This window comes from Paenibacillus sp. Z6-24 (genome assembly GCF_054161335.1).
This window is the reverse complement of record NZ_CP096398.1, coordinates 3,456,190-3,513,860: the sequence shown is the minus strand read 5'-3', so window position 1 is coordinate 3,513,860 and position 57,671 is coordinate 3,456,190. Positions and strand designations below refer to the sequence as shown.

The 57,671-nt window shown below is 50.4% G+C and carries 46 protein-coding genes and 2 tRNA genes (2 of these 48 only partly in view); 37 read left to right on the top strand and 11 right to left on the bottom strand.

Annotation, left to right across the window (positions count from 1 at the left end):
- A protein-coding gene (locus tag M1D61_RS15235) for a 3'-5' exonuclease (RefSeq protein ID WP_458119507.1) crosses the window boundary here: on the bottom strand, positions 1 to 404 show its 5' portion. It extends 235 nt beyond the left edge of the window; the window shows 404 of its 639 coding nt (coding positions 1–404); it begins with the start codon at positions 402 to 404; its stop codon lies beyond the left edge, outside the window.
- A 285-nt stretch (positions 405 to 689) separates the two neighbouring features.
- Between M1D61_RS15235 and M1D61_RS15230 the strand changes: the two genes are divergently transcribed.
- Positions 690 to 2,279: an FAD-dependent oxidoreductase gene (locus tag M1D61_RS15230; protein ID WP_458119505.1), complete on the top strand. Its 1,590-nt coding sequence runs from the start codon at positions 690 to 692 to the stop codon at positions 2,277 to 2,279.
- A gap of 245 nt (positions 2,280 to 2,524) precedes the next feature.
- Here M1D61_RS15230 and M1D61_RS15225 read toward each other — a convergent pair whose 3' ends face one another.
- Together M1D61_RS15225 and M1D61_RS15220 are read right to left on the bottom strand one after the other, a co-directional pair.
- Positions 2,525 to 3,559 (bottom strand): HD-GYP domain-containing protein, encoded by a 1,035-nt coding sequence (locus M1D61_RS15225; RefSeq protein WP_458119504.1) that lies wholly within the window; start codon positions 3,557 to 3,559, stop codon positions 2,525 to 2,527.
- Between the two features lie 84 nt (positions 3,560 to 3,643).
- The gene (locus tag M1D61_RS15220; protein WP_458119503.1) at positions 3,644 to 4,396 is read right to left on the bottom strand and encodes a molybdenum cofactor biosynthesis protein; all 753 of its coding nucleotides are present in this window, start codon (positions 4,394 to 4,396) and stop codon (positions 3,644 to 3,646) included.
- Positions 4,397 to 4,621: 225 nt separating this feature from the next.
- Between M1D61_RS15220 and M1D61_RS15215 the strand changes: the two genes are divergently transcribed.
- From M1D61_RS15215 to M1D61_RS15160, 12 genes are all read left to right on the top strand, one after another.
- Positions 4,622 to 6,064: a bifunctional metallophosphatase/5'-nucleotidase gene (locus M1D61_RS15215; protein WP_458119501.1), complete on the top strand. Its 1,443-nt coding sequence runs from the start codon at positions 4,622 to 4,624 to the stop codon at positions 6,062 to 6,064.
- 97 nt (positions 6,065 to 6,161) lie between these two features.
- A complete protein-coding gene (yfkAB, locus tag M1D61_RS15210) occupies positions 6,162 to 7,295 on the top strand; it encodes a radical SAM/CxCxxxxC motif protein YfkAB (RefSeq protein ID WP_458119500.1) in 1,134 nt (377 codons plus the stop codon).
- Between the two features lie 89 nt (positions 7,296 to 7,384).
- Positions 7,385 to 8,752: a hemolysin family protein gene (locus M1D61_RS15205; RefSeq protein ID WP_458119499.1), complete on the top strand. Its 1,368-nt coding sequence runs from the start codon at positions 7,385 to 7,387 to the stop codon at positions 8,750 to 8,752.
- Between the two features lie 115 nt (positions 8,753 to 8,867).
- Entirely contained in the window at positions 8,868 to 9,554 is a 687-nt protein-coding gene (locus M1D61_RS15200; RefSeq protein WP_458119498.1) for an HAD family hydrolase, read from the top strand.
- 140 nt (positions 9,555 to 9,694) lie between these two features.
- Positions 9,695 to 10,042 (top strand): YlbF family regulator, encoded by a 348-nt coding sequence (locus M1D61_RS15195; RefSeq protein WP_017811245.1) that lies wholly within the window; start codon positions 9,695 to 9,697, stop codon positions 10,040 to 10,042.
- Between the two features lie 215 nt (positions 10,043 to 10,257).
- Positions 10,258 to 11,598 carry a DRTGG domain-containing protein gene (locus tag M1D61_RS15190; RefSeq protein WP_458119497.1) on the top strand — a complete coding sequence of 447 codons (1,341 nt, stop codon included), beginning with the start codon at positions 10,258 to 10,260 and terminating at the stop codon, positions 11,596 to 11,598.
- A 193-nt stretch (positions 11,599 to 11,791) separates the two neighbouring features.
- Entirely contained in the window at positions 11,792 to 15,478 is a 3,687-nt protein-coding gene (locus M1D61_RS15185) for a DNA polymerase III subunit alpha (protein ID WP_458119496.1), read from the top strand.
- Between the two features lie 222 nt (positions 15,479 to 15,700).
- On the top strand, positions 15,701 to 16,600 hold the full coding sequence (gene accD, locus M1D61_RS15180; protein WP_458119495.1) for an acetyl-CoA carboxylase, carboxyltransferase subunit beta: 900 nt from the start codon (positions 15,701 to 15,703) through the stop codon (positions 16,598 to 16,600).
- Positions 16,601 to 17,719 (top strand): acetyl-CoA carboxylase carboxyltransferase subunit alpha, encoded by a 1,119-nt coding sequence (locus M1D61_RS15175; RefSeq protein ID WP_458119493.1) that lies wholly within the window; start codon positions 16,601 to 16,603, stop codon positions 17,717 to 17,719. It abuts the gene before it with no gap.
- A 239-nt stretch (positions 17,720 to 17,958) separates the two neighbouring features.
- Positions 17,959 to 19,383 (top strand): pyruvate kinase, encoded by a 1,425-nt coding sequence (gene pyk / locus M1D61_RS15170; RefSeq protein WP_458119492.1) that lies wholly within the window; start codon positions 17,959 to 17,961, stop codon positions 19,381 to 19,383.
- A gap of 185 nt (positions 19,384 to 19,568) precedes the next feature.
- Positions 19,569 to 20,087, top strand: coding sequence for an acyl-CoA thioesterase (locus tag M1D61_RS15165; RefSeq protein WP_458119491.1), 519 nt, complete (start codon positions 19,569 to 19,571; stop codon positions 20,085 to 20,087).
- A gap of 17 nt (positions 20,088 to 20,104) precedes the next feature.
- Complete coding sequence (locus tag M1D61_RS15160) at positions 20,105 to 20,497, top strand: FxsA family protein (RefSeq protein WP_046215567.1); 393 nt, start codon at positions 20,105 to 20,107, stop codon at positions 20,495 to 20,497.
- Positions 20,498 to 20,608: 111 nt separating this feature from the next.
- Here M1D61_RS15160 and ytvI read toward each other — a convergent pair whose 3' ends face one another.
- Entirely contained in the window at positions 20,609 to 21,724 is a 1,116-nt protein-coding gene (gene ytvI, locus M1D61_RS15155) for a sporulation integral membrane protein YtvI (protein ID WP_458119490.1), read from the bottom strand.
- 187 nt (positions 21,725 to 21,911) lie between these two features.
- On the opposite strand from ytvI, the gene M1D61_RS15150 reads away from it, so the two are divergent.
- From M1D61_RS15150 to nrdR, 19 genes are all read left to right on the top strand, one after another.
- On the top strand, positions 21,912 to 22,895 hold the full coding sequence (locus tag M1D61_RS15150) for a LacI family DNA-binding transcriptional regulator (protein ID WP_458119488.1): 984 nt from the start codon (positions 21,912 to 21,914) through the stop codon (positions 22,893 to 22,895).
- Positions 22,896 to 23,105: 210 nt separating this feature from the next.
- Positions 23,106 to 24,347, top strand: coding sequence for an oligosaccharide MFS transporter (locus tag M1D61_RS15145; protein ID WP_458119486.1), 1,242 nt, complete (start codon positions 23,106 to 23,108; stop codon positions 24,345 to 24,347).
- A 90-nt stretch (positions 24,348 to 24,437) separates the two neighbouring features.
- Positions 24,438 to 25,940 carry a glycoside hydrolase family 32 protein gene (locus M1D61_RS15140; protein ID WP_458119484.1) on the top strand — a complete coding sequence of 501 codons (1,503 nt, stop codon included), beginning with the start codon at positions 24,438 to 24,440 and terminating at the stop codon, positions 25,938 to 25,940.
- A gap of 471 nt (positions 25,941 to 26,411) precedes the next feature.
- On the top strand, positions 26,412 to 27,524 hold the full coding sequence (locus tag M1D61_RS15135) for a citrate/2-methylcitrate synthase (protein WP_458119483.1): 1,113 nt from the start codon (positions 26,412 to 26,414) through the stop codon (positions 27,522 to 27,524).
- A gap of 358 nt (positions 27,525 to 27,882) precedes the next feature.
- A complete protein-coding gene (gene icd, locus M1D61_RS15130) occupies positions 27,883 to 29,178 on the top strand; it encodes an NADP-dependent isocitrate dehydrogenase (protein WP_458119481.1) in 1,296 nt (431 codons plus the stop codon).
- 12 nt (positions 29,179 to 29,190) lie between these two features.
- On the top strand, positions 29,191 to 30,135 hold the full coding sequence (gene mdh / locus M1D61_RS15125) for a malate dehydrogenase (RefSeq protein WP_458119479.1): 945 nt from the start codon (positions 29,191 to 29,193) through the stop codon (positions 30,133 to 30,135).
- Positions 30,136 to 30,486: 351 nt separating this feature from the next.
- A complete protein-coding gene (locus M1D61_RS15120) occupies positions 30,487 to 30,912 on the top strand; it encodes a hypothetical protein (protein ID WP_458119477.1) in 426 nt (141 codons plus the stop codon).
- Between the two features lie 303 nt (positions 30,913 to 31,215).
- Positions 31,216 to 32,076 carry an SDR family oxidoreductase gene (locus tag M1D61_RS15115; RefSeq protein ID WP_046215576.1) on the top strand — a complete coding sequence of 287 codons (861 nt, stop codon included), beginning with the start codon at positions 31,216 to 31,218 and terminating at the stop codon, positions 32,074 to 32,076.
- 828 nt (positions 32,077 to 32,904) lie between these two features.
- Positions 32,905 to 33,891: a bile acid:sodium symporter family protein gene (locus M1D61_RS15110; RefSeq protein ID WP_458119475.1), complete on the top strand. Its 987-nt coding sequence runs from the start codon at positions 32,905 to 32,907 to the stop codon at positions 33,889 to 33,891.
- 12 nt (positions 33,892 to 33,903) lie between these two features.
- Complete coding sequence (gene pnpS / locus M1D61_RS15105) at positions 33,904 to 35,721, top strand: two-component system histidine kinase PnpS (RefSeq protein WP_458119474.1); 1,818 nt, start codon at positions 33,904 to 33,906, stop codon at positions 35,719 to 35,721.
- A 97-nt stretch (positions 35,722 to 35,818) separates the two neighbouring features.
- Positions 35,819 to 36,550, top strand: coding sequence for a response regulator transcription factor (locus tag M1D61_RS15100; RefSeq protein WP_046215579.1), 732 nt, complete (start codon positions 35,819 to 35,821; stop codon positions 36,548 to 36,550).
- Positions 36,551 to 36,717: 167 nt separating this feature from the next.
- A complete protein-coding gene (locus M1D61_RS15095; RefSeq protein ID WP_458119473.1) occupies positions 36,718 to 37,992 on the top strand; it encodes a methyl-accepting chemotaxis protein in 1,275 nt (424 codons plus the stop codon).
- A gap of 140 nt (positions 37,993 to 38,132) precedes the next feature.
- On the top strand, positions 38,133 to 38,888 hold the full coding sequence (gene pstB / locus M1D61_RS15090; RefSeq protein WP_458119472.1) for a phosphate ABC transporter ATP-binding protein PstB: 756 nt from the start codon (positions 38,133 to 38,135) through the stop codon (positions 38,886 to 38,888).
- Positions 38,889 to 39,034: 146 nt separating this feature from the next.
- Complete coding sequence (phoU, locus tag M1D61_RS15085; RefSeq protein WP_458119471.1) at positions 39,035 to 39,694, top strand: phosphate signaling complex protein PhoU; 660 nt, start codon at positions 39,035 to 39,037, stop codon at positions 39,692 to 39,694.
- A 153-nt stretch (positions 39,695 to 39,847) separates the two neighbouring features.
- Positions 39,848 to 42,532: a DNA polymerase I gene (gene polA, locus M1D61_RS15080; protein ID WP_458119469.1), complete on the top strand. Its 2,685-nt coding sequence runs from the start codon at positions 39,848 to 39,850 to the stop codon at positions 42,530 to 42,532.
- A gap of 38 nt (positions 42,533 to 42,570) precedes the next feature.
- Positions 42,571 to 43,416: a DNA-formamidopyrimidine glycosylase gene (gene mutM / locus M1D61_RS15075; RefSeq protein ID WP_458119468.1), complete on the top strand. Its 846-nt coding sequence runs from the start codon at positions 42,571 to 42,573 to the stop codon at positions 43,414 to 43,416.
- A gap of 9 nt (positions 43,417 to 43,425) precedes the next feature.
- Positions 43,426 to 44,022, top strand: a complete 597-nt coding sequence (coaE, locus tag M1D61_RS15070) for a dephospho-CoA kinase (RefSeq protein WP_458119467.1) — start codon at positions 43,426 to 43,428, stop codon at positions 44,020 to 44,022.
- On the top strand, positions 44,019 to 44,594 hold the full coding sequence (locus M1D61_RS15065; protein WP_458119466.1) for a lytic transglycosylase domain-containing protein: 576 nt from the start codon (positions 44,019 to 44,021) through the stop codon (positions 44,592 to 44,594). Before coaE ends, M1D61_RS15065 begins: the two co-directional genes overlap by 4 nt.
- A 47-nt stretch (positions 44,595 to 44,641) precedes the next feature.
- The gene (gene nrdR, locus M1D61_RS15060; protein WP_458122520.1) at positions 44,642 to 45,166 is read left to right on the top strand and encodes a transcriptional regulator NrdR; all 525 of its coding nucleotides are present in this window, start codon (positions 44,642 to 44,644) and stop codon (positions 45,164 to 45,166) included.
- Between the two features lie 130 nt (positions 45,167 to 45,296).
- Here nrdR and M1D61_RS15055 read toward each other — a convergent pair whose 3' ends face one another.
- From M1D61_RS15055 to M1D61_RS15035, 5 genes are all read right to left on the bottom strand, one after another.
- Complete coding sequence (locus M1D61_RS15055; protein WP_458119465.1) at positions 45,297 to 47,405, bottom strand: serine hydrolase domain-containing protein; 2,109 nt, start codon at positions 47,403 to 47,405, stop codon at positions 45,297 to 45,299.
- A 201-nt stretch (positions 47,406 to 47,606) separates the two neighbouring features.
- On the bottom strand, positions 47,607 to 48,908 hold the full coding sequence (locus M1D61_RS15050) for a GHKL domain-containing protein (RefSeq protein ID WP_458119464.1): 1,302 nt from the start codon (positions 48,906 to 48,908) through the stop codon (positions 47,607 to 47,609).
- Position 48,909: 1 nt separating this feature from the next.
- A complete protein-coding gene (locus tag M1D61_RS15045) occupies positions 48,910 to 49,650 on the bottom strand; it encodes a LytR/AlgR family response regulator transcription factor (RefSeq protein WP_458119462.1) in 741 nt (246 codons plus the stop codon).
- A 264-nt stretch (positions 49,651 to 49,914) separates the two neighbouring features.
- A tRNA-Leu gene (locus tag M1D61_RS15040) sits at positions 49,915 to 49,998 on the bottom strand.
- A 394-nt stretch (positions 49,999 to 50,392) separates the two neighbouring features.
- A complete protein-coding gene (locus M1D61_RS15035) occupies positions 50,393 to 51,367 on the bottom strand; it encodes an ABC transporter substrate-binding protein (protein WP_458119461.1) in 975 nt (324 codons plus the stop codon).
- A 360-nt stretch (positions 51,368 to 51,727) separates the two neighbouring features.
- Here M1D61_RS15035 and M1D61_RS15030 point away from each other — a divergent pair.
- Positions 51,728 to 51,800 (top strand) — tRNA-Ala (locus M1D61_RS15030).
- Positions 51,801 to 51,936: 136 nt separating this feature from the next.
- Here M1D61_RS15030 and M1D61_RS15025 read toward each other — a convergent pair.
- Positions 51,937 to 52,512, bottom strand: coding sequence for an NAD(P)H oxidoreductase (locus M1D61_RS15025; RefSeq protein ID WP_458119460.1), 576 nt, complete (start codon positions 52,510 to 52,512; stop codon positions 51,937 to 51,939).
- Positions 52,513 to 52,736: 224 nt separating this feature from the next.
- Between M1D61_RS15025 and M1D61_RS15020 the strand changes: the two genes are divergently transcribed.
- A complete protein-coding gene (locus tag M1D61_RS15020) occupies positions 52,737 to 53,114 on the top strand; it encodes a winged helix-turn-helix transcriptional regulator (protein ID WP_458119458.1) in 378 nt (125 codons plus the stop codon).
- Between the two features lie 171 nt (positions 53,115 to 53,285).
- Entirely contained in the window at positions 53,286 to 54,230 is a 945-nt protein-coding gene (locus M1D61_RS15015; protein WP_458119456.1) for an aldo/keto reductase, read from the top strand.
- A 101-nt stretch (positions 54,231 to 54,331) separates the two neighbouring features.
- Here M1D61_RS15015 and M1D61_RS15010 read toward each other — a convergent pair whose 3' ends face one another.
- Positions 54,332 to 54,754: a hypothetical protein gene (locus M1D61_RS15010; RefSeq protein ID WP_458119454.1), complete on the bottom strand. Its 423-nt coding sequence runs from the start codon at positions 54,752 to 54,754 to the stop codon at positions 54,332 to 54,334.
- 315 nt (positions 54,755 to 55,069) lie between these two features.
- Here M1D61_RS15010 and licT point away from each other — a divergent pair, with 315 nt between their 5' ends.
- Positions 55,070 to 55,906, top strand: coding sequence for a BglG family transcription antiterminator LicT (gene licT, locus M1D61_RS15005; protein ID WP_458119453.1), 837 nt, complete (start codon positions 55,070 to 55,072; stop codon positions 55,904 to 55,906).
- Between the two features lie 139 nt (positions 55,907 to 56,045).
- Positions 56,046 to 57,671 carry the 5' portion of a beta-glucoside-specific PTS transporter subunit IIABC gene (locus M1D61_RS15000; protein WP_458119452.1) on the top strand. 279 nt of this gene lie beyond the right edge of the window, so only the first 1,626 of its 1,905 coding nucleotides appear in the window; its start codon is at positions 56,046 to 56,048; its stop codon lies beyond the right edge, outside the window.

The following is a 57,671-nucleotide window of genomic DNA, read 5'->3' as shown; positions in this document are numbered from 1 at the left end:
TAGGCTGCCAGATTGTTCAGCCGGTGGGAAGGCAGCTCGTTCAATATCTTTTTGCTGAGCAGATAGGTGCAGTAATACTGAAATGCCGGATAACCGGCACTGGCGGCATCCAGACTGTGACGCAGTACACTCATATCAAAGGCCGCATTGTGGGCGACCACATGTTTATTTTCCAAATAAGGCAGCAGATCCGGCCACAGTTCGCCAAAGGTTGGTGCATCCTGTACCATGGAGGATGTGATGTTATGGATGCTAATATTCATGGCATCAAAATGCTGCTGCGGGTTGATCAGCCAGGAGCGTTCGGTTGTGATCTCGCCGCCGCTGATTTCCACGACTCCGATCGAGCAGGCACTGGCACGGCTGGAGTTGGCAGTCTCAAAGTCAATCGTTACAAAATCCATTCTTTATTCATCCTTTCGGAGTCGGTAACCCGGTATCTATTCCAATCATTACAAAACCGTTGTTGACGAAGACAGGTATCGACCTGTACCCTTTGATAGGGACGGGATGGCATATTCCGGTAAATCTACAGCTTCACTGGTATAACCTGCGGCTAATCTGCCCGGGCAAAATGTACTGCTTTACAGACAGTAACAGAAGTTCCCTGAACTATCTATTTTAGTACATATGCATTCCATATACCAGTCAGTTACAGACAATTTACAAGCAAGGTGGTTAACGGTACATTGAAAAGCAGAAGAAGTGAGACACACAGCAGAAGAAAACGTCGATCCATTCGTATTCCCATCCTGACCGCAATGATGGCGCTGGTCATCGTGGCAGCGGGAGCGGTATGGTATATGCAGCATCAGGCTGTCCAGAACGCCGCGCAATCCACGGCAGCATCCGGCAAGGGCATCAATCAGGCAGGAGCGAACCATCCAGCACAGAGCGGCAGTGGTACAGCAGCAGACAGCAGCGGTCAGACGGCAGCCATCCCGGCTCCGGTGGTCGATGAACATTATGATCTGGTGCTCGTCGGTAGTGAGATCGAAGGCATTCTGATGGCCAAGGCTGCCCATGATGAAGGATTGAATGTACTGATTATCGATCCCCGTGACAAGCCCGGCGGTCAGCTGATTCAGGGACAGATGCTCGTACTGGATGAACCGAATAATAACAAAAAGATCAGCCTCGTCCAGGGCGAGATGAAAAAGCTGTATAATGCCTACAACAGCGGCGAGATTCGTAAGGAATCCGATTTTATCCAATACTATAACCGCTTGATCGAAGGCATTCCGCTCAAAAGCGGCATCACCATCAAGCATATCCAGCAGGCGGAAGTAAGTAACAGGCAGTCCATAGTCAGTCTGACCTACACGGAAAAGGACGGCACCGAGCATACGGTAAATGCCAAATATTTTGTGGAAAATACCGATTATGCCGCGCTTTCCTCTCAGCTGGACGTTACCCGGATACCGGGAGTGGAATCCATTTTTGGCGGGGGAGACCAGCCGGAGTATATGGCTGCTACCTATATGCTGAAGTTCAAAAATGTCGACTGGCTCGTTCTGCACAGTGCGACGCTGCGGGATTATCCGCTGTCCAATCTGGAAGCCAAATACGGCCCCAACACGTATGTCGATTATGACTTTGGCACCGGATACAGCAAGGTGACAGATACATTCAAGATCAGCGATTCTCAGCTCAAGCTGCGCGGCATCAATTCGACCTACCAGAAGGATGGTGAGGTCATTATCAATGCGCTGCTGATCTACGATGTCGATCCGGCGGACCCCGAATCCGTACGCACCGCTATCGCCAAAGGCAAAGCCGAAGCGCCGCATGTGCTGGAATTCCTGCGCGAGAATATTCCGGGCTACCGGAATGCCAAGCTGAACGGATACCCGGAATACCTGTATATCCGAGACTACAACCGTTACGAGACAGATTATGTGCTGCAGGCGGAAGATCTGAACAGCAGCGAGATGTTCTGGGACAATGTCAGCATCGGCGGCTACCCGATGGATATTCAGGGAACGAGAGAAGTACCAACCGGCAAGGGCTACGGCAAGCCGGATGCGTATGGCATTCCACTACGTTCCTTTGAACTGAAAAATTATGATAATGTACTGGTAGCCGGTAAAAATATCGGCGCATCCATCAAGGCGTATGGTAGCGCCAGAATTACACCAACAACCGCGTTGGCGGCCGAAGTGATGGGTATTATCCTCGGCCACGAGAAAGACGGAAAGCGACTCCGTGAGTTGACTGAAGATGATTTCCGCAGTATTCATGCTTATCTGAAAAAAGATTACCATATTTCGTTGAATTGATTCGAGGCAGCCAATAAATCTGCAAACCTATTGCTTTAAAAAAGCAGATTCAAAAACGTCGGTTCAGCTCAAGAATTCGAATATACTTTTTAAACGCAAAAAAGCTGGCCCGCTTCTATGGAAGAGCCAGCTTTTTGCAATGCCGTATGTTCATCAAAACCTCTAAACCTGCTCAACTTTTCATCAGCCGGCTCAGACAGCCATATATCCAAAGGATGATGCTTCTGGCGGCGGCTCTGCCACTGTCAAATAAAGATCTCTTCAATCTCCAGCGTAGCTTGAACGGACAGATCCGTGAACCCCTGATTAGTCTCAATCAGCGGACGGAAATAGTCTGTCGGATTGGTCATGATGATTCTTCCGGTCTCACCGGAATTAAGACGAACCTTTTTGCCGATCATATTGGGCAGCATATTTCGGATAAAGGTTTGGGCGGCCTCGGCATACAGCTGTCCGAAGCTCATGCGGTGAATTTCCTTGAGTACACGCAGCAGTTCCTGTTTGGACTGATAGACCCGGTGAGTCGTCATTGCACTATAAATATCGGCGACCGCTGTGATGCGTGCGTACGGATGAATCTGATCGAGCGTGAGGCCGTTTGGATAACCTTTACCATCTGCTCGTTCATGGTGCTGCAGGGCGACAATCGCGCTCAGTTCATCACCGGTAGATTCCATAATGATGTCATAACCGTACTGGGCATGTTTTTTCATAACCTCGTATTCTTCAGGAGTCAGCTTGCCCGGTTTGTTTAGAATTTCGGGCGGTACTTTGGCTTTACCGACATCATGCAGGTATCCGGCCCTACCGGCCGCATAAGCTTCCTGCTCGGTATATCCCATCCAGATAGCGAGATAGTAAGATAGCATGCCGACTTGAAGGGAGTGTGTGTACGTGTAGTTATTCGTATCGTTCAATACAAATAAGACGGAGACTACGTCTTTTTGTGTATGAAGTTCATCCATCAGCGGTTCCAGTACCGCATCGACCTGACTTCCGTCAAACTCACCACGGGAAGCCGCATTCAGGAACAGGTTCTGAAATCCCACCAGGGCAGTATCAAATTGAACCTTGGCTTCTGTCAGGGAATGATGGGTTTCGGTATCGTGGGCAATTGCAGTTTCTTCAATATCAACATAATCCAGACCATGTTTAAGCAGCTTGCTAATATCATCGGGTTGGAGAATGTGGCCCCTTTGCATCATATGAATACCGAATGTATTGAACGTATCACTGGAAAGCGTGTCCCCCGGCTTCAAATCTGTAACATGCACTCTCAATATGGGCACCTCCATAATCTAAAAATTTAAATTTATCATAACAGGAAAAAAACTTCTCAACAATCCTGATATAGGTATTTTAGCTCAGGATTTAGGTTGGGTGGGGTTCCAGGGACCCGTTTGTGTGCCTTTCCATTCCGATCCATCTGCCCAGACTTCCTTTTTCCAGATGGGTACCGTCTCTTTGAGCCGCTCAATGGCAAATCGGCTCGCCGCATAGGCATCATCACGGTGAGCGGATGAAACAGTAATAATCACGCTGGTCTCTGCGATACCCACGCTGCCGATCCGATGACTAATGGCACAGCGTGCACCGGGCCAGGTCTCGGCAATGTGTTTGCCAATTTTTTGCATCTGTGACAGTGCCATGGGAATATAGGCCTCATACTCCAGATACACGGTCTGCATTTCGCCGGTCATTTCGCGGGTAGTCCCAATAAAGGCTATCGTGGCTCCGTGATTATTATCGGTCACTTTGGCAATAACTTCTTCTGCCGAGAGAGGATCACTGGTGATTACATAGAGACCATCGGGGGTCTGTTCAAATATAGTCGGTCCGGAACCTCCGGACACAGGAGGGATCAGAGCCAGTTCATCGCTTTCCATAATAATAGTATCGACCGTTGCATACTCTTGATTAACAGCTGCGAACGAATGACGGATAGAATTTTCCGCATCCGGGTATAATGTAGATAAAATGTCCTTGAGCCGCTGTACAGTGACAGAGGGGACGTTCTGTACAGAATCGATATTCGCCACTGGCGGTACCTCTACGGTAATTTGGGATTCACCGATTTTTTCGGCAAGCCCGGCAAATAATTTAATGGTATACTGCATAAAATAAACCCTCCATATAGGTATTGTTAAAGCCTGATACAGGCAAGTAAACACAAATTGCTTGATCAACATGGACGATACAGGCTTCCGGGACCAGCTGCTGTTACAGCCGGAAGGTCCGCTGTCTTCATCCTTTTAATATACCAGTATTCCGGCAAAATCCAAACGCTTTGTTAAAGCAGTCCATCCTACAATATACGAAGACACAAGAGGAGGAAAAGCAACATGAATACAGAGTCACCCAAAGACGTACTGACTATACTGCATACCAATGATATCCACAGCCATTTTGAAAATATGGGCATTCTCGCAGCGGTGGCTGATGATTTTACCGACAGACTGGGACGTGATCATGTTCTGCTCGTTGATATCGGCGATCATATGGATCGGATGGCACTGGAGACCGAAGGCTCGGAAGGTGGTGCCAATATCGATATTATCAATATGACCGGGTATGATGCAGTGACAATTGGCAACAATGAAGGACTTACGTATACTTCGTCCATACTCAATCAGACCTATGCAGGCATTATCTGCCCGGTCGTATGCAGCAATGTGATCGAGCATGAGACCGGTATCCCGCCGATATGGATGAAGACGCACCAGATTATAGAGAAAGGCAGCTGGAAGATTGGCCTGATCGGTGCGACAGCGCCATATGGAGACTTTTATGATCTGCTGGGCTGGGATGTGAGCGATCCAACGGCCAGCCTGCGTCCACTGGTTGAGCAGCTGCGCGGCAAAGTCGATCTGCTCGTGATGCTGTCCCATCTGGGATTGTCGGCGGATCAGCGGCTGGCCGAGCAGCTGCCGGATATCGATGTCATTCTGGGCGGTCATAGTCATCATGTACTGGATCGCCCGCTCTGGGTAGGCTCTACGGTACTCGGTGCAGCCGGCAAGTTCGGACAGTACATGGGACAGATGACCTGGCAAAAGGATACACTCGGCGGACGTGCCCATATGCTGGATGGCGGCCTCATCACCATCACGGAGAATATGCCGCGCGAGGAGACGGTAGAGGCGGCTATTGTGCTGCATCGCCAGCGCGCAGAGGAACGGATGAGTCGTACGGTAGCGATGCTGGAAGCTCCGCTGGAAATTGATTATGAGCACGAGTCTCCGCTGGGCAATCTGCTCGCTCAGGCGGTACGACGTTATACAGGCGCAGAGCTATCAATCGTTAATGCCGGACAGCTGCTGGATGAGCTGCCTGCCGGCGAGATTACAGAGTCCCTATTGCATCGTCTGTGCCCGTCTCCGATCAATCCGTGCATCACACTGCTGCGGGGAAGCAGTATCCGGCGGGCACTGGAACAGTCGCTGCTGTCCGAATTTACGCACAAGGCCATTATGGGCTATGGCTTCCGCGGTAAGATTCTGGGCTGTCTCTGCGTGGACGGACTCCGAATTACCTGTGATCTGTCCAGACCGGCCTATCAGCGGATCACAGCTCTGGAGCTTCATGGAGAGCCGCTGCAGGATGATCGGGAATACAGCGTCGGCTCGCTCGATATGTTTACTTTCCGGATCGGCTATGAATCGCTCAGTGAGAGTGCGGGCGTCACTTATATGCTGTCGGAATTTATCCGGGACCTGCTGCGCAATGAGCTGCAGACGCCGGGAGCAGTGCAGTCCTGTGCCGGACCGCGCTGGTTTATGGTATGATAAACAGGACCTTGTATCGACAATTAGAGGCTGCCTGCACGGCAGCGTTATGATTACACCGATTCAGGGTTAATACATGAGATAAGGTGAAGAACAAATGACAGTAATACACAGAAGTGAATGGCCGCTGAAAGAATTATCCCCGAGTTATGACCCGTGGGACCCGCTGCTATCGCTTCGCCAGTATGGCAAACATACGCTCACCAGCGTAGAGATGACCGTCACCAATCTGTGCAATATGCGCTGTGAACACTGCGCGGTAGGCGATTCTCTGGTGATGCGTGAGCCGGACATGATTCCCCTGCCGCTAATGCTCAAGCGGCTGGACGAGGTAGAGAATCTCCAGACCATCAGCATTACCGGAGGAGAGCCTACATTCCGCAAACAGACTGTGGATGAAGTCATTGTACCTTTGCTTCGATATGCGCGTGAGCGTGGAATCCGTTCACAGATCAACTCCAATCTGACGCTGGATATCGGCCGCTACGAGAAGCTGCTGCCGTATCTGGATGTAATGCATATTTCGTTTAACTATACGTCACCCGATGATTTCCATGAAGTGGGATTTGCCAACAGCGGACATCCGGTTCCGCGCGAAGCCGCTGTCCGCATGTACGACAAAATGATGGAAAATACCCGCCGTCTGAGTGAGGCAGGAATGTTTATTTCCGCAGAATCGATGATCAATTACCGCACTCATCGCAAGCTCCCGGAGATTCATCGTATTATCGGTGAAATGGGCTGCAAGCGTCATGAAGTGCATCCGATGTACGCGGCTGATTTTGCCGCAAGCCTGCCTGTACTGTCCCTGGATGATTTCCGTGCAGCGATCCATGATCTGCTGGATCACCGGGATCAGGACATGTGGATGCTGTTTGGCACGCTACCCTTCTTCAGTTGCAATCCGGAAGCTGCCGATCGTGAACTGGTCTCCCGTCTGTACCGTGAACATAATGTAACAGTGCGCAACGATCCCGACGGACGCAACCGGGTTAATGTGAACATGTTTACAGGTGACGTATTTGTCACGGATTTTGCGGCTATTCCTGCCTTTGGCAATGTCCATGATCGCAAGCTGGATGATGTGTTTGGCGAATGGAGCAACAATCATCCGCTGAATCAGCAGGTGAACTGTCACTGTGATGCGGCAGCCTGCTGTGGACCGAATCTGCTGGTAGCGGATATGTATTACAAAAACACGGATTTCAAATCACGCAAGGCGTTGTTGTAAAAACTGCCATATGCCGGTGATGTGAAACTGCTCTCTTAGGTTATACGACCCGGCGAAGTACCATATATCCGAGAAAAGGGGCGTTCCGGTTGGGGCATGAGTTTGACTTAGGTACTTTATTACTTAATTTAGCATTGGTATTTGTGCTCGTATTTCTGAATGGCTTCTTCGTAGCCGCCGAATTCTCGCTGGTAAAGGTCAGACACTCCCGTCTGACCCAATTGCAGAGCGAAGGGAACCGACTGGCAGGGTATGCGCTCAAGGTGAACAGCAAGCTGGATGCCTATCTGTCCGCTACCCAGTTCGGGATTACCCTCGCATCTCTCGGTCTCGGATGGATCGGGGAACCGGCCATTTCGGATCTGCTGGTGGAGCCGATCATGTACAAACTGGGCTTTGCCGATTCGACGATCATTTCGACGGTATCGGTCATTATCGGCTTTGCCGTGATCACCTTTCTGCATATCGTGCTGGGCGAGCTGGCACCAAAATCGCTGGCGATCCAGCGGACAGATGGAGTATCGCTGGCGCTGTCGGGCCCGCTGTTGTTCTTTTACCGCGTATTCTTTCCATTCATCTGGCTGCTCAATATGGCAGCCAACGCAGTACTGCGTCTGGTTGGTATTGAACCGGCCAGTGAAGCGGATGGAGCCCATTCGGAGGAAGAGATCCGTATTCTGATGAACCAGAGTGCCAAAAGCGGTGTGATGGACGAAGGCGAGATTGAGCTGGTCAATAATATTTTTGAATTTTCCGACCGATTGGCCCGTGAGGTCATGCTGCCCCGTACGGATATGATCTGTCTTTATACGAATCTGTCTCATGAAGAGAATCTGGCGATTATCAATGACACCAAGCATTCACGTTATCCGGTAGCCGTCGAGGACAAGGACCGGATTATCGGGTTCGTACATATTACGGATGTACTGCTGCCGCCGGTTAATCAGCCGTATGATCTGGCATCGCTGGCCCGCCCGATCCTGAATGTCCCGGAATCGATGGAGATCAGCCATGTGCTGCAGCTGATGCAGAAAAATCACGCACAGCTGACGCTTGTAGTGGATGAATACGGCGGAACAGCCGGTCTGTTGACCGCAGAGGAGATTCTCGAAGAAATTGTCGGCGATCTGTATGACGAATTCGAGGACGAGCGTCCGGATGTGGAGATGCTGGGTGATATCATCTCCGTAGATGGCCGCATGCTGATCGAGGATGTCAACGAACTGGCCGGTGTGGAGATCGACGACGATGAGGTCGATTCCATCGGAGGCTGGATGTTCAAGGAGTTGGAAGGCGTACCGGAAGCAGGCAAGACGGTTGAAGTGAATGGCGTTGTATTTGAAGTCGCTGAATCGGAGCGTCTGCGTATTATGCGGGTGCATGTGCATCCGCTGCCGAAGACAGAAGATGAGGAATCCGATGAAGAGCATAAAGATAATGAGGATTCCCGTTCCTGAGTGAACCGAAGCACTGCCATAACGGCAGCCGCAGGGTGAAAGTGCAGAATGCTGTCAGCATAATCACACATTGTGGCTGCTGTTAAATTTACATACAGATAAGGGGTATTGGATAATGACGGATGCAACTGCACTGAAAAGACCGCAAGCGATGATGTTTGATATGGATGGAACGTTGTTTGAGACAGAGACGGTGCTGCTTCCTGCTTATCACAATACGTTTGAGATACTGAAAGAGGAGGGGCTGTACCACGGAGAGACGCCGCCCGATGAGATCATTCTGAGCTGTCTGGGCATGCTGCTGGAGGATATCTGGGCCCGTGTTATGCCAGGTGCGGAGCCGCGTACTGTAGCAAGAGCCAACCAGCTGCTGCTGGATCTCCAGGTGGACGGTATGAGAGCAGGTACTTCCCGTCTGTATCCGCACATCATGGAGACGCTCACCTATCTGCATAAGCAGGGAGTACGCCTGTTTATCGCCAGCAATGGTCTCGAGGGCTATGTCAAAAGCATTGTGGAAGTACATGAGATGGGCTCCCTGCTGGAAGGCGTGTACAGTGCGGGAGAATACCAGACAGCCTCCAAAGTTGATCTGGTAAGACTGTTGCTGGACAACCATACTATTGATTCCGCGTGGATGGTAGGTGACCGTTCCTCGGATGTGGAAGCCGGTCTCAAAAATGGACAAACCGTTATTGGCTGTAATTACGCGGACTTTGGCGATACGAGCGAGCTCGAGGGAGCCGATGTAATTATTACTTCATTTGACCAGCTGCGCCAGCTCTATGACGAAGCCCGATAAGCACAGATCGACCACCTATTTTACATCAGCGCCCAAATCAGTTACCCTGTATAGGACGTGTTCAAGTAATCCTGCCAGAGACAATGTTCTCATGGGCAGACAGGCAAGACAATAATGATTCGGAAAGTGGGAATATACCAATGAATATCTATGACAAAGCACATGAGCTATCCACAGCTATTCGTGACAGCAAGGAAGTATCCGATATTACCGCAGCATTGAAACTGATCGAGAGCGATCCGGAAAGCCAGCGTATGCTGGACGACTTCCGTACGCGTCAGATGGAAGTACAGCAGCGTATGATGTCCGGAGATATGCCAAACCCGGAAGAGATGGAGCAAATGGAGAAACTGTTCGAGGTGCTGAACCTGAACCTGAATATCCGCCGCTTGTTTGACGCCGAGCAGCGTCTGAGCACCATCATCGAAGATATCAACAAAATTATCACCGACAGCCTGAGCCATCTGTATGGTGGAGCTGCAGAGTAATCTGTTGTAATCTGTCGACAGATAAAGGTATAACAGTGATCTGATGAATAACCAGGGAGCGGCAGGGAAACACAGCCGAAGATGGAGAGGCATCGAATCTATTAAAGGCAAATCAAAGAACGAGCGTGATCGCCATAAGTGTATGGTGAGACACGCTCTTTTTTTGTGCTATAATAAATGCACATTGATACAGATGCTGGAAGGTGGTGTTACAGTTGCAGGAACATGAGGAATCGATTACAAAGCATGAACAGCTTTTGCAGCATATTGAGAAGCTCAAAATTGGCTCCAAAATCTCAGTCCGCAAGCTGGCCCGGCAGATGGGCGTCAGCGAAGGCACTGCTTATCGTGCGGTCAAGGAAGCGGAGAACATGGGAATTGTCGTGACCCGCGAACGGATTGGTACGGTACGGATTGAGAAGCGTCCGCGCGGAATCTCCGATCAGTTGACCTTTGCCGATGTGGCGGAGATCGTCGAGGGCAAAGTGCTCGGCGGCGGCAGCGGTCTGGACAAGACGCTCGTCAAATATGCGATAGGTGCGATGAAGATGGACGCGATGATGCGTTATGTGGAGGCGGGCAGCCTGCTGATTGTCGGTAACCGTGAGGATGCTCATTCTCTTGCACTGGAACACGGAGCAGCGGTACTGATTACCGGCGGCTTCGGCACGAGTATGGAAGTCAAGACACTTGCCGATGAGCGCGGACTGCCGATTATTTCGTCCAGGCATGATACATTTACCGTTGCTTCGATGATCAACCGGGCTTTGTTCGACCGGATGATCAAAAAGAAGATCATGCTGGTAGAGGATATTATCGCCGGCAAACCCAAACCCGGTGTGCTCAAGGCATCCAGTACGGCAGCGGACTTTTACGAAGTGGCGGAGAAGACAGGTTATCTGCGCCTCGCCGTCGTCGATGAATGGAACCGGGTCATTGGAATCGTCGGACGCAAGGAGATTGAAGAGCTGCAGGAGAGTCAGCCGATTGAGAAGGTGCTGATCCGCAGACCGATTACCGCAACACTCCAGACATCGCTGGCATCGGCAGCCCAGACGATGATGTGGGAAGGCATTGATTTCCTGCCTATCGTGGACCGAAATCGCAAGCTGATCGGTACGGTCACCCGGCGTGAAGTGCTGCAGGCGATGCGGGATGCCCAGCAGGAGCCGCAGGCGGGCAATGTAGAGACTTTTGATCATCTGATCTGGAACGGATTTGCCGAGGAACGGGATGAAGACGGAGGCATCGTCTATCATGGATTTATTACGCCGCAGATGGCGACCGATCTCGGTAACATTTCGGAAGGCATTCTTATCTCGGTGATGATTCAGGCGGCAGTGCGTACAGCCCGTCTGCTGAGTGGTCATGATTATGTGATCGATAATATTTCGACCTACTTTCTGCGCCCGGTGCAGATCGAGGATGCAATCGTAATTCGTCCGATCGTGCTGGAATCGAGCCGTCGTACCTACAAGTTGGAGATTGAGATCATTTATGAAAATATGCCTGTATCCAAATCGGTGCTGACCCTGCAATCGATCGATCACGGATAAAAAACGCTGCGCGGAGTAGATATCCGCACAGCGTTTTTGGTTTGATTCTTGGATTCTCCCTTAGAGGGCTGTGAATAAGGGCGATTTTTTTTGTGAACACTGCCGGTCCATGGACGGGATATGATAAAATAGTATAGATGAGAATGTATGTTCATTGGTTGCTCCACATCAAACGAAGAAAGCAGGGAAGCGTATGACCCCATTTGTGCATTTGCATGTGCATAGTGAATACAGTCTGCTGGACGGGGCTGCGCGTATCCAGGATCTGGTCGCCAGCGCAGCGGCGGCAGGCATGAATTCGCTGGCGCTGACGGATCATGGCGTCATGTACGGTGCCATCCCGTTCTACAAAGCGTGTCTGCAGCATGGTATCAAGCCGATTATCGGCTGCGAAGTCTATTACACGGCCGGCTCACGCAAAGAGAAGGCTGCACGCAAAGATCAGCCGATTCACCATTTGTTATTGCTCGCCAAAAATGAAACAGGCTACCGGAATCTGATGAAGCTCTGCTCGATCGGACATCTGGAAGGCTTTCACTATAAACCGCGTATCGATGCGGAAGTATTACAGCAGTATCACGACGGCATTATCTGCCTGAGCGCCTGTCTCGGCGGCGAGATTCCACAGCATCTGCTGCATGGACAGCCGGACGAAGCGAGAAAGGCGGCTCTTCGCTATCAGCAGATTTTTGGTGAGGATTTTTATATCGAGCTGCAGGATCACGGTCTGGCAGAGCAGAAAAAGGTCACTCCGCTGCTGATCGAACTGGCGCGCGAACTGAATATACCGCTCGTCGCCACCAACGATGTGCATTATCTGACCGAAGAGGATGCCAAGACCCAGGATGTACTGATCTGTATCGGTACAGGTAAGACGGTCGATGACGAGAGTCGTCTGCGCATACCGACCAATCAGCTGTATCTCAAAAATGGCGAGCAGATGGCATCGCTGTTCCGCTATGTACCCGAAGCCGTCGAGAATACGGTCGCTATCGCGGACAAATGTCATCTGGAACTGACCTTTGGCACGTCGCTGCTGCCTTCTTATCATCCGCTGCCGAAGGGCATGAATGCCGGTACCTACCTGGCCCAGCTGTGCCGGGAAGGACTGATTCAGCGCTATAAAGGAACAGAGCTGTGGAACAATCCCGAAGAGCGTCAGCTGCTGGAAGAGCGGCTGTCCTACGAACTCTCGGTTATCGGCAATATGGGCTTTGATGATTATTTCCTGATCGTATGGGATTTCATGAATTATGCGCATCGCCAGAATATCGCTACCGGTCCTGGACGGGGATCGTCCGCAGGAAGTCTGGTTGCCTATGTGCTGCAGATTACGAATGTCGATCCGATCCGGTACAAGCTGCTGTTTGAACGTTTCCTGAATCCGGACCGGGTGTCCATGCCGGATATCGATATTGATTTCAGCGATCTGCGCCGGGATGAAATGATCGATTATGTGGTGGATAAATACGGTCGTGACCGGGTCGCCCAGATTATTACTTTCGGTACGCTGGCAGCGCGGGCAGCCGTGCGCGATGTCGGCCGGGCGCTTAATGTGCCTTATGCCGATACCGACCGGGCGGCCAAGCTGATCCCGGCACAGATTGGTGTAACGATCCAGCGTGCACTCGACCAGGTGCCGGAACTGAAAGAAAGATATGCCAAATCCGCGCCGGTACGCGAGATGATCGATACGGCGCTCAAGGTCGAAGGCATGCCGCGCCATGCATCCACTCATGCCGCCGGTGTTGTCATTTCCAGCGGTCCTCTGACGGATGTAGTTCCTCTGCAGGAAGGCAGCGAGCACGCGGTACTGACCCAGTACACGATGGAAAATCTGGAAGCGATCGGAATGCTCAAAATGGACTTTCTCGGTCTGCGGACACTGTCGATTATCGAACGCTGTCTGCAGTGGGTCGAAGAACAGACCGGAGAGCAAATTGACTTCAACCGGATTTCATTTGATGATGCGGACACGTATCGGATGCTCAGTCAGGGTGATACGATGGGCGTCTTCCAGCTGGAGTCGCCGGGTATCCGCAGGGTGCTGCGTGATCTGAAGCCAACCGAATTTGAAGATATCGTCTCGGTCAATGCGCTGTACCGTCCGGGTCCGATGGACTTTATCCCAAGATATATCGAAGCCAAGCATGGTCGTGCCGTGCCGGAATATCCGCATGCCGATCTACAACCGATTTTGCAGGATACGTACGGCATTATCGTCTATCAGGAACAGATTATGCAGATTGCTTCGACCATGGCCGGTTTCTCTCTCGGAGAAGCGGATCTGCTGCGCAGAGCCGTGTCCAAGAAGAAGAGAGAGGTGCTGGACCAGGAACGGGAGCATTTTGTACAGGGCAGCCTCAAGCAGGGTTACACCGAGCAGGATGCCAATGCGGTCTATGATATGATCGTACGATTTGCCGATTATGGCTTCCCGCGTGCCCATGCGACCGCCTATGGTGTACTGGCTTTCCAGACGGCCTATCTGAAGGCGCATTATCCGGTACAGTTTATCGCTTCCATGCTGACTGCCGTTATGGGAACGCATCGTAAAGTAGCGGAATACGTACTGGAATGCCAGCGGGTTGGTGTCGAGGTGCTGCCGCCCGATGTGAATACGAGCGGGATTACCTTTACCCCGGTGCTGGAAGCTGTACCATCACAGGATGCAGCAGCCGGCCAACATGCAGCACAGCCAGCAGGACATATCCGCTTCGGTCTTGGTGCAGTCAAAAATGTCGGTACCCAGGCGATTAACAGCATCATCAAAGAGCGAGCGGACCGTCCGTTTGACAGCCTGATTGATTTCTGCCGCCGGGTCGATCCAAAGGCCTGCAATAAACGCGTTATTGAGTCGCTGATCCAGGCCGGTGCGTTTGACAATCTGCCGGGGCATCGTGCCCAGCTGCTGCAGATGCTGGACGAGACGATCAAGGAAGCGGCCAAATGGCGCAAGGAGCGCGAGGAGCTGCAGATCGAGATGTTTGACTTTGATCTCGGGGAGAAGCCTAACTGGGAAGTCTCCTATCCCGATGTACCGCCGTTCACGGCAGGGGAACAGCTGGAATTTGAGCGCGAGCTGCTCGGTCTGTACTTGTCCGGCCATCCATTGGATGATTACGAACGGGCGATTGAGGAGTCAGGTCTGTCTCGGCTGATGAATCTGCATGAAGCCGAGGATGACAGCATGGTGGCTGTTGCCGGTATGGTCGTCTCTCTTAAGGCGATTACGACCAAGCAGGGCAAAGCGATGGCCTTTATGGAAATGGAAGATCAGATCGAGAAATGCGAGGTTGTCATGTTCCCGGAAGTATGGCGCAAATACCGCGAACTCGTGGACAAAGGCGTCCTGCTCATCGTCCGGGGCCGTCTTCAGCAGCAGGAGGAAGAAGGCTTCAAACTGCTCGCCGAAGAAGCGGTATCCCTTACCCCGGCGGCAGCCGCAGAGATGGCGGAGAAATCACGCCAGCGGCGCAGCAAGGGATCGGGCAGCAGCACGCCAGCAGCGCGACGTCCGGCAGCCAAGGCTCCATCCGCGCCGGCAGTCGCCGCTGCAGACACCGGCAACTCTTCTGCTGCTTCACCATCCCGTCCGCCGTCCCGATCCGCAGCCAAAGACGGAGCCGATCCGTCCGGCAGCGGCAAGCCGAGCCAGACCGTGTATATCAAAGTCACCCGTGAAGCCCAGCAGGCAGGCAAGCTGGAACAGCTCAAGGAACTGCTGTCGAGTCATCCCGGCCAGCTCGGAACGGTACTTTTTTACGAAGAAAGCCAGAAGCTGCTCGATCTGAGCGACAGCTACCGGATCAAGCCTTCGCCTGCATTGTTCCAAGAAATGGAACAAATGCTCGGAGAAGGCACCGTAAAAGTCAAGTAGAAAAGCGTCCTGAGATCCACCGGTTATGATCGACCGGTGGATTGATTTATTATCTGCGCTCTTTGTTGCGGCAAAAAAGTGTGGTATGGTATCATTATCCCATTATGTGGGCTAAAGTATGTCTATTTTGTGTATTTACTGAGTCCAGCTTGTGTTCGGTATAAATAATAATCATTTATTCAATAAGCAGGGGAACAAGTATACGTCTGAAGAGGTGTAGTTGTGTTTAGAGATTTATTTCAGAAGAAAAAAAAATATGCGACCATTCCTTCACAGCGCTGGAGCAATGAGTCCGCATCAGATGAGCCGTCGCAGGAACGCCCAAAACGGGAAATCCCGGAAGGGCTGATGAACAAGTGCAGCAAGTGCGGCACGATTCACTACAGCAAGGAACTGGAAAAGAACTTGAAAGTCTGCAGCAGCTGCGGCTACCATATGCGCCTGAATGCGATTGAGCGAATCGTAATGACCGTTGACGAAGGCAAGTTTACGGAAATGGATGCGGGTATGGAATCGATTGATCCGCTGAACTTCCCGGGCTATGCCAAAAAGCTGGAGCAGCAAAAGATGAACTCCGGCCTGCGTGACGCTGTTATTACAGGCGAAGGTATGATCGAGGGGCATCCGGTGATGCTCGCGGTGATGAGCTTTGACTTTTTCAGCGGCAGCATGGGTTCGGTAGTCGGGGAGAAAATCACCCGTGTTATCGAAGCAGCGGATGAGCGCAATCTGCCGCTGATCATGTTCTCCACTTCCGGGGGTGCCCGTATGCAGGAGAGTATCATCAGTCTGATGCAGATGGCCAAGACGAGTGCGGCACTGTCGCGCTTCCAGGAGAACGGCGGACTGTACATTTCCGTCATTACCGATCCGACGATGGGCGGCGTGTCTGCGAGCTTCGCGACACTGGGCGATATTATTATCGCCGAGCCGGGAGCCTTGTTTGGCTTTGCCGGACGCATTGTTATTGAACAGACGATCCGCCAGAAGCTGCCTGACAATTTCCAGACTGCAGAGTTCAACCTGGAACATGGACAGCTGGATATGGTTGTTCACCGTAAAGACATGAAGACTATGTTGTCCGATCTGCTGGACTTTCATAGCGGGAAAGGGGGATTTTAAGTGGCAGGAGAGATGCCTTTTGAAATGCCTCTCGTTGAATTGCGCAAAAAGATCGACGAGCTGAAGCAGTTCGGTCAGGAAAAAGGAATTGATTTCGCTGATGAAATTAACCGTCTGGAAGAGCGTTACCGCCAGATGGAGAGCGAGATCTATACACATATCAGCCCGGCGCAGAAAATGCACCTGGCTCGCAATCAGCAGCGTCCGACAACGCTGGATCTGATTCCGCTGATTTTCACGGACTTTATCGAGCTGCATGGTGACCGCATGTTCGGCGACGATCTTGCGATTGTCGGCGGACTGGCACGCCTGGAGGGCAAGCCGGTGACGGTAATCGGTCATCAGCGGGGTAAAGATACCAAGGATAATATCGCCCGTTTCTTCGGCAGTCCTCACCCCGAGGGCTACCGCAAATCGATTCGTCTCATGAAGCAGGCGGAGAAATTTGGCCGTCCAATTATTACGTTTATTGATACCAAGGGTGCGTATCCGGGTAATACAGCAGAAGAGCGCGGTCAGTCTGAAGCGATCGCCCGCAGCCTGTGGGAGATGGCCAGATTGCGTGTGCCTGTCATCTGTGTAGTTATTGGCGAAGGTGGAAGCGGCGGTGCGCTGGCGATCGGCGTAGGTAACCGTGTACTTATGATGGAAAATGCAATCTATTCGGCGATCTCGCCAAATGGTGCAGCCTCCATCCTCTGGAAAGATGCGTCCAAAGCCGATCAGGCTGCCGAAGCGATGAAGATTACAGCAGATGATCTGCTGCTTATGGAAATCATCGAAGGCATTATACCTGAACCGCGCGGCGGCGCTCACAAAGATTACGAAGCGACCGGAGCAGCCCTCAAGGAACATTTGCTGATCCATCTGCAGGAGTTGTCTGGTATGGACGGCGAAGCACTGGTGGAGCAGCGCTATCAGAAGTTCCGCAAGATCGGTGAATTTGCGGAACAACGAGTGAGCAGTACTTTCTTTGGCAATCCGGATGAAAGCGAACGTCTGAACGTCAAGCCGGCAGCAGATGAATTGATGGAGCCGATTGATCATACGACCAAGCAGCTGTCTTCACTGGCAGAACGACCGGGGGATGAAGAAGCTCCACGCGCTCCCCATCATTAATACAGGCATTCCAGGCGGAATTTATATGTAATTTACACAGGCATCGTATAATTTACTACAGAGTCTCGAAAATGGCTTATGATGATCCCGGTAGCATCCGCCGACCGGCTTCTTCAACAAGCTGTATACAAAAGCGAGAATTTGTAGTAAATTTGTTTGTTGGGGCTTGTTGTTTCTAACCAGCAGGCTATGTTGGAAAGAGAAAAATAGAGAGACCTTGAAAACGGAGGAAATCGATTATGCGCAAAACGAAGATTGTATGTACGATTGGACCGGCAAGTGAGTCCCTGGAGAACACGAAAAAACTGATCATGGCAGGTATGAACGTATCCCGCCTGAACTTTTCCCACGGTGATTTCGAAGAGCACGGCAACCGTATCAAAAACATCAAGCAAGCCAGTAAGGAACTGGGTAAAACCGTTGCGATCCTGTTGGATACCAAAGGTCCGGAAATCCGTATCGGCAAACTGAAAGAAGAGCCGATTGATCTGGTTCAGGATGAGTACATCACGCTGACTACCGAAGAAATCCTCGGTGACCAGCATCGTCTGACTGTATCTTACCAGGATCTGCCGGGAGACGTGGAAGTAGGTTCCACAATTCTGATCGACGATGGTCTGATCGGTCTGAGTGTAGTACAGGTTCTGGGTACTGAAATCAAGTGCCGTATCGTTAACGGCGGACAAATCAAAGGCCGCAAAGGCGTTAACGTACCGGGCGTGAACATTTCCCTGCCAGGTATTACTGAAAAAGATGCGAACGATATTATTTTCGGTATTGAGCAGGGTGTAGACTTCATCGCTGCTTCCTTCGTACGTAAAGCAAGCGACGTACTGGAAATCCGTAAACTGCTTGAAGAAAAAGGTGCTCCGCACATTCAAATCATCTCCAAAATTGAGAACCAGCAGGGTGTCGACAACCTGGATGAGATCCTGGAAGTATCCGACGGTCTGATGGTAGCCCGTGGTGACCTTGGTGTGGAAATTCCTGCCGAAGAAGTACCACTGGTACAAAAACGCATGATCGAGAAATGTAATCGTGCAGGCAAACCGGTTATCACAGCAACTCAAATGCTGGATTCCATGCAGCGCAATCCTCGCCCGACCCGTGCGGAAGCGAGTGACGTAGCCAACGCGATCTTCGACGGAACCGATGCAATCATGCTGTCCGGTGAAACAGCTGCCGGTAAATATCCGGTAGAATCTGTACTGACTATGTCCCGCATCGCGGAGAAAGCGGAATCCGCACTGGATTACCGTGAAATCTTCCTGAAGCAGAGTCATGCACAACAAACAACTGTAACGGAAGCGATCAGCCAATCCGTAACAAGCTGTGCGATGGATCTGAACGCAACAGCGATCATCTCTTCCACAGAGTCCGGTCACACTGCACGTGTAGTATCCAAATATCGTCCGCAGGCACCAATCATTGCGGTAACGACTAAGGAACAAACCATGCGTCGTCTGGCTCTGACATGGGGCGTACTGCCTGTCAAAGGTACAGATGCTCATTCAACTGACGAACTGTTCGATATCGCCCTGCAGGGTGGTAAAGATTCCGGTCTGCTCAAAGAAGGCGATCTGGTTGTAATCACAGCCGGTATCCCACTGGGCAAATCCGGTTCAACGAACCTCATCAAAGTAGCACAAATGTCCGCGAAGTAATCCGGCATAGTGCTTATATCGTACGATGCAAAAAAAGCAGTGGATTCTTCCATTGCTTTTTTTGCTGATTGGCCACGGTTATAACTGCGAAAAGCAGCATAATGAACAGACCGGACCTACCTGCACATAGAAACAGACACATGGAAATAGACATATGAAAATAGAGAAGAGTGGAGGAAGACAGTATGGCCAGAGAGCAACTGCAGCTGCCAAGCGAATGGCATGGAATTTCTTTTCGGGTACGGTATCAGGAGAATGATCCGATGGGGGTCGTGTATCATACCAATTATCTGAACTGGTTTGAGCTGGGACGGACCGAGATGATCCGTGATCTGGGATTTCGTTACCGGGATATGGAAGCGGCGGGTGTGCTGCTGCCGCTGGTGGATGCTTCCCTCAGTTACGGCCGACCGGCACGGTACGATGACCGTGTCGCCGTCTATACCCGTGTCGTCAACTTCTCCAGACTGCGGATCGATTATGAATACCGGATTCATCTGCTCGCTGATGACGATCAGCACTCGGTCGGTGATGCTTCAGCTGCCGGACCACGAGTGACCTTTCCGGATGGTGCAGAGCTGCCTGGTGAGCCGCTGACAGGCGGTTCGACGCGGCATGTATGGGTGAGCAGGGACTTCGTTCCAGTGCGGCTTGATAAAGTTCTGCCGCAGCTGTATGATTCACTTGTACGGTCTTTGCAATAGGAGAGGAGAGGTACAGGTTGAAGAAATGGATTGCGGCACTCATAATTATTGTGCCACTCCTGGAATGGTACATTTTTTTGCAAATGATTGAATGGATTGGCGGCTGGAATACGCTGATTCTACTCATATTGACCTCGCTGATTGGCTTTGTCATGATGAGGTTTGAAGGACGCAAAGTACTCGAAGACACCCGGGCACTGATCAATGCCGGTCAGCCGCCAGGCCGTAAAATACTGGATGGACTATGCGTATTTATCGGTGGCATCATGCTGGTACTGCCAGGATTTATACTGGACGTTATCGGTTTTACTATCGTATTTCCGCTGACCCGTCCGCTGTATCGCAATCTGCTGCTCAAGTGGATTGAGAAGCGTATGAAAAAGGGCTCCATTACGATCTATCGGCCATAACGGTCAGCACGGAAAAAGACTTCCCTTGGAATAAAGGAAGTCTTTTTTTGATGCTCACATCGGTCATTCCCAGCAGTTCATATATGAGTTCATCTTACTTTACGGTTAACGTTACCGAACTCTTCCATTAACGATATAATTGCGCAGATCGCGGAAGACGTTGGCCCGGTTCAGCGCGGTGGCAAATACGAGAGTAACCGGGCCGATCAGCAGACCGAGCGCGCCGAACAGCTTGAGACCGACAAACATGCTGATCAGGGTGGCAAGCGGGTCGAGTCCCACATTGCTGGCAAGTATCTTGGGCTCCATCATCTGCCGGACAATCAGCACAATTACATACAATACGCTCAGACCGATCCCCAGCCGCAGATCTCCGCTCATAAAGTTATATAGCGCCCACGGAATCATGACGATGCCCACCCCCAGATAGGGCAGCAGATCGACCATGCCAATCAGCAATCCGATCAGCAATGCCGATTGCACATCGAGGATAAACAGTCCGATAATTACGATAATGCCTGTAATGGAAATCAGGATAAACTGCGCCTTGATATAACCGAACAGCGCCTTTTGCAAATCGCTCCAGATCGCGGTGGCAGGCTGGCGAATGCTGGAAGGGAACCAGCCGGCGACGATGCGTGTATGCCGCTCCCAGCTGTTGCTGATAAAGAAAGCGGACAGTACCACCACCACGATAATCCAGGCAAAGTTCGGCAGCGCCGTCAGGAAATCGAGCACCATGTTCAGGAGACTGGTCACAATGCCGCTGACCATACCGGATACGCTCTGACTTGTCTGGTTCAGATTGTCATTGATCGTATCCTGATACGGATTTTCCTGCAGAAAGGTACTGATCTCATCGGTGATGGATTTGATCCGATCATTCTCCGTCCAACCGACCAGGGTCTGCCGCCAGCTGTCGACATGTTCATTGAATGTCTCGGTGAGTGTAATTGTCTCCTGGACGAGCCGGGTGACCAGCAGTGACAGCAGGGTGAGCAGACCGCCGACATACAGTAGCAGAGAGACCGACACCGCCAGCCAGCGCGGAAAATGCAAACGCCGCTGCAGCAGACGAATCAGCGGATTCATCGCATAGGCGAACAACCAGGCAAGCAGCAGTGGATACAGCAGGGGAAACAGATAGCGTACAGCGATGGCCGTAATGATAATGGTCACCAGTACCCATAGGCCTCGAAGCAGCCGGTTGCGGATGGTAGTATTCAAAATAGTCAATCTCCTTGGCGCTCAAAGTGTGGAATATGTAATCCAGTGTATACCATGATGTTAAACGGCGAGCCAAAGGTTTGAAACGAAGGAGCAAGATAAACAGCAGATATCTTGATCAGAGGACCATTTCTTTTTTTGCCCTTTGGCAAATGGTATAATGGGAGGAAAAAATGGGGGCTGCCGCATGAAAGCCAAACTGGAAGATGTTGCCCGACTGGCCGGTGTCTCGCCGACCACGGTATCACGTATGATGAATAACCGGGGATACGTCAGCGAAGCGACCAAAACAAAAGTACGCAGCGCCATGGAGGAACTGAATTATTTTCCCAATGATATCGCACGTTCACTGTTCAACAAACGTACGAATCTGATCGGGCTTATTTTGCCGACTACAGCCAATCCGTTTTTTGGAGAGCTGACTTTTCATATTGAAAATCTGTGTGCCGCACATGGTCTCAAGGTGCTGCTATGCAATAGTCTGAACCGGATCGACAAGGAGGAGCAGTATGCCGAGATGCTGATGCGCAATCAGGTGGACGGTATTATCGTCGGTACGCATAACCGCGGCATTCTCAACTACAAACGCTCCAATCTGGCTGTAGTGGCAATCGACCGCTATCTGTCCGAGACGATTCCGGTAGTCAGCTCCGACAACTACGAGGGCGGCAGGCTGGCCACGCAGCGGCTGATTGACCGGGGATGCCGTCATATTCTCCATTTCAACGGACCGGCAGAACTGGAGACGCCTGCACAACTGCGCCGAAAAGCATTCGAGGATATCACGCAGCAGCATGGATTGCCGCATTATACATACGAGATGGAGCTGCCGCTCGATCGTGAAGACCAGCTGACCGTGATCCGGCGTGCCCTGGATGAGCATCCCGAGGCAGATGGCGTCTTTGCGAGCAATGATATGATCGCCGCTTCGGTTATCCATGAGGCAGGTATCCGCGGTATATGCATTCCGGATGATCTTAAAATAGTCGGCTATGACGGAACGGTAGTAACATCCTCATTTATGCCACAGCTGACGACTATACGCCAGCCGATTGAAGCAATCGCCAATACCGCGATAGATATGCTGCTGCGGGAAATTGAAGGCGAGTTCGATGAAACCGCCCGCCAGATCGTGCTGCCGGTTGAGCTGTATGAAGGAACAACTGCCTAGCGCATTGGAGAAGAGGGTTGAGCTGGTCACAATCATACCGGATCGCTGCTGTGTATAACAAAATAGTATAATATGCACGGTTGAGGCGTCTTCGTACGAAGGCGCTTTTGTGCTGCTCCATTTATATGTATGTCATCCGGTTGACATATGAAACCGGTTGACATACAATTCTTGCAAGAAAGCACTTACATGAACAAAGGAGCGAGCGCTATGCCTGTATCAAAAAGCCTGTACTGGAAGCTGAGCTTTTACTTTTTCTTCTTTTTCGTATGCTGGTCTTCCAGCTACTCCCTTTTCTCCATCTGGCTTGGACAGGAGATGAAGCTGACGGGGGCACAGAATGGTCTCATTTTCTCTGTAAACGCTATCTTTGCCCTTTGCGCCCAGCCGCTGTACGGCTACATATCCGACAAGATTGGATTGAGACGGAATATTCTGCTATTTATCAGCCTATTGCTTGTATTTACCGGACCGTTTTTCGTTTTTGTTTATGGTCCGCTGCTGCAGGTCAATATATGGCTGGGAGCTATTGTCGGCGGATTGTTTTTAAGTGTCGGTTTTCTGGCGGGAGTCGGGGCGATCGAGACGTACGTGGAAAAAGTCAGCCGCAAGTACGGATTTGAGTATGGGCGCTCGCGGATGTGGGGATCGCTTGGCTGGGCAGCAGCCACCTTTTTTGCAGGACAGCTGTTCAACCTGAATCCCAATATCAATTTCTGGATCTCCTCGGTGTCGGCAGTCATTCTCGTAGGAATCATTTTGTCGGTACGGATAGATGTATCGGAAAGCGAATTGGAAAAGGCAGCTTCCGTCACGCTCAAAGATATTGGTACTCTATTTACGCTGCGGCCGTACTGGTATTTTATGCTGTATGTGATCGGTGTGGCCTGCGTATACGGTGTGTATGATCAGCAGTTTCCGATTTATTACTCCTCGCTGTTCCCGTCTGCCGAGGTGGGCAATCAAGTATATGGTTATTTGAATTCCTTTCAGGTATTTCTGGAAGCGGGTATGATGTTCATGGCTCCGTTCGTCGTCAACAAACTCGGTGCCAAAAAATCGCTGATTCTTGCCGGACTGCTGATGGCTCTGCGTATCGTCGGTTCCGGACTTGTCTTCGAGCCGATTGGGATTTCAGCGGTCAAGCTGATTCATGCGCTGGAGCTGCCGATTATGCTGATCGCCATTTTCAAATATCTGGCGGCGCATTTTGATACACGGCTGTCTTCGATTTTGTATCTCGTCGGTTTTCAGTTCGCTTCCCAGGTCGGGCAGGCTGTGCTGTCACCGATTGCCGGCTCGCTGTACGATGGCATCGGTTTCCGTTATACCTATCTGGTGATGGGTGCACTCGTACTGCTGTTCACGATGATCTCGATCTTCACTTTGTTCAATGACAAAAATCAAACGCCTCAGCTCAAGGGCAAGCTGAAAACGCAGCAGCTAACCTGAAAAATATATGATCCGTGGCACACCTTGCATACTGCCTTTAAGGCTGTCCAGATGCGGATTTCACCAACTACTTTCAAGGAGGAACTATCCATGTCTACATTTCATTCCATCCAGCAAGCTGCCGAGGCACTCCAGCTTGCCGGTCAGAAGCTTAATCCGCAGTACCGTCCCGGCTATCATATTGCCGCTCCCGCCAACTGGATCAATGATCCAAACGGGCTGGTCCAGTTTAACGGGGAATACCACGTATTTTACCAGCATCATCCGTATGACGAGAACTGGGGACCGATGCACTGGGGTCATGTAAAAAGCACTGATCTTGTTCACTGGGAGCATTGTCCGATTGCGCTGGCACCGGGTGATGAGTGCGACCGGGACGGCTGCTTTTCCGGCAGTGCCGTGGATGATAACGGTGTGCTGACGCTTGTCTATACCGGACATCATTATACCGACAAGGCAAAGGATCTGTTTACCCAGAACCAGAATATTGCAGTCAGCCGTGATGGCATTACTTTTGAGAAATACACATCCAATCCGGTTATCGCCGAGCCACCGGCAGACAGCGCTCATCATTTCCGCGATCCCAAGGTATGGAAGCATGGGGATACCTGGTATATGGTGCTCGGTAATGCTACGCCGGATGGTCATGGACGGGTTATTTTGTACCATTCTCCGGATTTGCGGGAGTGGACGTATGACGGTGTCCTGGCTGCAAGCGATGGTACGCTTGGTTTTATGTGGGAATGTCCCGATTTTTTCGAGCTGGACGGTCGGTATGTGCTGCTGTTCTCGCCGCAGGGCATGGAGCGTGAGCAGGAGCGTTATATGAACCTGTTCCAGACCGGTTATCTCGTCGGTGAGTACGACTATGCAACCAATGACTTCCGGCATGGCGAATTTCGGGAAATGGATCATGGACACGACTTTTATGCGGTGCAGACATTGCTGGACGATCAAGGGCGCCGCATTGCGATCGGCTGGATGGACATGTGGGAGTCGGATATGCCGACCAAGGCACACGGGTGGGCAGGCGCATTGACACTGCCGCGTGTGCTGAATCTGGACAAAGACGGCCGTCTGCTTATGAATCCTGTCCCGGAAATGAACCTGCTGCGCCAGGAACAGTACCATTTGGGAACAGCTTTTACCGTGAACGATCGTCATCATGAAGTGATAACCGAATCCCTGCTGGAAATTCGCGCTGTATTTGATCTGACCCACAGCGATGCGGAAAAGGTCGGTCTGACGCTGCACAGCGGAGAGGCTGATGAGACGGTTATCGTCTATGATATCGCTGCTGGTAAATTGACGCTCGACGCTTCCAAATCCGGCAAGCCGCAAGATGGCATTCGCACCGCTCCGCTGCAGCATGACGGACTGCTCACCCTGCGCATATTTCTGGATCGTTCTTCCATCGAAGTATTTGCCAACGATGGTCGGGCGACACTGACCAGCCGCATTTATCCGACCGGCAAAGCGACAGAACTGGATCTATTTGCAGTCGGAGGCGAGACATTTGTACAGGAATGGACCTGCTGGACGCTTGAGGACGTCTGGAAGGATGCATACGACAAGAATGAAGAAAGTGAATGATCAGCAGCTGAAATAGAGTAGTTTATGCAGCAGATCGTATATAGTGGTGAGTCTGTTGTCTGGATTTCTCCTTCGGATAGTATGATAGATAAGGCCCAAATCAATATACTTCAGGCGAGCCGATAGGAATATCCCTGTCGGCTTTACTGCTATGCAGCAGAAGCGAAAATGAATATTGACTGCATAATCACCCATTGTAAATGCTTACAAAAAAATGTTATCTTTCCGATAAAACAATTTGATGTGCCCCCAAAGACTACTTTTGTTCACAACTCCGTCAAAATAAAGTATGATGATATAAGGTTCTTGGAAGGTTAATGGCAGATGTTCGTATCTTTTGTCGGCCATGTGACCCAGTATCCCTGCATCTCGATATTTTCATATTTTTTACATTTTTTAAAATGTAAATGTTTTCATTTACTAGAGTGAACAAAAAAACTTCAAGAATCGTTCTGCAAAGGAGAGAGTAATATGACAGCTACCAAAGGTTTGGAAGGCGTTGTAGCAGCAAGTTCATCGATCAGCTCGATCGTTGATGGTGTTTTAACTTATCGCGGTTATAACATTGATGATCTGGCCGTTAACGCCAGCTTTGAGGAAGTCGCCTATTTGCTCTGGTTTGGTAAGCTGCCAAATCAGAACGAGCTTGACCAGTTACAAAAGGATCTGGATAAATATGCAGTGTTGCCGGATGCCTTGATTGAGCAAATGAAACTTTATCCTAAAGATATGAATCGCATGGCTGCTCTACGCAGCGCGATATCTGCTCTGGCTTTGTATGATGAGCAGGCCGATGATATGAGCCGAGAGGCCAATGAACTGAAAGTGACCAAATTGCAGGCACAGCTGCCGGCAATTGTAGCCGCGCTCGGCCGTATTGCCGAAGGCCAGGAGCCTGTTGCTCCGCTGCAGGGTGTATCGATTGCACATAACTTCCTGTATATGCTGAAAGGCGAACAGCCGGAAGATACAGCAGTTAAAGCACTGGATCAGGCGCTGGTGCTGCATGCCGATCATGAATTGAATGCATCGACATTTGCTGCCCGTGTAACGGTAGCAACATTGTCCGATATGTATTCCGGTATCACTTCCGCTATTGGAGCGCTCAAAGGACCACTGCACGGTGGAGCCAATGAAGCGGTTATGAAAATGCTGGAAGAGATCGGTACGGAAGACCGTCTGGAGAGTTACATCCAGGAACAGCTGGACAACAAGGTGAAAATTATGGGCTTTGGTCACCGTGTATACAAAAATGGCGATCCACGTGCTAAGCACTTGCAGAAAATGTCCCGTGAACTCGGTGAAATGAACAATGATCTAAGTCTATACAATATGTGTGTCCGGATTGAGGAGATTGTTACCGGAAGCAAAGGGCTCAAGCCGAATGTGGATTTCTATTCCGCTTCCGTGTATACAATGCTGGGTATTCCACGCAATCTGTTCACGCCGATTTTTGCCATCAGCCGGGTATCCGGATGGGCTGCTCATATTCTGGAGCAGTATGAGAACAACCGTATTATCCGTCCGCGTGCCGAGTATGTAGGGCCGAACAATCAGGAATATCGTCCGGTCGGACAACGTTAATTTCGGATCATCTCAAACCCGGTCGAATTCTGTCTGTTGAAACCGGGTTTCCAAATTCTTGTGGCGTCTGCTAAAATAAAGACAGCCGTTAGTGCGTGTACGTCAAGGACAAGAATCACAGAGGCATGAGAAGGGACCCATACTATAACGCACAGGACGTCCGGACTAATAGGCGGCTGCTTATTGGCGGGTCTGCAGGTTGTTGAGCCATGTGCCGACAGCCCTGCCGGAATGCGCTGTGAATCATACAACGTGCACTACATAGACGGATGGCTGAATGGGGCTGGCGCCCCTGCACGACTTTGCAGTACCGATTTGAATCATAGGATCAACCACAATACTGAGGAGGAGCTTAATCATGCCGAACTTTGAAAAATACGAACTGCCGACTGCCGGTGAGCAGATCAAGATTGAAGATGGAAAACTGCAGGTACCGAACAATCCGATCATTCCGTTTATCGAGGGTGACGGTACAGGACGCGATATCTGGAAAGCTTCTGTACGCGTGCTGGATGCAGCCGTAGAAAAAGCATATGGCGGCTCCAAAAAAATCGCCTGGTACGAAGTATTCGCAGGTGAGAAAGCGTTTAATACATACGGAGAGTGGCTGCCGGCTGATACGCTGGAAGCGATCCGTGAATATATGGTAGCGATCAAGGGACCACTGACTACGCCAATCGGCGGCGGTATCCGTTCCCTGAACGTTGCCCTGCGTCAGGAACTGGATCTGTACGTATGTCTGCGTCCTGTGCGTTACTTTGACGGTGTACCTTCTCCGGTAAAACGTCCTGAGCTGGTAAACATGGTTATTTTCCGTGAGAACACCGAGGATATCTATGCAGGTATCGAGTATCAGGAAGGTACTGAAGAAGTGAAGAAAGTACTGGAATTCCTGAAAAATGAAATGGGTGTTAACAAAATCCGCTTCCCGGAAACTTCCGGTATCGGTATCAAACCGGTATCCGAAGAAGGCTCCAAGCGTCTCGTTCGCGCTGCTGTACAATATGCAGTCGATCACGGACGCAAGAGCGTAACGCTCGTACACAAAGGCAACATCATGAAGTTCACGGAAGGTGCCTTCAAAAACTGGGGTTACGAAGTGGCTGAAGCTGAATTCGGCGACAAAGTATTCACATGGGCACAATACGATAAAATCAAAGACGAGCAGGGTGCAGATGCTGCCAATGCTGCACAAAAAGAAGCTGAAGACGCTGGCAAAATCATCGTAAAAGATGCTATCGCCGATATCGCGCTGCAGCAGGTACTGACTCGTCCGGCCGAGTTCGACGTAATCGCTACGCTGAACCTGAACGGTGACTATCTGTCCGATGCTCTGGCTGCACAGGTAGGCGGTATCGGTATCGCTCCAGGCGCCAACATCAACTATGTAACAGGTCATGCGATCTTCGAAGCTACGCACGGTACAGCTCCGAAATATGCGGACAAAGACGTAGTTAACCCGGGTTCCGTTATTCTGTCCGGCGTTATGATGCTGGAGCATCTGGGCTGGAACGAAGCGGCTGACCTGATCTACAAAGGTCTGGAAACATCGATCAACAACAAAACTGTAACTTACGATTTCGCGCGTCTGATGGATCAAGCGACAGAAGTAAAATGCTCCGAGTTTGCCGATAAAGTTATCGAAAACATGTAAGGAGATGAACCGATGACAGCGATTAAGCGCAGAAAAATCACCGTCGTGGGCGCCGGATTTACCGGTGCCACAACGGCCCTGATGCTCGCCCAAAAAGAACTCGGGGACGTCGTACTGGTAGATATTCCACAGCTGGAGAATCCGACTAAGGGAAAAGCGCTTGACATGATGGAAGCAGGTCCTGTTCAGGGATTTGACAGCCATATCAAAGGGACTTCTGATTACAACGATATCAAAGACTCCAATGTCGTAATCATCACGGCAGGAGTGGCACGCAAGCCCGGCATGAGCCGCGACGATCTGGTCAATACCAATGCGGGTATTGTCCGGTCGGTCTGCGAACAGGTCAAGCAGCATGCGCCTGAATCGATCGTGATTATTCTGAGTAATCCGGTTGATGCGATGACGCATGTCGCGTATCAGACACTCGGGTTCCCGAAAAATCGTGTCATCGGACAATCCGGTGTACTCGATACGGCCCGATACTGCACCTTTATTGCAGAGGAATTGAATGTATCGGTCGAAGATGTACGCGGCTTTGTGCTCGGTGGTCACGGGGATGATATGGTACCGCTCGTACGCTATTCCAGCGTAGGCGGGATTCCGATCGATACCCTCATTTCCAGCGAGCGGATCGAAGCGATTGTACAGCGTACCCGTGTAGGCGGCGGAGAGATCGTCAACCTGCTCGGTAACGGCAGCGCATACTATGCGCCTGCAGCTTCGCTCGTACAGATGACTGAAGCGATCCTGAAGGACAAGAAGCGTATTCTGCCGGTGATCGCGTATCTGGAAGGCGAGTACGGCTATGATAATCTGTTCATGGGTATACCGGCGATTCTGGGCGGCGACGGCATCGAGAAGATCTTCGAGCTGGAACTGACCTCCGAGGAGAAGGCAGCCCTAGACAAGTCGGCAGAATCCGTACGCAGCGTGATCCAGATCATCGCAGGCTGATTGATGGAAATTGCTGCGGTCTGCTGCTTGATTCCAACTGGCATAAGCGGCAATTAATAATCATCAGCATTATGATGCAGCGGCATCGGGTAACTGCTGATCACTGCATCATTCTTATAGTGGCACGATACAAAGGGCTGTTTCTTCGTCAATATGACGGGGAAGCAGTCCTTTTGCATAAGGGAAGGTACAGGAAAATTACAGACTTGTTCATCCCTGGTCATTGTCTTGTTCATCGTTTGGACACAACCTGAGTGCAAAACAGTATATTTTTCACAGATCATTCGGTAAAATAATAATGCAGCAACAAGGAAATGAATGACTATTCAGTACAGATGGGGAGGATATGCAGTGATTCAAGTACTCGTATTTTTACACATTCTCGGAGCGCTCTCGACCGGATTCTATCTGGTACTGCCGTTTGTGGCAGGTAAACTGGGCAGCTGGGATGCTTCGTCACAGTCCGGAGCGCTCTCGATCGTGCGTACGCTGAACCGTGTAGCGCAGTTTGGTCTGATCGTGCAGCTGCTGACCGGTGGTTACCTGATGACCCAGGGTACATACAGTATTGCCTGGATGATCGTCGTGGTCGTACTGCTGCTGGCGATTGCAGCCTTTGGCGGCATTATGGGCAAGCCGCTGCGGCTCGCTCTGGCCGATATCCAGCAGAAAAAGGATATCTCCGCACACGCTGCCAAAATCCGTTCACTCAGTATCGGACTGGCTGTCTGTGTAGCCGTAATCAGCTTCTTTATGGTATACCGCGATATTATCTGATTTATTGAAATACAGGGCACTTTCTTGGCAAAGAAAATGTCTCTGTAAAAGCAAAAAAAACAACCCTCGCAGATCGGTCTGCGGGGGTTGTTTTGCTGGGTGAAAAGGCAAAAAATGCAAAACGATTGTTTAGACATTTACAGCATGTGGTAATAATGCAGCGTAGCAGAATGGAGAGCATAAGTGGTTGAACAATAGGAACGTCAATGACACATAAGCGTTGTTTTTGCCCATTCTTCATCTGGCACAACCGATTCATAGAGAACAACCTAGATTACTCAAATGATGAGAGGAGAATGAATAATGTCCAACAGACCGGAAAGTTTACCTCCACAACATCAGGAGAAACAACCTGGTATTGAATCCGAAATGACCCCACGTCCACAGTTTGAGGCGCCGGAATACAAGGCTGCCGGCAAACTCGAAGGAAAAGCAGCCATCATTACAGGTGGTGATAGCGGGATTGGTCGCGCTGTCGCTATCTATTTTGCCAAGGAAGGTGCCGATGTAGCGATCCTGTACAAGGATGAGCACAACGACGCCGAAGAAACCAAGGCTCTAGTAGAAAAAGAAGGACGCAAATGCGTAACAATCGCCGGTGATATCGGAGACGAGTCCTTTGCGAAAAGTGCTGTCGAAAAAGCCGTCGCAGAACTGGGCAAACTCGATATTCTGGTGAACAATGCCGCAGAACAGCATGTCCAGAAGAGTATCGAAGATATCTCTGCGGAGCAGCTGGAACGCACATTCCGCACCAATATCTTCGGAATGTTCTTTATCACCAAGGCAGCGATGCCACACCTGCATTCAGGCGCATCCATTATCAATACAACATCGATCACTGCCTACCGCGGCGAACCGGTACTGCTCGATTATTCATCCACCAAAGGAGCAATCCTGTCCTTTACCCGTGCCCTGTCCATGAATCTGGCAGAGAAAGGCATCCGCGTCAATGGTGTAGCTCCAGGCCCAATCTGGACCCCACTGATCCCGGCTTCCTTTGATGAAGAAAAAGTCGAAGCATTCGGTCAATCCCAACCGATGAAGCGCCCGGGCCAACCGGAAGAACTCGCTCCAGCCTATGTATATCTGGCAAGCAGCGATTCCTCCTATGTCAGCGGCCAGGTCATCCACGTCAACGGCGGCGAAATCATCAACGGATGATTGGCTGAACAGTTGGCAGAGTGAATCACAGTTACTTTTACAAAAGACCGTGGCGGTTCCTGCAGCGTGCAGGCTGTCATGGTCTTTTTTTACTGAACTTATTGTGGCAGCTGCCTATTAGAGCATGGACTATATCGGAGCTACAACCATGGTTGTAGCATTAGCTATGATCAGGGCATCAATGACAGTTGCAGTGTTAACTACGATTGGAGCATCAACCACGGTTGGGACGTTAACTACGATTAGACCATCAACGACAGTAGCAGCTTTTATCTTATGCACGCATCACTCTGGATAGATCATTAATAGCATAGACATAGAGCTGAAAAAGCTTTAAATAGTTAATGAAGGTCGTCCATACTGCAAGCAAACATTAACAAATAAAGGCCTAAATATACTCCTAGGGTTTTTATAAAAACCTGCCAATGCCTCTCTATTCACGCAGCGGAAGAAAGGAAATAAGAGCAACGGACGACCTTTAAGCCTGGAGATCTTCATTTCCTACACCCATTCAAAGATCTCCAGACTTAATCGGAGGACGTGCTCTTATTCCTGTCTGGAGTGCATGAACTATATATCTGCATCCCAAATCCCAAATCCATAATTAATATGATAAATCGCACCAGCATATCCACCATACCCGCCAACACTGCTATCCCAATGCCCACAAGCTCCGAGCTCAATCGCTTTGTAAAAAAAGTAACTCCATTCCATAAAATGCACACGTTAAACTTTTTTTGCTGTCAGTTACCATTTTCACCCATACACCCATGATCCATGTGTTATTATGATACATACAACAAAGTGAAAAGGCTGGAGATGAAAGAAATGAGACAATGGTCGGCAGCATTTACCCGCAACTTTGAAAAGTATATGTTCGCGATTATTCCCTGCACGCTGCTGCTCGGATTTGTGTTATCCGATGAGTTGATCGCCTTTACGAGCTGGATCCCTTATCTGTTTGCCTATGTTACCTTTGTCATGGGGATTGGTTGCGGACGCAAGCATTTGCAGGGCGTATTGCAAAGGCCAGCGCCTGTGTTTGTTACGCTGCTGTTCGCCCATGTGGCTGCACCATTGCTCGCTTATGGGCTGGGAGAGCTGATGTTTGGCCATGGTTCGCCGTATACGATTGGTCTGGTGTTGTTCACCGCTATTCCGCTGGGCGTATCGTCGGTACTGTGGGTCAGCATGTCGATGGGCAATGTGGCGCTCGCGCTGGCAATGGTCATCGTGGATTCGGCGATTAGCCCGTTTGTCGTGCCGGGATTGATCCAGTGGTTTTTTGGAGCCAATATCCAGTTTGATACACTGGGTATGATTCAAGATCTGATGCTGATTATTGTACTGCCGACCCTGCTCGGCATGATTGTCTATGAACTATCCAAAGGACGGTTCAAGGAATGGTCCGCTCCGGTCACCCTGCCGATCTCCAAAATCTGTTTTGCCGGTGTAGTGCTGCTGAATGCGGCTGCCATTGCCCCGCAGCTCAGTGCACTGCGCAGCGATCTGGTGCTGGTTATTCCGGCAGTGTTCTTCATTGTGGCACTCTGCTATGGACTCGGTTACGTATGTTCTGGTATACTTCGCGCAAAAGGCAGAGAGCTGCCGGTGACGCTGGCCTATACGTCGGGGATGCGCAATATATCGGTCGGCATGGTTATCGCCATGTCCTACTTTAGCCCGCAAACAGCGGTGCCGGTCGTGCTCGGCATTATGCTTCAGCAGCCGATGGCGACGCTCCAATATTCCATATTTGTACGTATCGCGAGTTACCGGAGCAAGCAGAAGCTTCAAGAAAGCAAAACATCATAAAAGGAGAGAAGCATGAAACCGTTCCGCGTCCGTCTGACCTTGATTATTATGTTGCTGCTGGGAGTACTCGGTCTGGCAGCAGCCTTTACCATGGGCAAAATCTACAAGGATTCCCATGTGCAGACTCTGGAAGATAATATGCTGCGGGAGATCCGCCTGCTGGAGTCCACCTTTGCCTTTCAAAATGAAGGGGTGGAAGGCTCACCCACCAAGGAGATACTCGATTATTACACAAGTCAGTCGGTAGCGATGAGCAAGCTTACCGACTCAAGAGTGACCTTTATCGAACGGGATGGAACCGTGATCGGGGATTCGCAGAGCGATCCGCGCAGCATGAATAACCATGGGGACCGTGAAGAGATTAGGGCGGCCCAGAGCAATGGACTTGGCAGTGCGATCCGGTATAGTAATACCGTGCAGGAGAATATGCTGTACGTCGCTGCTCCTGTACATAAGGAAGGACAATTTGATGGGTATATCCGTCTATCCATGAGTCTCCAGGCCGTTGAAAATGGCGTCCGCAGCGCCTGGACAGTGATGGGGATCAGTCTGGCAGTACTCTTCCTTGTCACGGCATTGGTCAGCTACCGGGTTGCTTCCAGTCTGACCCGTCCGCTGGAGCATATCACCAGGGTGGCCAACCGGATCTCCCGGCTGGATTACGGCGCACGGGTGAGGCTGGACCGGCAAGACGAGATCGGTGATCTGGGCAAAGCGATCGACAATATGGCAGACAGTCTGGAGATGCAGCTCAAGGTCATACGTGACAATGAAGATCTGCTGCAAAGTGTACTGGCCAATATGACCGGGGGGATGGTCATGGTCGAGTTTAATGGCAATGTCGCACTGGTGAACCGGTTTGCCGAGGAGATGCTGGGGATTAGCTCCAAGCGCATTATCGGCAAGCCGTATCAGGAACTCAAACAGCATTATGAGCTGAGCAAGCTGCTCGGAGAAGGACTGCGCCGCAAGGAGCGTATTCATGATGAGCAGACCCTGTACAATCCGGAGCCAAGGCTGATCGAGATCGACGGCGTACCGATGTTCGAAGACGATGATACGTACCGGGGGATGCTGTTTCTGATCCAGGACGTCTCCAATATCCGCCGTCTGGAACGGATGCGCAGCGAATTTGTCGCCAATGTGTCCCATGAACTGAAGACGCCGATCGCTGCGGTCAAAGGATTTGCCGAGACCCTGTTGAGCGGCGGTGTACAGGATGAGCAGACATCACGCTCTTTCCTGCAAATTATCTATGATGAGAGTGAGCGGCTGAACCGGCTGATCGGGGATATTCTGGAATTGTCCAAAATTGAATCCAAGCGCTCGCCGCTTAACTTTTCACCGATTCATCTGCAGCCGTTCTTCGATACAATCCGGGAGATGCTCAATTCGTCTGCAGCCAAAAAAAATATTACAATGATCATGAACGTGCCGGAAGAGTTGTTCATGGAAGCGGATGAGGATCGGCTGCGGCAGATTTTCGTGAATCTGATCTCCAATGCGATCAACTACACGCAGGATGGCGGCAAGGTCACACTGGACGTGGGAGAGTTCATGTCTCCGGAAGGCGAAGAGCGTATCCGGTTTGATGTGAGCGATACGGGCATGGGCATTCCGCGCAAGGATCTGCCGCGGATCTTCGAACGGTTCTACCGGGTGGACAAGGCACGTTCGCGCAGTTCAGGTGGAACCGGACTGGGTTTGTCGATTGTCAAGCATCTGGTCGAACTGCATCATGGTATGGTCACGGTAGAGAGTGAAGTAAATATCGGTACCACCTTTACGGTAAATCTACCTCTGCTGCAGGAAGATGAAGGCGACTTTTAACTGCCGGCTAATCAAATTCAATATTTTTACACTGTGTTAACAAAATCGTGATATGCTGGTCAAGGTGGATGAAATGTGAACCCATATGGAGGTTATCATGACTAAACGATTGCTGGTCATTGAAGATGAATCAACGTTGTCCCGACTGTTGTCCTACAACCTGACACAGGAAGGGTATGAAGTTACGGTAGAAGACCATGGCAGTGCCGGTCTGGAGCGGGCTCAGAGTGAATCTTTTGAGCTGATCCTGCTGGATCTGATGTTACCGGGAATGTCGGGATTAGATATTTTACGCAAGCTGCGCAGCTCCGGTATACGCACACCTGTCGTTATTTTGACAGCCAAAAATGCGGAGGAAGAAGTCGTCGAAGGGCTCAAAGCCGGCGCCGATGATTATATCACCAAGCCATTCGGCGTATCCGAACTGCTGGCACGTGTGGCGGCGGTACTGCGCCGGGCAACCGGACGTGAAGATCAGCCGGTGGAAGAGAATTCCCAGGAGAGCCGCATTGAACTGGGCGATCTGATGATCTATCCGGACAAGTATGAAGTCGCGCTGGGCATGCAGCAGATTACGCTGCGTCCCAAAGAGTTTGAAGTGCTGCTGTATCTGGCACGTAAACCGGGCGTCGTGATGACACGGGATGATCTGATGAATGCCGTATGGGGATTTGATTATATCGGCGGTCAGCGTACAGTCGATGTACACGTCAGTTCGCTGCGCAAAAAGCTGGAACTTGACCCGGAATCGGTACATATCGATTCGATTCGCGGAGTGGGCTACAAACTCGTCGTGCGCAAGAAAACAAGTGCTCCTCATTCCGGTTAAACGGAATGAAGGGCATTTTTTTACATACACCGGAATATCGGATGGAAGACAGGAAGTTTTATACGCGTCATTACATAATCATTCATCAATCCGCAAATTAAATTTACAATCATAGATTAGTCTGAAGAGGAGAAGTGATACCAGAGAACTAAGGGAGACGATACGGTTTGTCTAATTTATTGCTGGAAAAGCCGGGAAGCCAGGTAAAGTCTGAAAGCGAGCATATAATGGTAAAACAGGGTGTGGCGGATCAACATACAGAGCAGCCGATGCTGCTTCAGCACAGTACAAATACAGATGCACAGAAACCGGATACGATCGAGTCAAAGATGCCTGACAGGGACCAAAGACCTGTCAGAGATAAAATGATGAATACAGGAAGCGACCGTCCCGAATTGACATTGCAGCATTACCGGATGACCATTCCCGGCATTACAGTGGACGAGACATGCGGTGTCACCCTACAGCGCTTCCGCAAGGAGGAACAGCTGCCCTGTATCGCCGTATGCAATGAAGCTGGCGAGCCGACAGGGCTGATTATGCGCGAGCAGTTCTACCGGCGCATGGCCAGCCGCTTCGCTACCGAGCTGTATGAAGGGCGTCCGACGAGCCGGTTTACCCGTCCGGATGTACTGAGTATGGATATCCATACCGATGCGGCGACTGCAGTGGATGCGGCTCTGGTACGTGAAGGCGAAGCCTTTTATGAATGTGTACTGCTGACGGAGAACGGACAGCTGGCAGGGGCGATTACGATTCGCGACATGATGGAGTTATCCCGTCATCTGCAGGCACTTGCCGAGCAGCAGCGGCTGCAGTCGCTGCTGGAGACCCGTTCCTTTGTTGGACAGATTGAAGAGGCGGTACAGACCGTTACCGGTGCAGCCGGACATACGTCCAGTCAGCTGGAAGCGATCAAGGTCCGTACGGTATCCGGTCACAGCGAGCTGGGTGAGGCGGGAGAGAGTTTCCGGCAGGCCCGGCAGCTGGTGAGCCGTCAGCGTCTTCAGACCGAGGAGATGCTGCAGCATACTGTCCAGGCACGCAAAGTGTTGGATGATGTATCCCAGCTGGCCGGTCAGAGTACTATGCTGGCTCTCAATGCTTCGATTGAAGCGGCGCGTGCTGCCCAGGCAGGCAGCGGCTTTGCGGTTGTTGCCGGAGAGATGCGCCATCTGTCCAGCCGGATCACTACCCTGTCTGCGGACGTCACTCGTCTGCTGAATGGACTGAATGAGATGATCGCACAATCGGCACAGTACAGCCAGACGACCGAGCAGACGATGGAGCGGAGCCTGACATCCATCGCCAAGGCAGACCGGCTGTTTGCAGAGATGGCTGCCGGAGCGGATGAGGCTTCCGCCCATGCGGATCAACTGCTGGACAAGGCGGCCGAAGCAGCACGTCTAACCGCTCTCGTCACTGCCGGATTGCAGGATTAACTGGCTGTCGGAAGTTTTACATTCCCTTTACAATACGAAAGGTCTTGGTTTACAAATATGACGTATGATGTATAGATGCCAGTCGGAATCATGACCCGGTCATGATTGCCAGGACAAGAGAATCAAGGGAGTGTGACCCTGTGTCAGACATTATTCGCATTGAACAGCTAAATTTATACTATGAGAAGCATCATGCTCTTAAAAATATCGGACTTACTATTCAGGAAAAGGCAGTTACCGCTTTTATCGGGCCGTCCGGCTGCGGTAAATCGACACTGCTGCGTACATTGAACCGGATGAACGACATGATCCCCGGTACACGTATCGAAGGCAAGGTGGAGATCGCCGGTTCCGACATTTACGGAGATGACGTAGAAGTGGAGGATCTGCGCCAGCAGGTAGGTATGGTATTCCAACAGCCCAATCCTTTCCCAAAATCCATTTATGAAAATGTCGCTTACGGTCCCCGCCTGCAGGGCATTACATCCAAAACAGAGTTGAACGAAATCGTGGAACGCAGTCTGCGGCAGTCTGCCCTGTGGGAAGAAGTCAAGGATTACCTCAAAAAGTCGGCACTGAGTTTGTCCGGCGGTCAACAGCAGCGCCTGTGCATTGCACGTGCGATTGCGAGCCAGCCGGATATTCTGCTGATGGATGAGGCAACTTCCGCCCTTGATCCCATTTCCACTCTCAAAATTGAAGAGTTGACGCAGGATCTCAAAAAGGATTACACCATCGTTATGGTTACCCATAACATGCATCAGGCAGCACGGATCTCCGACCAGACGGCCTTTTTCCTGAATGGGGAAGTGATAGAGTCTACGGATACGACAGAAATGTTCTCGAATCCGACCGATTCCCGTACGGAAGATTACATCTCCGGCCGGTTCGGCTGAGGGCAGCACGCCTTTGCTTGTTGAATAGTTGACCGCTTCAAGCCGGTACCGGAAAGTATCCGTCGGCCGTCTGGGAGCAGGGATCGACCGAACTGTCATAAGCGGTGTAATCTGCATTATTCAACCAGCCTAGAGGAGGATTATGAATGCCTAACCGCAAAGGATTTGATGAAAGTCTCAGTGAACTCCGGCATCTGCTCACCGCCATGGGAGATCACGTAATCGAAGCATTAGAAGATGCGGTAATGTCATTGCAGACGCTGGATACGGCCAAAGCCAAAAACGTTGTCGAAAATGATTACCGTCTAAATGAAATGGAAGAGAAGATTATGGATATCGGCTCCCGTCTGATTGTGACGCAGCAGCCGGTCGCCAAGGACCTGCGCCGGATTATCGTCGCATTCAAAATCTCCAGTGATCTGGAGCGTATGGGTGATCTGGCGCGCGACGTAGCCAAAGTTACTTTGCGCATGCAGGGCTCCAACTTGATCAAGCCCTTGGTAGATATCCCTCGCATGTCGGATATCGTGATTCAGATGACCCGGGATTCTATTCAGTCCTATCTGGACGAAAATACGGATTTGGCTCACAAAGTAGGGAATGATGATGATCAGGTGGATCATATGTACAGCGGCATGATTCGTGAATTGCACCAGCATATGTTGGAAAATGCAGCAGATGGCCCGCAGGTTATGCTACTGAACCTGACCGGACGTTATATCGAGCGGATCGCCGATCATGCGACCAATATCGGCGAGAGCGTCGTCTATCTGGTTACCGGCAGACGTCCGGATCTGAACAATTGACAATTTCATTTTCACACTGCAAAGCACCGGAACTTATCCGGTGCTTTTGTTTTGGAACGGAGAGCCTTGTGGTATCATAGAATAAGCGATAACATAACCTATTTAACAGAGAAACACCTACTATACATGCATGTTCTGACCACAGGAGGATCTATGGAAAAATTTATGTTAATAGATGGAAATAGTATCATTTACCGCGCCTTTTTTGCGATGCAGCAGCCGATGACCACATCGAGCGGAATGCATACCAATGCGGTATACGGATTTACCAATATGCTGCTGCGGCTGCTGGAAGAGGAGAAGCCGACCCATATCATGGTCGCTTTTGATGCGGGTAAAATCACGTTCCGCCACAGCAACTATCAGGATTACAAGGGAGGTCGTCAGAAGACACCACCCGAGCTATCCGAACAGTTCCCGCTGCTCAAGGATCTGTTGACTGCCTTTGGCATCACCCATTACCAGCTGGAAGGTTATGAAGCGGATGATATTATCGGCACACTGTCCCTGCAGGCGGAGAAAAAAGGCTGCGAAGTGATCGTTATCAGCGGAGACAAGGATATGCTCCAGCTGGCCTCCGATCATGTCAAAGTCGGTCTGACCCGCAAAGGTGTAAGCGATATTGAAGCCTATGGACCTGCCGAAGTACAGGAGCGCTACGGCCTGACTCCATCTCAGATTATCGATCTCAAAGGGTTGATGGGCGACGCTTCCGATAATATTCCCGGCATTCCGGGAGTAGGCGAGAAGACGGCACTAAAACTGCTGCACCAGTATGGATCGGTAGAGGAAGTGCTGAACAATACCGACCAGCTCAAAGGCAAGATGAAGGAAAAGATCGAGACGCATGCCGATGACGCCCGCATGAGCAAAGAGCTGGCAACCATTTATCGCGAGGTTCCGTTCGATGCGACATGGGACAGTCTCAAATATGAAGGCATCCAGGCAGCAACAGCGGTATCGGCACTGCAAAAGCTCGAATTCAAATCCATTTTGCAGCGTCTCAATTTGTCGAATGCAGCACCGGATGGCGTGATCGATCATCTGGATCTGGATGAGTCTGCCGGACAGCAGGCTGAAGAGCTGGCGGTTACCGTCATCGGTGAGGGAGAGATCGCCCAGCTGGAAGCAGCGCTGGGTCAGATTGATGTCGTGCATATCGAGAGCCGCGGGGAGAATCCCCATCATGCCAGTCTGGTCGGCATCGTACTCTCTGCACCGGACCAGTATTTCTTCCTGACACCGGAGACGCTCAAAAGCGAAGCGGCTGCTCCTATTCGCAGCTGGCTCGCCGACGAGTCGATTCCGAAGGACGGACATGATCTGCACCGCGCCGATCTGGTGCTGTACTGGGACGATATTCCTTTTGCCGGAGCACGATTCGATATTCAGATTGCCGCGTATCTGCTCGACCCAACCGATTCCGGTCAGAGCCTGAGTGTACTGGCTGGCCGGAATGGTCTGCCCCAGCTGCCGGAAGATGATGCCATCTTCGGCAAGGGAGCCCGCTATAAAGTGCCGGAAGCTGACATATTGAGCCTGCATCTGGCCCGGAAAACAGCGACGATCCGTCAGCTGGTACCGCTGCAGCGTGAACAGCTGGAGCAAAATGAGATGACCAGCCTGTTCAAGGATCTGGAAATGCCGCTGTCACGCATTCTGGCCGATATGGAAAAGCAGGGTATCGCCGTCAATACAGACGAACTGCGCGCACTGGGCAAGGAATTTGAGAGCCAGTTGGAGACGCTGGTGAAGCAGATCTATGAGCAGGCAGGTACAGAGTTCAATCTGAATTCACCGAAGCAACTGGGCGAGATTCTGTTCGACCGTCTGCAGCTGCCAGTGATCAAGAAGACCAAGACCGGCTATTCCACCGATGCCGAGGTGCTGGAGAAACTGGCTCCTTATCATGATGTAGTGCAGCATATTCTGATTTACCGCCAGCTGTCGAAGCTGCAATCGACTTATGTGGAAGGTCTGCTCAAGGAGATTCATCCTAAATCGGGCAAGGTGCATACGTACTTCCGCCAGACGATTACAGCGACCGGACGGCTGTCCAGCCAGTTCCCGAACCTGCAAAATATCCCGATCCGTCTGGAAGAAGGGCGCAAGCTGCGCAAAGTATTCGTTCCTTCCGTACAGGGCTGGTCGATGCTGGCAGCGGATTATTCGCAGATCGAACTGCGTGTACTCGCTCATATCTCCGATGATCCGGGATTGAAGGATGCTTTCCTGCATGATATGGATATTCATACCAAGACAGCGATGGATGTATTCGGCGTGAGCCATGAAGAGGTGGACAGCAATATGCGCCGCTCGGCCAAAGCGGTTAACTTTGGTATCGTCTACGGGATCAGTGATTACGGACTGTCCCAGAACCTGGGCATTACCCGGAAGGAAGCGTCGGAATTTATCGCCCAGTACTTTGACGTATTCCAGGGCGTACGCCGCTACATGGATGATATCGTCGACGAAGCCAAGAAGAACGGCTATGTGAAGACGATGTTGGAACGCCGCCGATATTTGCCGGAGATTCGCTCCTCCAATTTCAATCTGCGTTCCTTTGCCGAGCGCACAGCGATGAATACGCCGATCCAGGGAACCGCCGCAGATATTATCAAGCTGGCAATGGTTCATATGGACAAAGCGCTCAAGGACCGCAAGCTCAAGAGCCGTATGCTGCTTCAGGTACATGATGAACTGGTATTTGAAGTGCCGGCGGATGAAATGGAAGAAATGAAGACACTCGTACCGCAGATCATGAAGGATGCTCTGCAGCTGTCTGTGCCGCTCAAGGCGGATGTCAGCTACGGCTCCAACTGGTACGAAGCCAAGTAAATCATATATCGATTATCAACTAAGGATAGGTGAACCATATGCCGGAATTGCCGGAAGTAGAAACAGTCAGACGCACTCTTAACACCCTGGTCACCGGCAAGCAAATTGAACGGGTTACCGTGTCGCTGCCGCGTATTATCCAGCGGCCTGATGACCCTCAGCAGTTTGCGATGGAGCTGCAGGGACACACCATACAGACCGTTGAACGGCGCGGCAAATTTTTGCGGATTGTGATGGATGGACTGGTCATGGTCTCCCATCTGCGGATGGAAGGACGCTATGGAGTATATGAACAGAATGAACCGGTGGAAAAGCATACTCATGTCATTTTTCACTTTACGGATGGTACGGAATTGAGATATAAGGATGTACGTCAGTTCGGTACGATGCATCTGTTCAAAACCGGTGAAGATCTGGAATCCAAGCCACTGATGCAGCTCGGCCAGGAACCGCTGGACCCGACATTTACAACCGAGCAGTTTATCCGGGTGATCGGCAAGCGCAAGACGATGATCAAGCCGGTACTGCTGAATCAGGCCTATGTCGTGGGCATCGGTAATATCTATGTGGATGAAGCGCTGTTCCGTGCGGGTATTCATCCCGAGCGGATCGCCGGGGAATTGAGCGAAGAGCAGTTGATTCGTCTGCATGAAGCGATTGTATCGACATTAACGGATGCCGTTGCTGCTGGTGGATCATCGATCAAGTCCTATGTGAACGGACAGGGCGAGATGGGCATGTTCCAGCACAGCCTTCGTATCTATGGACGCAAGGCACAGCCATGCTATGAATGCGGGACGCTGATAGAGAAGACTGTAGTAGGCGGCAGGGGCACGCACTTTTGCCCGGTCTGCCAGCCTCTTCCGATACGAAAGAAACATTGAGGTGACAGCATGAATATTGGATTAACCGGAGGAATCGCCACGGGGAAAAGTTCAGTCTCCGCCTGGCTGGTGCAGCATGGGGCTGTACTGGTTGATGCGGATCTGATCGCACGGGAAGTCATGATGCCAGGTCATCCGGTACTGCAGCAGGTGAGAGAACGCTTTGGGGAAGAGATGCTGAACGAAGACGGTACGCTGAACCGCAAACGGCTGGGCGAGCATATTTTTACCCATCCGGAAGAAAGGGTCGCTCTGGAAGGCATTACGCATCCCGCGATTCGTTCGCTCATTCACAGCCGTGTTGCCGAGCTGGAAGCAGATGATCCACAGAGGCTTGTCGTTGCGGATATTCCGCTGCTGCTGGAAGCAAGAGACGCCTACCGGTTCGATGAGATTATGGTTGTGTATGTACCGCGTAATATTCAGCTGGAGCGGCTGATGGCGCGAGATGGCCTGACCGAAGAACAGGCGGCCCGGCGGCTGGCGGCCCAGATGGATATCGAGGATAAGAAACGGATCGCGGATATTGTGATCGATAACAGCGGCACGCCGGAAGAGACATGGCAGCAGCTGCAGCGATTTTGGCGGAGCAAGGGGTTATCATGAACCAGCTCGGACGGAAAATAGTACGCAAACGGATTCTGCTGCCGCTGTTTCTGATTGTGCTTGTACTGGTATTGTTCAATACCCGCTGGCTGGCCTGGATCTATCCGATCGAATTCAAGGAGGAGATCCGGGCGCATGCTTCGGCCTATCAGGTCGATCCTTTTCTAATTGCTTCGATTATTCGAGTGGAGACCAATTTTCAGCCCAGCATGGAGTCTAAGAAAGGTGCTCTTGGCGTCATGCAGTTGATGCCGGATACTGCAGAGTGGGCCATGGACAAAGCGCATCTGGCGAATGTGTCCATGGAGACGATCAAGCATGATGCCGACCCGAATATCGAGATCGGCACCTGGTATCTGGGGAACCTGATGCAGCAGTTTGACGGCAATGAAGTTGCGGTCATTGCAGCCTACAATGCGGGCCCCAGCAAGGTGAAAAGCTGGCTCAGCAGTGGTAAATGGGATGGTACGCTGGATCATGCCAAGGATATTCCCTACGGCGAGACAAGACATTATGTGCAGCGTGTATTATATTATTATAAGCAATATACCAAATTATATGACGCCTTCTAAAATAGATGGAATGAACGGCATAGAGGGAAAGGAAGGTGACACTGGTAGTGAAATGTCCATATTGTGGTCATAACGGAACCAAAGTGCTGGATTCCCGTCCAGCCAACGATAACAAGTCCATTCGCCGCAGGCGGGAGTGCGAGAGCTGCAGCCGCCGTTTTACCACTTTCGAGATGGTAGAGGTTACCCCGTTAATTGTAATCAAAAAGGATGGAAGTCGCGAGGAGTTCAGCAGGGACAAGCTGCTGCGCGGCTTGATCCGTGCCTGTGAGAAGCGCCCGGTCTCGGTCGATCAGCTTGATGCGATCGTCTCCGAAGTCGAGAAGAGCCTGTATGCAACAGCGCTCGCCGAGGTAGAGAGCCGCGAGGTGGGCGAACTGGTGATGGAGCAGCTGTATCCGGTCGATGAAGTGGCTTATGTACGCTTTGCCTCGGTATACCGGCAGTTTAAGGATATTAATATGTTTATGAAAGAGCTGGAGGGACTGCTGAACGACGATTCCAAGCAGGATAAAAAGCAGTCCAGGGATACTGTCCGTTCCCAGCATGATAGGGAACACAAAGACCAGTAATAACAAACATACCGCTTTCCCTGTGTGGAGAGCAGCACAAATAGCATCACCGCTTTGGGTCTCCGGCAAAGGAGGCAGAGAGCAGTGATGCTATTTGTATATTCCGCGTTATTCAGAGTGATTTAGCTGTTCAGCGGCTGAGGGAAATTTTAAACCGGTCACCGGCCTTGCCGCCGAATACGATCATTCCTTTTTCGGGCAGCTTCATACTGTGTCCGCCATTGATGACGGAAGAGTAGACAATCTGTCCTTTGTCATCATAGACGACAAAGCCTGCTCCGGCAGGAAGAGTCACATTGATCTTCTGTCCGGCTGTCTTTTTGCCGAGCTTCATCCATTTGGCATAACTGCCTGCCGGTAGGGTAAGGGAAGAAGAGACAGCAGGAAGAGTCGATACGGCATCTTCGCTAATAAAGGACTGTTCGTTAATTTGCAAATATTCCGTTTTGCCCTGACGGTAGAAGTTCAAGTCAAAGGTATCCCGTCCGGACATGACCGGAATCTGCATCACATTCACACTGCTGTTTGCATCTTTGATTTTGGTGCCCAGTGCGTATCCCTGGTTGGTATCCACCTGGATCGTTTTACTGATTTCGGTCGGGATCAGATAGAAGGCGGAATTGATTTTTTCGTCGGTATTGTAATAGGTTTTGCCGTTACGCTGCTGCCAGTTCTTCTTGACGGAGGCGCTGAGCGGCTGCTTGTCCAGCTTTTGCCCGATATAGAGAGCCATCTGGGATTGCTCCAATTCCGGGATGTTCAGATAGGCGTTCAGCTTCAGATAGGTGAGGCCGTTTTTCTGGCGTTCAAAGCTGGCCAGGGTAGAACCGTCTTCACTGCGGAATTTGCCTTTGCCTGCATAGATATACTGCTGTGCAGGGATCATGCCGGCCATCTGGGCCGCCAGCTTGAACTTGCCGTTTTGAATATGAACGTTAAATGTCTCACCGACCACACCATAGGTGCCATTGTACTTTTTCATCTCGGCAGGCATGGCGATTTTGCCAGCGGCTGGGAACTGCTGATCCGGCAAAATACGTGAAATGGTCCCTTTGTCTTTGAGCACATGCAGCAGCACTTCGCTGGCAACCGCTTCATTGTACATCGATGAACCACCAGACGTTAATACAGCCATGCTCAGTCTTTCTTTTGGCAGGCTGACCAGAGTGGCATGATACATCAGTGTATCTCCGCCTTTGGATACAGCCTTCAATCCGTAACGGTCAAAGGGAGACAGCTGTACCGAATCCCAGCCCAGGCCATAGTTGAAAATGTTGGAAGTCTCGGATACCCACAGGCCATTACGATATTCCGGCTGATTCATGGCCTGAACCGAAGCGGCAGACAACAGATCCGGTCGCTGCCCGGTCAGTACTTCGGCAAATTTCACCACTTCTTCTGCGGTAGAATATACGCCGCCGGTGCCGATAATATTGGTGTTTTCCACTGGCAGCGCTTTGTCTGTCAGTGTAGGGAAGTAGGTTTTCACCAGTCGCTTGCGGTCAAATGTATCAAGCGGTGTCAGCGTGGACTTCAGCTGCAGAGGCTTGCTGATTCGTTCACGGATAAATTGTGGATAACTTTTGCCGCTGACTTTGGCAACCAGCAGTTCGAGCAGTTGGAAGCTGTCATTGGAATACACGGAAAAGGCGCCCGGATCGGCCTTCAGCATTTCATTACGCAGCGATGTCAGCAGATGGTCACGGCTGGTTGTATCATTATCGTTAAACAGAATCGTATTGCCATAATGACTGCCATACAGCCCGGATGAGTGATTCATCAGCATACGAGGTGTGATCTGCTTGTATCGTTCATCCTTCATTCGGAATTCCGGCAAATAGTCGGCCAGCGGCCGATCGATATCGATTTTCTTCTCATCGGCCAGCATCATGGTAGCTGCTGTCACATACATTTTGCTTGTGGAGCCGATACCAAACATATCATTTTTGGTAATCTTGCTGCTATCCGCACGGCTGGACGTACCTGCGCTGCCGGACAGAGTGATCTTACCGTGATCCATAATGGCATACTGCACACCGGTGACACCGTATTTGTCCAGCAGTACCTGGGAGAGTTCCTGTGCCCGGGAAGAAGTAGCTGCGGTAACCGCCTGGGATTTGGATGCAGAGGCTGCTTTGGTAGTAGTCTGCGCGGCAGATATGCTGCTAATCGGCAGCAGTGCCGAAGTTGCGATAACGATGCTCAGCAGGCATTTGCTGAATGATTTTACTTTATTCATGATATTCATCCCTTTCGGTAGGTAATCAGATGTATTCTCATCTGTACACAATCGAAGCATACCGCATACCCGCGCCGGAAAGACCGGAAATGGGCTGAAACGAATATCTTCACCCCTGAACGACAAAAATGAACCGGCATCGTAGCCGGTTCATCGTCGGTAATTCTCTATGATGATTCTCTTGTGATCCATCCCAATCTGCTATCCTTCTTCATAAAAAGGAAGAACAACCATACTCTCCACCCGGTGATTATGACTCTCAATCGTCATATGGCCGCCGTACTTGTCGCATAGACGGGAAATGTTGGTCAGTCCGAGACCATGGTAACCATCGCCTGGCTTGCTGCTGGTCCAGTCGATATCGGACTGGCTGGAGTGATTGGTAATATGGATATACAGCGTCGATTCACTGGAATGGATATTGATGGAGATATACCGGTCATCCGCCAGCCGGATCTGTTTGCTGGCTTCGATCGCATTATCCAGCAGATTGCCGAGCACGACGCATAGATCATAACGCTCAATCCGTACCACAGGCGAATGCAGCCGCAGCCGGGTATCAATCCGAATACCGTTGGACTGTCCGATGCTGAGCGTATTGCTCACCAGTGCATCGATTACCAGATTGCCTGTATTGACCCGGTAATACGCCTGATCGACCCGATTCAGCGTCGTGTGAATATGCTCGATGGCTGCTTCCGGCTCCTGACGGCGAATACATTCCTCGATATAAATCAGGTGCTGATTCGTATCATGGATAATGCGCTTGATATCCTTGAACGTATGCACCGTTTTCTCATAATTGGCATCCTGATAATCCATCTGCTGCTGCAAATACACATTCTGATTGAGCAGCCGGAACCGTTCCATCAGCATATCGAACATATAAATAACAAACACATTCAGAAACAGCAGCCCCAGCACCGAGATGACGTAGTAGCTGTTTTGCTGGCTGTAGGCAAACAGCACATTAATCTGCCAGATCGAAATGACCGGTACAATCAGAAACAGCAGATAATAGCGAGGCTGCAGGGCAATACTGCGCCGCCGGCTAATCAACCGGATCAACTGGGAGATCATCAGCATCACCAGAAAACTGAACAGAAGCAGCTTGATCGAGCGGATATATTGACTTTGCATCAGCTGATAAGGCGTTTCTATCGAATAATCGATCCCGCCAAAAAACAGATGCACACCCATGGAATTGACAATTGTCTGCAGTACCACATAGATAAAGGTAAAGACAAGCAGGGTACCGAGCTGCACCCTGTAGGACAGAGCCAGACTGAGAATCATTATTATGGCCAGCAGAGAGGAGAGGGCGGACGGCATATTGACCAGATAATAGATCAGATGCAGTACCACAAATACGATAATATATGGATAACGGTTTGGTCTGCGGTTCATCCGGCCCAGCACAGCATCAAAATAAAATTGCCCCAGCAGCAGCATAGGGGCGACAAAAAGCAGCACGAGCAGCATATAGCTTATGGGGTTCGGCATCTCAGTTCAGCTCCCTGATCATAAAGCGTGTGCACGCATCCTTAACTTCCTTAACCCGGGAGCGCCCAATCGGCAGCTCCAGACCGTTGGACATCAGCACCTGGTTGCCGGCGAATTTCTTGGCATGACGCATATTGATAATGACCGAGCGGTGGATCTGCAGAAAGTTCTGTTCCTTGAGCGCAGCGGCATAGGTAGCGAGTACACCCTTGCTTTCATATGTATCCCGTGCTGTAATAAAATGAAGTTTGTTTTTAAGGGTCAGACTTTTGACGGCTTCGATAGCGATCAGATCATCATGCCGGATCACCAGCTCATCATAGCCTGATTTGATCACCAGCAGCTTGTATTCCTGGGATTCCCAGTATCGGCAGAGGGACAGAATCACTTCGTCAAATCGTTCGGACTGCACCGGCTTGATCAAATATTGAAAAGTCATCACATCAAAGCTGTCGACCATGTATTCCGGGTAGCTGGTGAGGAAAATGATCTGTTCGTCCCTGTGCTGCCATTCCCGCAGCTTACGCGCCGTCTCAATACCGCTGCGCCCGGGCATCTCTACATCCAGAATCCAGGCATGAAATGCAGGCTGCTCCTGTTCATAATGCTGCAGCAGCAGCTCACCGGATGCAAATTCTTCAATTATAAATTCAACTCCTGTACGGACCGACAGTGCGGTCAGCAGCTGGCGCACCTGTTCACGCTGCTGGCTGGAATCATCGCAAATCGCCACTCTGTACATGATGGACACCTCCGTTATTGTATGAATGCTCCGGCTCCAGTGTAGCATGGAGGAGCAGCATTCAGCTGCTTCTATTTCCGAACAGCAAAAATCAATCCCTGAACAGCCCGATGACAGTAACCAATCAACCAACGGACGCAAAGGGCTGAATGGTATAAAACACATAGCAGGCAGAGTGCTATCTTGATAATGAGGCAATCTTTGCAATAAAACATCAAAAAAGCCTGCTTCACCGAAGTGAAACAGGCTTGATAAGATAAGGTATGCGGTCGAGAGGACTCGAACCTCCACGGGGGTAAGCCCACACGGACCTGAACCGTGCGCGTCTGCCAATTCCGCCACGACCGCAAAAAAATATGTAACTTCCTAATCCTCATGTTGTGCTTTCTTGGATGTCAGATAGGAAGTGGTGAACGAATCACCGTAATTAAGAGTATACTTCTTTTGAAGAGGGGATGCAAGTATTTTTTTTGAAAATAAAACTTTTCGGTCTACCAAGTGCAGATTTATCGTTTTGAAGCAGGTGGAATAATACATTCATGCTTGTTGGATCCACTTTAGCAAATAATAAAAATAAGCGTGGAGACTCTGTAACATTACTCGATACAGAAGATCTCCACGCTTGAGTAAGTGAAATATCAGGCTTTGCAAAAATGCTTGCTGTTCGAAGCCTGTAGGTTAAAGTGGAACAACACGGCTTAGCTTTAATCCGCAGAGTACATCTACTTACCGAACGTTTATTTTACTTGGCAGACAGCTCGTCGATCAGAGTATCGATCGCATAGGACTTGGCGAGCGGTGTGTCGTTGAAAAAGCTGCTGTCCACGATATATACATGATTGGACTGTACAGCGGTCAGCTGCTTCCAGGCAGCTCCGTCAGCGGAAGCGGCCATCCGTTTGCTCAGCGCTGCTGCGGTATCATTTGGGATATCGGTAGAGACGAACAGGTAGTTCGGGTTCATCGATTGCAGCTGCTGCAAAGTTACCGGAGTCGATTCAGCGTCTGTAGTCATGCCTTCCGGTGCTTTGAGCGCCAGATCCTGATACAGTACCTCGCCGACGCCGTTCTGTACATTGTTGTGTAAAACAAGATTATTCCCCTGCATACTCAGCGCAGCAATAGTGGATGTTCCGACGATTGGTGCCAGTTTGGTCTTGGCTCCGTTGAACTTCTGCTGATAGGCATTCATGAACTGCTTGGCTGCCGTATCATGATCGAGGAACGTACTGTACATATACAATTCACTGCGCCAGTCTAGACTGGGATCGATATAGGCAGTTGGTGCAATCTTGGCGAGTGCATCATAGGTCGCGCGGTCGCCGTTATTGGTAATGATCAGATCGGGCTTCTCGGCAGCGAGCGCGTTCAGATCGAGTTCGCCATTCTGGCCTTCGATCAATGTCAGCTTGTTACGCTGCTCATCGCTAGTGTAGGGAGGGAACACGTAATTGCCTTCGGCAGGCTTGGGAGCCAGTGAGATGTCCGCGCCAATCGCGTTCATATAATCCATCGCATACTGGCTGGTGACCGCGATGTTCTTGGCAGAGATTGGTACATTGACCGTACCGTAAGAGTCCCTTACCGGCATTTCCTTAATACCGTTCGGGTTAAAAATATCCGCCCGCGTCTCTTTGGGTTGTCCGCAGGCTGTCAACAAAACGAGGATCAGGGATAACACCAGTCCTGCTCTGATATAAGCTGTTGAATATTTCAAAATAATCCGCCTCTTTTCCGAGTATGCTTGGATATTTGAATAGACATGCAGCAGGCCTACACAGCACCTGTTATTATAAAATACCCAATAACTTTATTATACCAATAGCAGAGGAATGAAAGTCAACGCATTGGCATAACTGTCACCGGGTTGTCACAGAGTACAGGCAGAGCTGTGACAATAACAGCATCCAGCCGAATTTTCCCGGACCTGCATTAGACCTGGCTGCTGGAAAGCAAGTTCCGGGTGGCAGCCGATCTACTTTTATTAGAATGAAGAAATAGATGAAAAAATAAAAATTGTTGACTATATTGCTGATCCATGATACATTAAAAGAGTTGTTGAACAAATACATATTATGGGGCCTTAGCTCAGCTGGGAGAGCGCATCGCTGGCAGCGATGAGGTCAGGGGTTCGATCCCCCTAGGCTCCATTATCAAAAAGTCCGTCAAACACAGGAATTCCTAAGTGTTTGACGGACTTTTTTATTTGAGATGAATTGTAATTTCAGATCTTCAATTACTGACGAGACAGCTATGAAGATTCCTGATCAGAATAATCCGCAGTGATTAAGCTTTGGCATAATTCAAGCCGGATTGGTAAGCCTGATCGAGCATCATCTTATAATGTTCGTCGGAAGACTCCAGCGTCTCATACAGCAGTTCGACTTTGGAATGGGTGATGCCGCAATAACCGGCGATGCCTACATTGAGCAGATGCGTAATCATTTCATCATAGTGCCGCTTTTTCATCTGCTCCTCCGATACGCCGGCCAGTCCTATCCATAATACATGCTGATGATGAAGATGATCGGCTCCATAGGCAAATCCGTTATTCCATACACGGTCAATATAACCTTTGAGCATGGCCGGCAGACTCCACCACCAGACAGGGAAAACAAATGCCAAAGCATCATGTTCCTTCATTCGGGCCATTTCCTTTGCAACCTCCGGGCTAAAAGACTGCTTCGGCATGGAAAGATCCGGTTCATCCATTCCCTGCAACACAGGGTCAAAACCGATTCTGTGCAAATCCAGTATCTCATATTCATGTCCAGCTGCAGCCAACCCCTGCACAAAACGATCGGCAACCGCAAAGGTCAGAGAATCCGGTCTTGGATGCGAGACGACGGTTAATACTTTCATCCTGTACGTCACTACCTTTCTCCTAATGGGTAACTGATGCTATTATAAACAGGAATGAAATAACCTGGAAGTACGCACTTTCAAGTTCCATGGGAACATTCAGGTGCCCAGGCAACATGGAAGTGCCCGGAATAGATGCTTTCATAACCTGTCTGAATAAGAAGCGCAAGCACGTGAAATTAGAAGTTTTCGGTCAAATCAGCCGGTTAACGGAGGGATACATAATGGCGGAAAAAAAGGAAAATATCGTGGAAAAGAAATACAGGGTTGGGGTGGAAGCGGCCCTGGAAGTAATGGGTGGCAAGTGGAAGCCTTTGATCATCTATCACCTCATGACAGGACGGAAACGGCCATCCGAATTCAGACGGTTAATCCCCGGCATCACCCAGAAAATGCTCACTACCCAGTTAAGAAGTCTGGAAAAGGATGAGATTATTACAAGACAGGTATATACGGAGATTCCGCTTCGAGTGGAGTACGAGTTGACGTCGTACGGATGGGGATTGAAGCCCGCACTGGATCTTTTATGTTATTGGGGTGAAGAGCATCTGGAAAAGGTATACGGCGACAAATCTACGGTATTGGAAGAATTTCAAGAATAAGATGACAGATGCATATCGTCAAAGAAGACAGCCAGCATTTGTCTCGTTTATCCTGTTAGTCTCATTACTGGTATAAGCATACTGTGGCTGCAGCAGCATGGAACTCCTACAATAGGAATTGTTAATGGCACGATAACAATTCATCCGCCTGGCGGAATAAGGAGCGAAATTATGCAGACACGTAAACTTGGCAATCAGGGATTGGAAGTATCCGCACTCGGACTCGGCACGATGATGATGCCGGATAATGAGGACTCGATTCGCACTATTCAGGGAGCGCTTGATCTGGGTGTGAATATGCTTGATACAGCAGACATTTATGGTGGATACGGATTCGGACGGTATGGAGATAACGAAAAATTGGTCGGTCGTGCGCTGCGTGGACGCCGGGAACAGGCTATAGTTGCCACCAAATTTGGTATTACATATGGTGGTGAGAAACGCCGAGGAGATGCCGACTATGTACGCAAATCGGTCGATGCGAGCCTTCACAGCCTGGGACTAGATTATATCGATCTCTATTACCAGCATCGTCCGGATCTGCAGGTACCGATCGAAGAAACGATAGGTGCAATGTCCGAATTGGTGAAAGAAGGCAAAATCCGTTATATCGGTCTGTCGGAAGTTACGCCGGAGCGGATACGCCGTGCTCATGCTGTGCATCCGCTGACAGCGATTGAGTCGGAATACTCACTCTGGAGCCGCGAGACAGAGGATGAGGTACTTCCGCTGACAAAGGAACTGGGAATTGGCTATGTAGCATTCAGTCCGCTTGGACGCGGATTCCTGACTGGCCAGATCAAGAGCTTTGACGATCTGCCAGCAGATGATTATCGTCGTATGTATCCACGTTTCCAGGGAGAAAATTTTAATAAAAACCTGGAAGTAGTGTCATTGATCGAAGAGATGGCAGAGCGCAAAGGATGCGCACCTTCCCAGCTGGCACTCGCTTGGCTGCTGTCGCAGGGAGAGCAGATTGTTCCCATTCCCGGTACAAAACATCTGGATCGGGTGCGCCAAAATCTGGGCGCGCTGGATGTACAGCTGTCTGCTGAAGATCTGGCAGAGATCGAACGTATCTCTCCGGTGGGCGTAGCAGCAGGACATAGAGAATAAGGGGCTTCATTTTTCTTATATAAACGACGTGACAGCAAAAACTCCGTTAGCACATCGAGTGTGGAACGGAGTTTTTGCTGTCTGGGTTGGCTTTTGGAATATTATGAAGGCTGCATGAATTCTTCAACAAACAATTTAATAAATTCCAGTGCTCCATATCCAAAAGCTGCAAACATATAGAGGTAGAAGAGGACAGAATCTCTGACACGGAAATATACACCATAATCCCTGCCACAGTAAGGACATATCCGTGCAACTGCCGAGATGGATTCACCACAAGAGCGGCAGTCCATCAAATCGTTTCTTATGCGTACCCCACCCAGCCAGCGAATGATGCCCCTGATTCGTCTGTATACGCAAATCCACATCACTATGAAGCAGAGAATTGCCATAATAGAAAACATTAAGACAGCAAGGCCGGTCAATATTATTCCAAAAACATTATCGAGCGTACTAAAATCCAGATTTTTAAAATCCACCTGACTAAAATCAATACCTGCAAAATGACTAATATCCTCGAGCATTATTTTCCTCCATCAAATAATTAAGCTTCTTTTTATATCGACGTTATGCAGCAATATGTATAATTGCCCTGCTTATTTATTATCGGATGTTGAACTGAAAAATATAATGCAGATGAAGGTAAAAAAGAAAGCGCTTGCTAAAATGCTGAATTGGTGTTATTCTAGCTTTGGGATTGTTACTGAAAAGGCAAAACCCAGTGCATGTAGAGCTAACCATTAGCTGTTCGCATGTGTTGGGTTTTGCCTTTTTTGTATATCCTGATTCTCCAGTATCCATATCGTTATATGGCAGTCCACCAGAGGGGGACAGTGTGGATGATTATCCAGAAAATCTTTAACAACAATGCAATTATAGCCAGTGATTCGGGCAAGCGGGACTTTGTTGTGATGGGCCGGGGCATCGCCTTCAAAAAAAGTGCAGGTGATCCGGTCGACAAGAGTCTGGTCGAGAAGATCTTCGTGCTTCAGCAGACCGAAGCGTCCGAGAAGTTCAAGGTGCTGCTCGAGGACATTCCGCCGGAATATGTATCGGTCTGCTACGATATTATCGAATATGGCAAAAACAACCTGAATGTCACCTTAAGCGACTATATCTATGTCACGCTCACCGATCATCTGAACAATGCGTTCAAGCTGTACGATGAAGGCATCCGCAACCCCAATCCGCTCAGCTGGGAGATCAAGCGCTTTTATCCCAAGGAATATGGTATCGGCATCAAGGCGCTGGAATTTATCGAGTCCACGCTGAACCGTAAGCTGCCCGAGGATGAAGCGGCCAATATCGCCCTGCATCTGGTCAACGCCGAGATTAGCAGCTCGGGTACAAGGATGGCGAATGTGGCGGCCCAGGCGGAGAAGATTCAGGATATTCTGAATATTATCAAATACACATATCGCCTGGAGCTGGATGAACAGTCGATCAGCTATGAACGATTTATCACTCATCTGAAATTCTTTTTCCAGCGGTTATCCCAGCCGCACAGGCAGGTGCTGGAAGATGACTTCCTGCTCCGGCAGGTGAAGACCAAGTACAAAAAAGCCTATAATTGCATGCTAAAGATCGAGAAGTATCTGGATACCGAGTTGTCCGATGAGGAGAAACTCTACCTGACCATCCATGTCCACCGGGTCACCAATGACACAACTTTATAAAAATTTGGATTGTTACTGGTAATGCAGGCGAAACCAAGATTAGATCGTGCAGGAGTGATACTTCTGTAGACGGTCTGTCTGGTTTCGCCTTTTTGATATACCAAGCATACTTCGGATACCCCACAAAGGAGGAAGAACAATGAAATACGAACAGCTGGCAAAGGATATTATTCAGAATGTTGGCGGCAGGGACAATGTGAACAGCCTGGCTCACTGCGTGACACGTCTGCGCTTCAAATTAAAAGACGAGAGCAAAGCCAATACCGATGTACTTAAAAATATGGATGGTGTCGTCACGGTTATCCAGAGTGGCGGGCAGTATCAGGTCGTCATCGGCAACCACGTATCCGAAGTATATGCGGATGTGAACACCGTTGCTGGATTCAGCGGTGACTCGTCGGCAGCCCCTGATGATTCCGGGCAGAAGGTGAGTTTGTTCAACCGGTTCATCGATATGATCTCCGGCGTATTCGCGCCTACGCTCGGCGTGCTGGCAGCGACCGGTATGATCAAGGGTCTGACCGCACTGTTCCTGTCACTGGGCTGGCTGGTAAAAGAGTCCGGCACGTATATCATTCTGAATGCAATCGGTGACTGTCTATTCTACTTCTTCCCGATCTTCCTCGGTTACACGGCAGCCAAAAAGTTCAACGCCAATATATTTATCGGAATGGCGATCGGTGCGGCGCTGGTCTATCCGACATTAACAGAGGTGGGAAAAGGGACACCGCTGTATACACTGTTTGGGGGGACGCCGTTTGAGTCGCCTGTGCATATTACCTTCCTCGGCATACCGGTCATTCTAATGACCTATTCATCAAGCGTTATTCCGATTATCGTCTCGGCGTATGTCGGTTCCAAATTCGAGAATTTCTTCAAGCGTGTGATTCCGAGTGTGGTACGTACGTTTATGGTACCGTTCTGCACACTGCTGATCACGATTCCACTGGCATTTCTGATTATCGGTCCGGTAGCGACCTGGGCCGGACAGCTCGTCGGCGCTGCAATTCTGGGCATATTTAACCTGAGTCCAATTATTGCCGGACTGCTGCTGGGTGCGTTCTGGCAGGTATTCGTTATTTTCGGTCTGCACTGGGGATTTGTACCGATTGCGATGAACAACCTGAGCAATCTGGGTTCCGATCCGATTCTGGCAGGCATGTTCGGTGCTTCCTTTGCCCAGACCGGTGTTGTGCTGGCGATTCTGATCAAAGCCAAAAGCACCAAGCTCAAATCACTGTCTATTCCGGCGGTTATCTCGGGGATCTTCGGAGTCACTGAACCTGCGATCTACGGAATTACACTGCCGCGCAAAAAGCCGTTTATCCTCAGCTGTATCGGTGGTGCAGTCGGTGGCGCGATCATCGGAGCGATGGGCACCAAAGCATATATCATCGGCGGACTGGGCATTTTCGGTATCCCATCCTATATCGGTCCAAATGGCATCGACAGCGGATTCTACGGCGCGATTATCGGTATGATCGTCAGCTTTATCATTGGTTTTGTGCTTATGTTCTTCACCCGTCTGCAGGAAGACGAAGCACCGAATACCGGTAAAAAAGAAACCGGCAGCACCGAGACACTGGTGAAACAGGAGACCGTATTTAGCCCGCTGAAAGGCGAGGTTATCTCGCTCACCCAGATCAAGGACGAAGCGTTCTCCACCGGCGCACTCGGCAAAGGCATCGCGATTGAACCGATCGAAGGCAAAGTCTACTCTCCGGTAGACGGGGTACTGACATCCCTGTTCTCCTCCGGTCACGCG

What these genes read in the sequence shown, in the direction of transcription:
- M1D61_RS15220 (WP_458119503.1), bottom strand. Translation starts at nt 4,396, where the DNA reads ATGCAGTATACCATTAAATTATTTGCCGGGCTTGCCGAAAAAATCGGT.
- M1D61_RS15215 (WP_458119501.1), top strand. Translation starts at nt 4,622, where the DNA reads ATGAATACAGAGTCACCCAAAGACGTACTGACTATACTGCATACCAAT.
- yfkAB (WP_458119500.1), top strand. Translation starts at nt 6,162, where the DNA reads ATGACAGTAATACACAGAAGTGAATGGCCGCTGAAAGAATTATCCCCG.
- M1D61_RS15200 (WP_458119498.1), top strand. Translation starts at nt 8,868, where the DNA reads ATGACGGATGCAACTGCACTGAAAAGACCGCAAGCGATGATGTTTGAT.
- M1D61_RS15195 (WP_017811245.1), top strand. Translation starts at nt 9,695, where the DNA reads ATGAATATCTATGACAAAGCACATGAGCTATCCACAGCTATTCGTGAC.
- M1D61_RS15185 (WP_458119496.1), top strand. Translation starts at nt 11,792, where the DNA reads ATGACCCCATTTGTGCATTTGCATGTGCATAGTGAATACAGTCTGCTG.
- pyk (WP_458119492.1), top strand. Translation starts at nt 17,959, where the DNA reads ATGCGCAAAACGAAGATTGTATGTACGATTGGACCGGCAAGTGAGTCC.
- M1D61_RS15165 (WP_458119491.1), top strand. Translation starts at nt 19,569, where the DNA reads ATGGCCAGAGAGCAACTGCAGCTGCCAAGCGAATGGCATGGAATTTCT.
- M1D61_RS15150 (WP_458119488.1), top strand. Translation starts at nt 21,912, where the DNA reads ATGAAAGCCAAACTGGAAGATGTTGCCCGACTGGCCGGTGTCTCGCCG.
- M1D61_RS15145 (WP_458119486.1), top strand. Translation starts at nt 23,106, where the DNA reads ATGCCTGTATCAAAAAGCCTGTACTGGAAGCTGAGCTTTTACTTTTTC.
- M1D61_RS15140 (WP_458119484.1), top strand. Translation starts at nt 24,438, where the DNA reads ATGTCTACATTTCATTCCATCCAGCAAGCTGCCGAGGCACTCCAGCTT.
- M1D61_RS15135 (WP_458119483.1), top strand. Translation starts at nt 26,412, where the DNA reads ATGACAGCTACCAAAGGTTTGGAAGGCGTTGTAGCAGCAAGTTCATCG.
- icd (WP_458119481.1), top strand. Translation starts at nt 27,883, where the DNA reads ATGCCGAACTTTGAAAAATACGAACTGCCGACTGCCGGTGAGCAGATC.
- mdh (WP_458119479.1), top strand. Translation starts at nt 29,191, where the DNA reads ATGACAGCGATTAAGCGCAGAAAAATCACCGTCGTGGGCGCCGGATTT.
- M1D61_RS15115 (WP_046215576.1), top strand. Translation starts at nt 31,216, where the DNA reads ATGTCCAACAGACCGGAAAGTTTACCTCCACAACATCAGGAGAAACAA.
- M1D61_RS15110 (WP_458119475.1), top strand. Translation starts at nt 32,905, where the DNA reads ATGAGACAATGGTCGGCAGCATTTACCCGCAACTTTGAAAAGTATATG.
- pnpS (WP_458119474.1), top strand. Translation starts at nt 33,904, where the DNA reads ATGAAACCGTTCCGCGTCCGTCTGACCTTGATTATTATGTTGCTGCTG.
- M1D61_RS15100 (WP_046215579.1), top strand. Translation starts at nt 35,819, where the DNA reads ATGACTAAACGATTGCTGGTCATTGAAGATGAATCAACGTTGTCCCGA.
- phoU (WP_458119471.1), top strand. Translation starts at nt 39,035, where the DNA reads ATGCCTAACCGCAAAGGATTTGATGAAAGTCTCAGTGAACTCCGGCAT.
- polA (WP_458119469.1), top strand. Translation starts at nt 39,848, where the DNA reads ATGGAAAAATTTATGTTAATAGATGGAAATAGTATCATTTACCGCGCC.
- mutM (WP_458119468.1), top strand. Translation starts at nt 42,571, where the DNA reads ATGCCGGAATTGCCGGAAGTAGAAACAGTCAGACGCACTCTTAACACC.
- coaE (WP_458119467.1), top strand. Translation starts at nt 43,426, where the DNA reads ATGAATATTGGATTAACCGGAGGAATCGCCACGGGGAAAAGTTCAGTC.
- M1D61_RS15065 (WP_458119466.1), top strand. Translation starts at nt 44,019, where the DNA reads ATGAACCAGCTCGGACGGAAAATAGTACGCAAACGGATTCTGCTGCCG.
- M1D61_RS15055 (WP_458119465.1), bottom strand. Translation starts at nt 47,405, where the DNA reads ATGAATAAAGTAAAATCATTCAGCAAATGCCTGCTGAGCATCGTTATC.
- M1D61_RS15050 (WP_458119464.1), bottom strand. Translation starts at nt 48,908, where the DNA reads ATGCCGAACCCCATAAGCTATATGCTGCTCGTGCTGCTTTTTGTCGCC.
- M1D61_RS15045 (WP_458119462.1), bottom strand. Translation starts at nt 49,650, where the DNA reads ATGTACAGAGTGGCGATTTGCGATGATTCCAGCCAGCAGCGTGAACAG.
- M1D61_RS15025 (WP_458119460.1), bottom strand. Translation starts at nt 52,512, where the DNA reads ATGAAAGTATTAACCGTCGTCTCGCATCCAAGACCGGATTCTCTGACC.
- M1D61_RS15020 (WP_458119458.1), top strand. Translation starts at nt 52,737, where the DNA reads ATGGCGGAAAAAAAGGAAAATATCGTGGAAAAGAAATACAGGGTTGGG.
- M1D61_RS15015 (WP_458119456.1), top strand. Translation starts at nt 53,286, where the DNA reads ATGCAGACACGTAAACTTGGCAATCAGGGATTGGAAGTATCCGCACTC.
- M1D61_RS15010 (WP_458119454.1), bottom strand. Translation starts at nt 54,754, where the DNA reads ATGCTCGAGGATATTAGTCATTTTGCAGGTATTGATTTTAGTCAGGTG.
- licT (WP_458119453.1), top strand. Translation starts at nt 55,070, where the DNA reads ATGATTATCCAGAAAATCTTTAACAACAATGCAATTATAGCCAGTGAT.